Annotated in this window: 50 protein-coding genes and 2 pseudogenes; 26 read left to right on the top strand and 26 right to left on the bottom strand. The window is 72.0% G+C overall.

All coding sequences use genetic code 11. The features are described from left to right. Positions 1 to 63 precede the first annotated feature (63 nt). Positions 64 to 1,119 carry a class II fructose-bisphosphatase gene (gene glpX, locus E4P40_RS06930; RefSeq protein ID WP_280790583.1) on the bottom strand — a complete coding sequence of 352 codons (1,056 nt, stop codon included), beginning with the start codon at positions 1,117 to 1,119 and terminating at the stop codon, positions 64 to 66. A gap of 74 nt (positions 1,120 to 1,193) precedes the next feature. On the opposite strand from glpX (E4P40_RS06930), the gene E4P40_RS06935 reads away from it, so the two are divergent. Both E4P40_RS06935 and E4P40_RS06940 read left to right on the top strand, forming a co-directional pair. Beyond that, positions 1,194 to 1,817: a DUF4245 domain-containing protein gene (locus tag E4P40_RS06935; protein ID WP_135158101.1), complete on the top strand. Its 624-nt coding sequence runs from the start codon at positions 1,194 to 1,196 to the stop codon at positions 1,815 to 1,817. Positions 1,818 to 1,977: 160 nt separating this feature from the next. Next, complete coding sequence (locus E4P40_RS06940; RefSeq protein WP_135158102.1) at positions 1,978 to 2,307, top strand: hypothetical protein; 330 nt, start codon at positions 1,978 to 1,980, stop codon at positions 2,305 to 2,307. Positions 2,308 to 2,328: 21 nt separating this feature from the next. On the opposite strand, the gene E4P40_RS06945 is transcribed toward E4P40_RS06940, so the two are convergent. The 3 genes from E4P40_RS06945 to E4P40_RS27955 are packed head-to-tail and all read right to left on the bottom strand — an operon-like array spanning position 2,329 to position 5,094. Beyond that, positions 2,329 to 2,550, bottom strand: a complete 222-nt coding sequence (locus E4P40_RS06945; protein ID WP_135158103.1) for an exodeoxyribonuclease VII small subunit — start codon at positions 2,548 to 2,550, stop codon at positions 2,329 to 2,331. Then, complete coding sequence (xseA, locus tag E4P40_RS06950) at positions 2,547 to 3,782, bottom strand: exodeoxyribonuclease VII large subunit (RefSeq protein WP_135158104.1); 1,236 nt, start codon at positions 3,780 to 3,782, stop codon at positions 2,547 to 2,549. Before xseA (E4P40_RS06950) ends, E4P40_RS06945 begins: the two co-directional genes overlap by 4 nt. 31 nt (positions 3,783 to 3,813) lie before the next feature. Continuing rightward, on the bottom strand, positions 3,814 to 5,094 hold the full coding sequence (locus E4P40_RS27955; RefSeq protein WP_167762135.1) for a hypothetical protein: 1,281 nt from the start codon (positions 5,092 to 5,094) through the stop codon (positions 3,814 to 3,816). A 138-nt stretch (positions 5,095 to 5,232) separates the two neighbouring features. On the opposite strand from E4P40_RS27955, the gene E4P40_RS06960 reads away from it, so the two are divergent. Further along, positions 5,233 to 6,198 (top strand): 4-hydroxy-3-methylbut-2-enyl diphosphate reductase, encoded by a 966-nt coding sequence (locus E4P40_RS06960; protein WP_135158105.1) that lies wholly within the window; start codon positions 5,233 to 5,235, stop codon positions 6,196 to 6,198. Between the two features lie 4 nt (positions 6,199 to 6,202). On the opposite strand, the gene E4P40_RS06965 is transcribed toward E4P40_RS06960, so the two are convergent. The 3 genes from E4P40_RS06965 to E4P40_RS06975 all read right to left on the bottom strand — a co-directional run bounded on the left by E4P40_RS06965 (position 6,203) and on the right by E4P40_RS06975 (position 9,412). After that, the gene (locus E4P40_RS06965; RefSeq protein WP_245160178.1) at positions 6,203 to 7,294 is read right to left on the bottom strand and encodes a DNA recombination protein RmuC; all 1,092 of its coding nucleotides are present in this window, start codon (positions 7,292 to 7,294) and stop codon (positions 6,203 to 6,205) included. A gap of 100 nt (positions 7,295 to 7,394) precedes the next feature. After that, positions 7,395 to 7,931: a methylated-DNA--[protein]-cysteine S-methyltransferase gene (locus E4P40_RS06970; protein ID WP_135158106.1), complete on the bottom strand. Its 537-nt coding sequence runs from the start codon at positions 7,929 to 7,931 to the stop codon at positions 7,395 to 7,397. Further along, positions 7,931 to 9,412 carry an AlkA N-terminal domain-containing protein gene (locus E4P40_RS06975; RefSeq protein WP_135158107.1) on the bottom strand — a complete coding sequence of 494 codons (1,482 nt, stop codon included), beginning with the start codon at positions 9,410 to 9,412 and terminating at the stop codon, positions 7,931 to 7,933. The genes E4P40_RS06970 and E4P40_RS06975 overlap by 1 nt, the downstream gene beginning before the upstream one ends. Positions 9,413 to 9,554: 142 nt before the next feature. Here E4P40_RS06975 and E4P40_RS06980 point away from each other — a divergent pair, with 142 nt between their 5' ends. From E4P40_RS06980 to ychF (E4P40_RS07005), 6 genes are all read left to right on the top strand, one after another. Beyond that, positions 9,555 to 10,466 carry an ABC transporter ATP-binding protein gene (locus E4P40_RS06980; RefSeq protein ID WP_135158108.1) on the top strand — a complete coding sequence of 304 codons (912 nt, stop codon included), beginning with the start codon at positions 9,555 to 9,557 and terminating at the stop codon, positions 10,464 to 10,466. Continuing rightward, entirely contained in the window at positions 10,463 to 11,299 is an 837-nt protein-coding gene (locus E4P40_RS06985) for an ABC transporter permease (RefSeq protein ID WP_135158109.1), read from the top strand. The genes E4P40_RS06980 and E4P40_RS06985 overlap by 4 nt, the downstream gene beginning before the upstream one ends. Further along, positions 11,296 to 12,543, top strand: coding sequence for a sensor histidine kinase (locus E4P40_RS06990; RefSeq protein WP_135158110.1), 1,248 nt, complete (start codon positions 11,296 to 11,298; stop codon positions 12,541 to 12,543). Before E4P40_RS06985 ends, E4P40_RS06990 begins: the two co-directional genes overlap by 4 nt. 76 nt (positions 12,544 to 12,619) lie before the next feature. After that, the gene (locus tag E4P40_RS06995) at positions 12,620 to 13,258 is read left to right on the top strand and encodes a response regulator transcription factor (RefSeq protein ID WP_135158111.1); all 639 of its coding nucleotides are present in this window, start codon (positions 12,620 to 12,622) and stop codon (positions 13,256 to 13,258) included. Between the two features lie 110 nt (positions 13,259 to 13,368). Continuing rightward, entirely contained in the window at positions 13,369 to 14,571 is a 1,203-nt protein-coding gene (locus E4P40_RS07000) for an HNH endonuclease signature motif containing protein (RefSeq protein WP_135158112.1), read from the top strand. Positions 14,572 to 14,616: 45 nt separating this feature from the next. Beyond that, positions 14,617 to 15,690 (top strand): redox-regulated ATPase YchF, encoded by a 1,074-nt coding sequence (ychF, locus tag E4P40_RS07005; protein WP_135158113.1) that lies wholly within the window; start codon positions 14,617 to 14,619, stop codon positions 15,688 to 15,690. Between the two features lie 19 nt (positions 15,691 to 15,709). Here ychF (E4P40_RS07005) and E4P40_RS07010 read toward each other — a convergent pair whose 3' ends face one another. The 6 genes from E4P40_RS07010 to E4P40_RS07035 form a co-directional block, all read right to left on the bottom strand. Further along, positions 15,710 to 16,864 (bottom strand): site-specific integrase, encoded by a 1,155-nt coding sequence (locus tag E4P40_RS07010; RefSeq protein WP_135158114.1) that lies wholly within the window; start codon positions 16,862 to 16,864, stop codon positions 15,710 to 15,712. Between the two features lie 145 nt (positions 16,865 to 17,009). After that, complete coding sequence (locus E4P40_RS07015; RefSeq protein WP_135158115.1) at positions 17,010 to 17,435, bottom strand: PIN domain-containing protein; 426 nt, start codon at positions 17,433 to 17,435, stop codon at positions 17,010 to 17,012. Continuing rightward, a complete protein-coding gene (locus tag E4P40_RS07020; protein ID WP_135158116.1) occupies positions 17,432 to 17,692 on the bottom strand; it encodes a hypothetical protein in 261 nt (86 codons plus the stop codon). The genes E4P40_RS07015 and E4P40_RS07020 overlap by 4 nt, the downstream gene beginning before the upstream one ends. 391 nt (positions 17,693 to 18,083) lie before the next feature. Then, complete coding sequence (locus E4P40_RS07025; RefSeq protein ID WP_245160179.1) at positions 18,084 to 19,529, bottom strand: aldehyde dehydrogenase family protein; 1,446 nt, start codon at positions 19,527 to 19,529, stop codon at positions 18,084 to 18,086. A gap of 84 nt (positions 19,530 to 19,613) precedes the next feature. After that, positions 19,614 to 20,489: an alpha/beta hydrolase gene (locus tag E4P40_RS07030; RefSeq protein ID WP_092200908.1), complete on the bottom strand. Its 876-nt coding sequence runs from the start codon at positions 20,487 to 20,489 to the stop codon at positions 19,614 to 19,616. A 17-nt stretch (positions 20,490 to 20,506) separates the two neighbouring features. Next, entirely contained in the window at positions 20,507 to 20,914 is a 408-nt protein-coding gene (locus tag E4P40_RS07035) for a hypothetical protein (RefSeq protein ID WP_092200905.1), read from the bottom strand. A gap of 166 nt (positions 20,915 to 21,080) precedes the next feature. On the opposite strand from E4P40_RS07035, the gene E4P40_RS07040 reads away from it, so the two are divergent. Then, on the top strand, positions 21,081 to 22,049 hold the full coding sequence (locus tag E4P40_RS07040; protein WP_135158117.1) for a LysR substrate-binding domain-containing protein: 969 nt from the start codon (positions 21,081 to 21,083) through the stop codon (positions 22,047 to 22,049). Between the two features lie 1,122 nt (positions 22,050 to 23,171). Here the strand turns inward: E4P40_RS07040 and E4P40_RS07050 are convergent. Further along, a complete protein-coding gene (locus E4P40_RS07050) occupies positions 23,172 to 24,113 on the bottom strand; it encodes a helix-turn-helix domain-containing protein (protein WP_135158118.1) in 942 nt (313 codons plus the stop codon). A gap of 108 nt (positions 24,114 to 24,221) precedes the next feature. Between E4P40_RS07050 and E4P40_RS07055 the strand changes: the two genes are divergently transcribed. Beyond that, positions 24,222 to 24,533: an antibiotic biosynthesis monooxygenase gene (locus E4P40_RS07055; RefSeq protein WP_003941073.1), complete on the top strand. Its 312-nt coding sequence runs from the start codon at positions 24,222 to 24,224 to the stop codon at positions 24,531 to 24,533. Between the two features lie 632 nt (positions 24,534 to 25,165). After that, a pseudogene (locus E4P40_RS07060) lies at positions 25,166 to 26,245 on the top strand (ISL3-like element ISPfr2 family transposase); the annotation flags it as partial. On the opposite strand, the pseudogene E4P40_RS07065 reads toward E4P40_RS07060, so the two are convergent. Together E4P40_RS07065 and E4P40_RS07070 are read right to left on the bottom strand one after the other, a co-directional pair. Continuing rightward, positions 26,239 to 27,438: pseudogene (locus tag E4P40_RS07065) on the bottom strand (ISL3-like element ISPfr2 family transposase); the annotation flags it as partial. The pseudogenes E4P40_RS07060 and E4P40_RS07065 sit on opposite strands and share 7 nt — an antisense overlap. A 632-nt stretch (positions 27,439 to 28,070) precedes the next feature. Then, positions 28,071 to 28,382, bottom strand: a complete 312-nt coding sequence (locus E4P40_RS07070) for an antibiotic biosynthesis monooxygenase (RefSeq protein WP_003941073.1) — start codon at positions 28,380 to 28,382, stop codon at positions 28,071 to 28,073. A gap of 108 nt (positions 28,383 to 28,490) precedes the next feature. Between E4P40_RS07070 and E4P40_RS07075 the strand changes: the two genes are divergently transcribed. Further along, positions 28,491 to 29,432, top strand: a complete 942-nt coding sequence (locus E4P40_RS07075) for a helix-turn-helix domain-containing protein (RefSeq protein ID WP_135158118.1) — start codon at positions 28,491 to 28,493, stop codon at positions 29,430 to 29,432. A gap of 1,122 nt (positions 29,433 to 30,554) precedes the next feature. Here E4P40_RS07075 and E4P40_RS07085 read toward each other — a convergent pair. After that, positions 30,555 to 31,523: a LysR substrate-binding domain-containing protein gene (locus tag E4P40_RS07085; RefSeq protein WP_135158117.1), complete on the bottom strand. Its 969-nt coding sequence runs from the start codon at positions 31,521 to 31,523 to the stop codon at positions 30,555 to 30,557. A gap of 166 nt (positions 31,524 to 31,689) precedes the next feature. On the opposite strand from E4P40_RS07085, the gene E4P40_RS07090 reads away from it, so the two are divergent. The 6 genes from E4P40_RS07090 (at position 31,690) to E4P40_RS07115 (ending at position 36,894) form a co-directional block, all read left to right on the top strand. Then, on the top strand, positions 31,690 to 32,097 hold the full coding sequence (locus E4P40_RS07090) for a hypothetical protein (protein WP_092200905.1): 408 nt from the start codon (positions 31,690 to 31,692) through the stop codon (positions 32,095 to 32,097). 17 nt (positions 32,098 to 32,114) lie between these two features. Continuing rightward, on the top strand, positions 32,115 to 32,990 hold the full coding sequence (locus E4P40_RS07095) for an alpha/beta hydrolase (RefSeq protein WP_092200908.1): 876 nt from the start codon (positions 32,115 to 32,117) through the stop codon (positions 32,988 to 32,990). Positions 32,991 to 33,074: 84 nt separating this feature from the next. After that, positions 33,075 to 34,520, top strand: a complete 1,446-nt coding sequence (locus E4P40_RS07100) for an aldehyde dehydrogenase family protein (protein WP_245160179.1) — start codon at positions 33,075 to 33,077, stop codon at positions 34,518 to 34,520. Positions 34,521 to 34,911: 391 nt separating this feature from the next. Beyond that, positions 34,912 to 35,172, top strand: a complete 261-nt coding sequence (locus tag E4P40_RS07105) for a hypothetical protein (RefSeq protein WP_135158116.1) — start codon at positions 34,912 to 34,914, stop codon at positions 35,170 to 35,172. Further along, on the top strand, positions 35,169 to 35,594 hold the full coding sequence (locus tag E4P40_RS07110) for a PIN domain-containing protein (protein ID WP_135158115.1): 426 nt from the start codon (positions 35,169 to 35,171) through the stop codon (positions 35,592 to 35,594). Before E4P40_RS07105 ends, E4P40_RS07110 begins: the two co-directional genes overlap by 4 nt. 145 nt (positions 35,595 to 35,739) lie before the next feature. Further along, complete coding sequence (locus E4P40_RS07115) at positions 35,740 to 36,894, top strand: site-specific integrase (RefSeq protein ID WP_135158114.1); 1,155 nt, start codon at positions 35,740 to 35,742, stop codon at positions 36,892 to 36,894. 19 nt (positions 36,895 to 36,913) lie between these two features. On the opposite strand, the gene ychF (E4P40_RS07120) is transcribed toward E4P40_RS07115, so the two are convergent. From ychF (E4P40_RS07120) to E4P40_RS07145, 6 genes are all read right to left on the bottom strand, one after another. Further along, the gene (gene ychF / locus E4P40_RS07120; protein ID WP_135158113.1) at positions 36,914 to 37,987 is read right to left on the bottom strand and encodes a redox-regulated ATPase YchF; all 1,074 of its coding nucleotides are present in this window, start codon (positions 37,985 to 37,987) and stop codon (positions 36,914 to 36,916) included. 45 nt (positions 37,988 to 38,032) lie between these two features. Beyond that, complete coding sequence (locus E4P40_RS07125) at positions 38,033 to 39,235, bottom strand: HNH endonuclease signature motif containing protein (protein WP_135158112.1); 1,203 nt, start codon at positions 39,233 to 39,235, stop codon at positions 38,033 to 38,035. A gap of 110 nt (positions 39,236 to 39,345) precedes the next feature. After that, positions 39,346 to 39,984 (bottom strand): response regulator transcription factor, encoded by a 639-nt coding sequence (locus E4P40_RS07130; RefSeq protein WP_135158111.1) that lies wholly within the window; start codon positions 39,982 to 39,984, stop codon positions 39,346 to 39,348. A gap of 76 nt (positions 39,985 to 40,060) precedes the next feature. Further along, on the bottom strand, positions 40,061 to 41,308 hold the full coding sequence (locus tag E4P40_RS07135; protein WP_135158110.1) for a sensor histidine kinase: 1,248 nt from the start codon (positions 41,306 to 41,308) through the stop codon (positions 40,061 to 40,063). Next, entirely contained in the window at positions 41,305 to 42,141 is an 837-nt protein-coding gene (locus tag E4P40_RS07140; protein WP_135158109.1) for an ABC transporter permease, read from the bottom strand. Before E4P40_RS07140 ends, E4P40_RS07135 begins: the two co-directional genes overlap by 4 nt. Beyond that, positions 42,138 to 43,049 (bottom strand): ABC transporter ATP-binding protein, encoded by a 912-nt coding sequence (locus tag E4P40_RS07145; RefSeq protein ID WP_135158108.1) that lies wholly within the window; start codon positions 43,047 to 43,049, stop codon positions 42,138 to 42,140. Before E4P40_RS07145 ends, E4P40_RS07140 begins: the two co-directional genes overlap by 4 nt. A gap of 142 nt (positions 43,050 to 43,191) precedes the next feature. On the opposite strand from E4P40_RS07145, the gene E4P40_RS07150 reads away from it, so the two are divergent. The 3 genes from E4P40_RS07150 to E4P40_RS07160 all read left to right on the top strand — a co-directional run bounded on the left by E4P40_RS07150 (position 43,192) and on the right by E4P40_RS07160 (position 46,401). After that, positions 43,192 to 44,673: an AlkA N-terminal domain-containing protein gene (locus tag E4P40_RS07150; RefSeq protein WP_135158107.1), complete on the top strand. Its 1,482-nt coding sequence runs from the start codon at positions 43,192 to 43,194 to the stop codon at positions 44,671 to 44,673. Continuing rightward, entirely contained in the window at positions 44,673 to 45,209 is a 537-nt protein-coding gene (locus E4P40_RS07155) for a methylated-DNA--[protein]-cysteine S-methyltransferase (RefSeq protein WP_135158106.1), read from the top strand. The genes E4P40_RS07150 and E4P40_RS07155 overlap by 1 nt, the downstream gene beginning before the upstream one ends. Before the next feature lie 100 nt (positions 45,210 to 45,309). Beyond that, entirely contained in the window at positions 45,310 to 46,401 is a 1,092-nt protein-coding gene (locus E4P40_RS07160) for a DNA recombination protein RmuC (RefSeq protein ID WP_245160178.1), read from the top strand. A gap of 4 nt (positions 46,402 to 46,405) precedes the next feature. On the opposite strand, the gene E4P40_RS07165 is transcribed toward E4P40_RS07160, so the two are convergent. Then, positions 46,406 to 47,371, bottom strand: coding sequence for a 4-hydroxy-3-methylbut-2-enyl diphosphate reductase (locus E4P40_RS07165; protein WP_135158105.1), 966 nt, complete (start codon positions 47,369 to 47,371; stop codon positions 46,406 to 46,408). Between the two features lie 138 nt (positions 47,372 to 47,509). Between E4P40_RS07165 and E4P40_RS27960 the strand changes: the two genes are divergently transcribed. From E4P40_RS27960 to E4P40_RS07180, 3 genes are read left to right on the top strand one after another with little or no spacing between them, the layout of a single operon-like run. Beyond that, entirely contained in the window at positions 47,510 to 48,790 is a 1,281-nt protein-coding gene (locus tag E4P40_RS27960) for a hypothetical protein (protein WP_167762135.1), read from the top strand. A 31-nt stretch (positions 48,791 to 48,821) separates the two neighbouring features. After that, entirely contained in the window at positions 48,822 to 50,057 is a 1,236-nt protein-coding gene (gene xseA / locus E4P40_RS07175; protein ID WP_135158104.1) for an exodeoxyribonuclease VII large subunit, read from the top strand. Next, complete coding sequence (locus E4P40_RS07180) at positions 50,054 to 50,275, top strand: exodeoxyribonuclease VII small subunit (RefSeq protein WP_135158103.1); 222 nt, start codon at positions 50,054 to 50,056, stop codon at positions 50,273 to 50,275. The genes xseA (E4P40_RS07175) and E4P40_RS07180 overlap by 4 nt, the downstream gene beginning before the upstream one ends. A 21-nt stretch (positions 50,276 to 50,296) precedes the next feature. On the opposite strand, the gene E4P40_RS07185 is transcribed toward E4P40_RS07180, so the two are convergent. Both E4P40_RS07185 and E4P40_RS07190 read right to left on the bottom strand, forming a co-directional pair. After that, positions 50,297 to 50,626, bottom strand: a complete 330-nt coding sequence (locus E4P40_RS07185) for a hypothetical protein (protein WP_135158102.1) — start codon at positions 50,624 to 50,626, stop codon at positions 50,297 to 50,299. A gap of 160 nt (positions 50,627 to 50,786) precedes the next feature. Then, positions 50,787 to 51,410 (bottom strand): DUF4245 domain-containing protein, encoded by a 624-nt coding sequence (locus E4P40_RS07190; RefSeq protein WP_135158101.1) that lies wholly within the window; start codon positions 51,408 to 51,410, stop codon positions 50,787 to 50,789. A 74-nt stretch (positions 51,411 to 51,484) separates the two neighbouring features. Here E4P40_RS07190 and glpX (E4P40_RS07195) point away from each other — a divergent pair, with 74 nt between their 5' ends. Beyond that, the gene (glpX, locus tag E4P40_RS07195) at positions 51,485 to 52,540 is read left to right on the top strand and encodes a class II fructose-bisphosphatase (protein ID WP_280790583.1); all 1,056 of its coding nucleotides are present in this window, start codon (positions 51,485 to 51,487) and stop codon (positions 52,538 to 52,540) included. Positions 52,541 to 52,603 lie beyond the last annotated feature (63 nt).

The raw sequence follows: 52,603 nt of genomic DNA on the forward strand, positions 1-52,603 counted from the left end.
GCCGACACCCCCGCCGCCGCCGACACCCCCGCCGCCGCCGACACCCCCGCCGCTGCCGCCCCCCTAGCTGTCCTCGTCGTTCCGGTCGAACGGGACGGCGGAGTAGGCGCGCAGCTTCTCCAGCGAGTGCAGGCTCTCGATCGACCGGATCGTCCCCGACCGCGAGCGCATGACCAGCGACTGGGTCGTGCAGCCGCCCGAGCGGTACTGCACGCCGCGCAGCAGCTCGCCGTCGGTGATCCCGGTGGCGACGAAGAAGACGTCACCGCGCACCAGGTCCTCGATGTGCAGCACGCGGTCGAGGTCGTGCCCGGCGTCGATGGCCTTCTGCCGCTCGTCGTCGTCCTTGGGCCAGAGCTTGCCCTGGAGCGCGCCGCCCATGCACTTGAGCGCGCAGGCGGCGATGATCCCCTCGGGAGTCCCACCGATGCCCAGCAACAGGTCGACGCCGGTGCCCTCGCGGGCGGCGGCGATCGCGCCGGCCACGTCGCCGTCGGTGATGAACTTGATGCGCGCGCCGGCCTCCCGGACCTCGTGCACGAGCTGCTCGTGCCGCGGGCGGTCGAGGATGCACACCGTGACGTCGCCGGGGGAGCTCTTCTTGGCCTTGGCGATGCGCTTGATGTTCTCGGCGACCGGGGCGGTGATGTCGACGACGTCCGCGGCGGCCGGGCCGGTCGCCAGCTTCTCCATGTAGAAGACCGCCGACGGGTCGTACATGGCCCCGCGGTCGGCGACCGCCATGACGGCGATCGCGTTGGGCATGCCCTTGGCCATGAGGGTCGTGCCGTCGATCGGGTCGACCGCGACGTCGCACTCCGGGCCCTGGCCGTCACCGACCTGCTCGCCGTTGTAGAGCATCGGCGCCTCGTCCTTCTCCCCCTCCCCGATGACGACGACGCCGTTCATGCTGACCGTGCCGATGAGGGCGCGCATGGCGTCCACGGCCGCCCCGTCACCGCCGTTCTTGTCACCGCGGCCCACCCACCGGCCCGCCGCCATCGCGGCGGCCTCGGTCACCCGGACCAGCTCGAGGGCGAGGTTGCGGTCGGGCGCCGGCCGGTCGGTGCTGAATCCGCGGCTCGTGGCACGGGGGCCTTCGGGGAGTGGCAGCGACACGGGACCTCCAGGGCGGGGCCCGGGACGGGGCCATGGGCGGCGAGGTGAGGGAGCGTGCCTGCGATCCTAGGTCCATGACCGGAGTCGGCCCGACGAGCCAGCGCCCACCCCAGCCCTCCGAGGAGGTGGTGGCTCCGGCCGCGCCGCCGTCCCCGGCGATCGAGCGGGCGAACCGGATGAACGCCGCGAACATGCTGCGGTCGCTGCTGCCGCTCGTGCTGATCTGCCTGGTCATCGTCGGCTGGGCGGCGTGGCGGCAGAGCGGGGACGCCGGCGTGCGCACGGTCGATCCGTCGACCACCGTGCAGCTGGCCGCGGCCCGGGCGGGCTATCCGGTGCCCGCGCCCGAGGGGCTGGCCGACGACTACCTGCCGACCTCGGCGCGGACCGATGCCGGCAATGCCGGCGAGGGCGATCCGGTGACGCTCGAGATCGGGTACCTGACGCCGTCGGAGGAGTTCGCGGGCTTCGTGGTCAGCGACGACCGGCGGGCCGAGCCGCTGGCCGCCATCCTGGACGGGGCGACCGAGGACGGCACGGCCGACATCGACGGGGAGACCTGGACGCGGCTGACGACGGACCGCGACGAGACCGCGCTCTCCCGGGAGGACGACGGGGTGACGGTGGTCGTCTACGGGTCCGCGTCCGACGAGGAACTCGAGGTCGTGGCGGCGGCGGTGGAGACCGTTACCGGCTGATCCGGAGCTGCGCCGATTAGGCGCTCGGGACGACGAATTGTGCTCTATATCACGACCTGATATCGGGTCGGTGCGCCGCGTGTCGACACGCGCTGTCTCGCGGGACTCTTCCGCCCCACCAGTCACGCGAGACACTCGCGCACCCCTCGAAGGAGACCCCATGGCACCTCGTGCGTCCTGCCCCGGCGGCGACCACCGGCCCCCGTCCACCGGCGGTTCGTGTGCCTGCGGGATGGTGACCAGGATCAAGAGCAGCAAGCCGGTACGGACCGTGATCAAGCCCATCGTGCCGCCGGACGTCCGCGACGCCCTCGCCCGCTGCCTCTACGACGGTCCCGGCGACCCGCTGGCCCCCGACGCCACCGACCCCCGCCCCGACGACATGCGCATGTCCGGCATCCTGCGGCGCCGTGCCGACCGGATGATCGCGGCGCTGGCCGCGGCCGGCCTGATGGTCACCGCGGACGGCGAGCTGAGCCGGGCGGCCTGAGCTCCGGGCGGACGACGCCGGTCAGGACCGGTCGGCGTCGTCCGCCGGGGCAGCGGCAGCCAGGCGCTCGCGCGCCCGGTCCAGCCAGTGCTGGCAGAGCGTGGCGAGCTCCTCGCCCCGCTCCCACAGGGCCAGGGACTCCTCCAACGTCAGCCCGCCCGCCTCGAGCCGGCGGACGACGTCGGCGAGCTCCTCACGGGCCTGCTCGTAGGTGGTCGTCGGCTCGGCGTCGGGTGTCGTCACGGTTCGTCATCCTCCCCGCCGCTCCTGCGGTCCACGCGCACCGGCACCCGCCCGCCGGCCACCCGGACGCGCAGCAGCTCGCCGTCGGACACCTCGGCCGGGTCACGGACCAGGGAGCCGTCGGCGCGCTGGACGACGGCGTAGCCACGCTCGAGCGTGGCGGCGGGCGAGAGGGCGGCGACGCGGGCGCGGGCGTGCTCGAGGTCCCTCTCGGCCCCCTCGACGCGGTGCACGAGCGTGCGGCGGGCGCGCGTGCGCAGCGCCATGACGTCGTCCACCCGCCCGTGCAGGATGCGGTCGGGGGAGGCGAGGACCGGCCGGCTGCGGACCGACTCGAGCCAGCGCTCCTGCTGCTCGACGCGGCCGGTGACCACGTGGCGGGCACGGGAGCGCAGGGCCTCGACCAGGCGCCGCTGCTCGCCGATCTCGGGCACGATGCGGTGCGCCGCGTCGGTGGGGGTGGCCGCGCGGACGTCGGCGACGTGGTCGACCAGCGTCGTGTCGGTCTCGTGCCCGACGGCGGTGACGACGGGCGTGCGGGTCGCCGCTATCGCGCGCACCAGCCCCTCGTCGGAGAACGGCAGCAGGTCCTCGACCGAGCCGCCGCCCCGGGCGATCACGATGACCTCGACGTCGGGGTGGGCGTCGAGCCGGCGGAGGCCCTCCATGACGTTGGCCGCCGCCTGCGGACCCTGGACGGCGCAGTTGTGCATCTCGAAGCGGACGGCGGGCCAGCGCCGGCGCGCGGTCACCAGGACGTCGCGCTCGGCGGCGCTGTCGCGGCCGGTGATCACGCCCACGACGGCGGGCGCGAACGGCAGCGGCCGCTTGCGGACGGCGTCGAAGAGCCCCTCGGCCGCCAGCAGCTGACGGATGCGCTCGATGCGGGCGAGCAGCTCACCGAGCCCGACCGCGCGGATCTCGGTGGCGCGCAGGGAGAAGGTGCCGCGCGCGACGTAGTAGTCGGGGCGGGCGCGCACGATCACCCGCGAGCCCTCCGCGAGCTCCAGCCCGGGCCGGTCGGCGACGTCGCGATGGCAGGTGACGTTGACCGACATGTCGGCGGCGGGGTCGCGCAGCGTGAGGAACACCGTGGCCGCACCCCCGCGGCGGGACAGCTGTGCCACCTGACCCTCCACCCACACCTCACCGAGGCGGCCGATCCAGTCAGCGATCTTGCGTGCCACCGTCCGGACCGGCCACGGGGCCTCGGGGGATGAGGGGGAGGTCACGCCTCCGAGCGTGCCATGCGCCGCTGACGCCTCAGGCGCCGCGCGGGGCGAGCGGGCTGGCGGCGACCGCCTGCTCCTCGAGCTTCTCCAGGCGGTTGCGCAGCATCCGCAGATACGGCTCCCGGGCGCGGGTGGCCTCCTCGTAGGTGAGGAGGTCCTGCACCGTGCTCAGCGCGTAACCACGGAGCCGGCCGCGCAGCTGGGCGACCGAGAAGCTGTCGTAGCCGTCGATCGGGGCGGTGCCGGCGGCCTGGGAGCCGGACAGCTCGCTGCCGCCCCCGGGGTCGTCGGTCGGCGCGGCCGAGGCCTCGCCGATCGCGTCGATCGCCGCGCCCTGCGCGATGGCGGCGTCCTCCTCGGCGGTGTCGCTCTCGCCGACGTCGGTCCGGACGCCGGTGGCGGCGGCGACGGGGCTGCCGCCCTCGTCGGTGGCGGTCGCGGGGCCGGCGTCGGTGTCGGTGTCCGTGGCGTCGGTGTCCGTGGCAGCGGGCGCGGCCTTCCTGGCGGCCCGCTTGCCGGGCGCGGCCTTCTTCACGGCCTTCTTCGCAGGCGTCGCCGGGGCCTGGTTCGCGTCGGCGTCGGTGACCTCGGGTGCGGCGATGCCCTCGTCGGTGACCGCGGCGTCGACGGTGGCCACGTCGCCGGCCGGGGTGAGCACGTCGACCGACGTCGAGACGTCGGCGGTCGGCTCCGCGTCCAGGGTGTCGGCCGCGGTGGCCGGCAGATCGTCGGAGGAGAGCAGTGCCGCCTCGAGCTCGGGGGAGTCCGCGTCGCTCACCGAGGGCGCGGTCTCGTCGAGACCCGGCGCCTGGTCGACCAGTTCGTCGATGGCGATCTCGTCGAGGATGTCCGCGGTGCCCGGCGACTCCTCGGCGAGCTGCTCGATCGACTGCCGGCCGTCCTCCACCTGGTCGGCGAGCTCGTCGATGACGGCCGTGACGGCGTCCGCGGGGGGATCGGCGGGGAGGGAGCCGACCTCGGGGTCGACGAGGGTGTCGGCGCTCGTCGGCTCGGCCGAGGCCCGGTCGAAGGCGGAGTCGCGGAAGCCGCCTCCCGCCGGTGTGTCGTCGACGTCGTCGTCGAAGGTCGCGAGACCCGGCTCGTCCTCACCGCGCAGCCCCGTGAAGAGCTCGTCGCCGCGGGCGACGAAACCGGCGTACTGCTGCTGCACCTTCATCGCCTGCTGCATCGCCAGTCCGATGAGGCGGACCGGCAGGCCAGGCAGCGTCTCGGGGAGCTTGCGTGCCTCGTCGACGACGGTGGCGGCCAGCCCGGCGGCGGCGCGGACGACTTCAGGAATCTCTCGGGCCATGACGCACAGCGTGCCCCACAACCAGCAGCCCGACACGCGATGTGTGCAGATCCACCCGGCCATGCCACACGGAAGCGTGGTGTGCGATCACACCGTCGGCAGACGGGCTCCTCCGCGTGACCCGCCTACCATGGAGGCATGGCTGATCAGCGCGGACGCGTCCTCCTGGCCGACCCCCGGGGGTACTGCGCCGGTGTCGACCGCGCGGTGGTCGCCGTCGAGCGGGCGCTGGAGATCCACGGCGCTCCCGTCTACGTCCGCAAGCAGATCGTCCACAACAAGCACGTGGTGGCCACGCTCGAGCGCCGCGGTGCGATCTTCGTGGAGGAGACCGACGAGGTGCCGGAGGGCTCCGTCGTCGTCTTCAGCGCGCACGGCGTCTCGCCGGCCGTGCACGACGAGGCGGCGGCGCGGCAGCTGCGCACGATCGACGCCACGTGCCCGCTGGTCACGAAGGTGCACCAGGAGGCGAAGCGCTTCGCCCGCGACGACTTCGACATCCTGCTGATCGGTCACCGCGGGCACGAGGAGGTCGAGGGCACCGCCGGTGAGGCGCCGTCCCACATCCAGCTCGTCGACGGCGCCGAGGACGTGGCGAACGTCCAGGTGCGCGATCCGGAGAAGGTCGTCTGGTTGTCGCAGACCACGCTGTCGGTGGACGAGACCCTCGCCACGGTCGACCAGCTGAAGAACCGCTTCCCCGGTCTGCAGTCCCCGCCGAGCGACGACATCTGCTACGCCACGCAGAACCGTCAGCAGGCGGTGAAGCAGATGGCCGCCGAATGCGACCTCGTCCTCGTCGTCGGCTCGACCAACTCGTCCAACTCCGTGCGCCTGGTCGAGGTGGCGCTGGAGGCCGGCGCCCGCGACTCGCACCTCGTCGACTTCGCCTCCGAGATCGACCCGGCGTGGCTCGACGGCGTCGGCACCGTCGGCGTCACCAGCGGGGCCTCGGTGCCCGAGATCCTGGTGAGCGAGGTGCTCGACTGGCTGGCCGAACGCGGTTACGCCGACGTCGGGACCGTCAAGGCCGCCGAGGAGCGACTGGTCTTCGCCCTGCCGCACGAGCTCCGTCGCGCCGAGCGCGCCGCGCAGGCCGACTGAGCTCCTAGCCGTCCGTCCCGTTCCGGGTCGCCGGCACGTCGTCGTCCTCGTCGGCATCGTCGGGGAGCGGCGGCTGCGCGGGGCGCAGGCTGCGCACGGTCGCCTCGACAGGTACGGGAGTCGGGACCGGGCTCTCGGCGATGCCGAGGTCGTCGAACCGCCGGGCTGCGGTCAGCACCGAGCTCTCGTAGGAGCCGACCGTCTCGTTGAAGCGCGTCATGGTCGTGCCGAGCGCTGCGCCCAGCCGCGTGAGGTGCCCGGACAACGTGCTGAGCCGGGCGTGCAGCCGGCGACCCACCTCGAGCACCTGGTCGGCGTCGCGGGCCAGCCGCTCCTGCCGCCACGAGTACGCGACGGTCCGCAGCAGGGCCAGCAGGGTGCTGGGCGTCGCGATGACGACGTCCTTGGCGAACCCGTGCTCCAGCAGGCCCGGCTCGGCCTCGAGCGCGGTCATGAGGAAGCCGTCGGACGGGACGAACAGCACGGTGAACGGTGCCGCGGGGCGGAAGGCCGTCGGATAGCGGCGGGCTGCCAGCGCGTCGACGTGGGCCCTCAGCTGCCGGGCGTGCATCGCGACCCGCTGGACGCGCACCGCCTCCTCCGTCGCCTGGACCGCCTCGATGTAGCCGGTGAAGGGCACCTTCGCGTCGACGACGACCTGTCGGCCGTCGGCGAGGGTGACCACGAGGTCGGGGCGCACGCCGGCGCCGGCGTCGTTCGTGCCCGAGGGCTGCTCCACGAAGTCGCAGTGCTCGACCAGACCGGCGACCTCGACGACCCGGCGGAGCTGCACCTCACCCCAGCGCCCCCGCACGTGCGGCGTGCGCAGCGCGGTCACCAGCGCCGCCGTCTCCTGCTTCAGCTGGGTGGACGCGCTGCCGACGGTGCCCATCTGCTCGCGCAGCTCGCCGTGCGCGGTGGCGCGGGCGCGCTCCATGCCGGCCAGCAGCCGGTGCAGGTGGTCGAGCGACTCGTGCACCGGCTCGAGCCCGTCGTCCGGCCGCCGGCGCGCCCCGAGCGCGACGACGCCCAGGGTCACGGCGGTGGCCAGGAGTGCACCGAGGAGGAGACCGGTGAGCAGGGAAGCGGCGTCCATGCTCGGCAGGGTGCCGGACGGGGGTGACAGTTCCCAGGAGAAGGCCCCCTGCGGGGTCCCGCCGCGAGCGTGCGAGGGGTGGGGGGCAGGGGGTCATTGTTCAGTCGGCCACAGGGGCGTGCGCGGCCTCGTGGTCGAGCAGCCAGCGCTTGACCGGCGTCCCCCAGCGGAACCCGCCGAGCCCGCCGTCGGAGCCGAGCACCCGGTGGCAGGGGACGAAGAGTGCGGCCGCGTTGCGGGCGCAGGCATTGGCCGCGGCGCGGACGGCCGCCGGCCGGCCGCAGCGGGCGGCGAACGCCGCGTAGGTGTCCGGACGTCCGGCGGGCACGGTCCGCAGCACCTCCCACGCCTCCTGGAGGAACGGGCCGGAGCGCTGCCGAACCACCACGTCGTCGATCGCGCGGACGTCGCCGGCGAAGAACTTCTCGACCACGTCGAGGACCGGGAGGTCGGCGACGAGCTCGCTCCCGGCCGGCCGCAGCGACCGGTGCACCACGGGCAGCAGGTCGGCCACGTCGTCGGTCCAGCCGCCGGCGATCACGACGTCCCGCCCCTCGGCGTCGGTGTCGACGACGACGGTGAAGGGGCCGGGCGGGGTTGCCACCGTGGCATGGCGGGCGAGCGTGGGAACGGTCATCAGGCACTCCTGGGGAGATCGGGTACGCGGGTGAAGAGGGACGGCACGGCGAGCGCCCACAGGTGCAGGACGGCGTAGGAGCGCCAGGGCCGCCAGCGGGTGGCGGCGTCGGCGTCGCTGCTGCCGAGGACGGCGAGGGACTTGCCGACGGCGAGGTCGCCGGGCAGCCAGACATCGGGATCGGCCATGCCGCGCAGCCCGACGAGTGCCGCGGTCCAGGGTCCGACGCCCGGGACGGCGACCAGCGCGCGACCGGCCTCCACGCGGTCGGCGCCGGGGTCCAGCGCGATGTCCCCGGCGGCCAGCGCCGCGGTCAGCGCGTGCACTGTCCGCCTGCGGGCACCGGTCAGCCCGACCGCCGTCAGGTCCGCCTCGGCGAGTGCGGCGGCGCGCGGGAAGGCGTGCGTGAGGGTGCCCACCGGCTCGGGGAGGGGAGTGCCCGCGGTCAGCAGCCGGGCGGTGAGGGTACGGGCGCCGGCCACCGACACCTGCTGGCCGAGCACCGCGCGCACCGCCAGTTCGTCGGCGTCGGGGGAGGCGGGGACCCGTCGTCCCGGTGCAGTGCGGACGAGCCGGCTGAGCGCGGGGTCGGCGCCGAGGACGTCGTCGACGGCGGCCGGATCGGCGTCCAGGTCGAGCATGCGGCGGCAGCGGGTGACGGCCGCGCCGAGGTCGCGCAGCTCGGCGAGCCGCAGCCGGGCGGTGACCGCCGGTCCGCCGTCCGGAGCGGGGGAGAGCTGGACCACGGCGGGGCCGTGCGGCAGGTCGAGGACCCGGGAGAAGGTCGTCCCGTCCCACTCCTCGAGGCCCGGGACGGCGTGCGCGCCGAGGAACAGCAGCACCTCGGCCGCCTCGTACGGGGCCCGGGCCGCCAGCCGGATCGTCAGCCAGCCGGGCGCTCCTGACGTCGTCCCGGGCGTGGTCCTCCGGAGGCCGCTCGGCGTCGACGCGAAGACCTCGCGGACGGTGTCGTTGAACTGCCGGATGCTGGCGAACCCCGCCGCGAAGGCCACGTCGGCCATCGGCAGGTCGGTGGTCTCGATCAGCAGCCGGGCCGTCTGGGCGCGCTGGGCCCGTGCCAGGGCGAGCGGGCCCACGCCGAGCTCGGCGACCAGCAGCCGGTGCAGCTGCCGTTCGGAGTACCCGAGCCGGGCAGCCAGGCCCGGGACGCCGCAGCGCTCGACCTCGCCGTCCGCGATCAGGCGCATGGCGCGGGCGACGACGTCGGCGCGGACGTCCCACTCGGGCGATCCGGGGACGGCGTCCGGCCGGCACCGGCGGCAGGCCCGGAAGCCGGCGCCCTGGGCAGCGGCGGCGGTCGTGAAGAACGAGACGTTGCGCGCCAGCGGGGTGCGCGCCGGGCACGACGGCCGGCAGTAGATGCCGGTCGTGCGCACCGCGGTGAAGAACCAGCCGTCGAACCGGGCGTCACGGCTTGCCACGGCCCGGTAGCAGCGTTCGTGGTCCAGCGGCCGGCTCATGACGACGAGCATGCCAGTGCGCGCCGACGAGAACTGGCGGTTTTCGGACGCCGCCGTGGGACGCGCCGTCCACCGTTCGGTGGACCGCGGACCAGCGGTTCGACGGTCCCGTGCGAGGGCCTCCGAGCCGGAGGCTTCTCCCATGACGACGACACAGGCCGCGGCCCTCCGGGCCGCGGCGACGGAGACCGAGCCGGCCGTGCGCATGCGCGGGCTGGTCAAGCGCTACGGAGGGCGGGCCGTCGTCGACGGCCTCGACCTCGAGGTGGGCCGGGGCGAGGTGTTCGCCCTCCTGGGGCCCAACGGCGCGGGCAAGACGACGACGATCGAGATCCTCGAGGGAGTCCGGAAGCGGGACGGCGGCGACGTCTCCGTCCTCGGTGCGGACCCGGGCCGGGCCGGCCGGTCGTGGCGGGCGCGCATCGGCGTGGTCAGCCAGGGCGAGGGGGCGGCCCAGGACCTCACCGTCCGGGAGATCCTCGACCACTTCTCGGTCTACTCCGCGACGCCCCGGCCGACCGCGGAGCTGATCGCAGCCGTGGGGCTGGACGAGAAGGCCGGCACGCGGGTCGGCCGGCTCTCCGGCGGCCAGCGACGCCGCCTCGCCGTCGCGCTCGGCGTGCAGGGCCGCCCGGAGCTCGTCTTCCTCGACGAGCCGACCACCGGCATGGACCCGGTCGCCCGGCGGCAGTTCTGGGAGCTCATCCGCGGGCTCCGCGCCGACGGCACGACCGTGCTGCTGACGACCCACTACCTCGACGAGGCGGCCGAGCTGGCCGACCGGGTGGGCGTGGTCGCCGACGGGCGGCTCGTCGAGGTGGCGCCGCCGGATGAGCTCGGTGCCGAGCTGCGCCGGACGGCCACGGTCCGCTGGATGGAGGACGGCGCTCCGCGGACGGTGCGCACCGAGGCGCCGGCGGCCGTGCTGCGCGACCTGCTCGCCGTCGCCGGGGACGTGCCCGGTCTCACCGTCACCCGCCCGACCCTCGAGGACGTCTACCTCTCACTCGTCGGCGCCCCGTCCACCACCGCCACCCAGGGAGACCTCCGATGACCGCCGTCCTGACCTCCGCCGCAGCCACCCGTCCCGCTCCGCCGTCGGCCGCCCGCATCGGGCTCGCCCGGGTGGGGCTGGAGCTGAAGCTGTTCTTCCGGGAGCGGCAGCAGGTGGTGTTCTCCTTCGCCTATCCCGTGATCATGCTGGTCATCTTCGCGGCGGTCCTGGGCGGCGACGAACGTCCCGGTGACGTCCCGTTCACGCACTACTTCCTCGCGGGGATCGCGGCGACCGGAATCATGCTGACCAGCTTCCAGGCGGTCGGGACGTCCATCGCGAGCGAGCGCGAGAACGGGCAGCTGGAACGGCTGCAGCTGCTGGGTACGCCGCCGGTGGCCTACTTCGTGGGCAAGGCCGGGCAGGTCCTGGTGACCACGGCGGCACAGCTGGCGCTGCTGCTGCCGCTGGCGCACTTCGCCTACGACGTCCCGATGCCTGCCGATCCGCAGCACTGGCTGACCTTCGGGTGGGTGGCGGTGCTCGGCGCTCTGGCCGGCACGGTCCTCGGCGTCGCGGTGTCGGCGCTGCGGGGCAGTGCCGCCTCGGTCACCACCGGCATCTCCGCCTTCGCCATCGTGCTGCAGTTCTTCTCCGGGGTCTTCTTCGGCTTCCTCGAGCTGCCGGGCTGGATGCAGCAGGTTGCGGCGCTCTTCCCGCTCAAGTGGCTGACGCAGGGCATGCGGTCGGCGTTCCTGCCCGAGGAGGCCGGTGCGTTCGAGGTGGCCGGCAGCTGGGAGCACGGCCGGACCGCGCTCGTGCTCGCCGCATGGGTGATCATCGGTGCCGTGGTGTGCGTGCGCACGTTCCGCTGGCGCCGGGGCGAGGGATGACCTCGAGCCCGGAGCCGCGGTCCGCCGTCGTCGCCCTTCCCGCGGGGGACGGCGGCGGTGCGCCGCTGTCCGAGCGCGCCCGACGGATCTCCGTGTTCGCCCTCCACGCGGCCTTCGTGCTGATGGTCGGCGTGGCGATCGTCGTCGTGGCCGTGGGCGACATGGACGGACGTGGCACGCTGCTGGCAGCACTGGGGGTCTGGGCGCTGGCCTACGTCGGATTCGGCCCCCTCGGGCTCACCGACTGGCGCCGGGAGTCCGCGACCGCCTACCTCGCTGTGCTGGTGGCGGTCGTTGCGGTGATCGCCTGGCAGGAGCCCTCGCTGCTGTTCCTGATGTTCCTGGCCTACCCGCAGGTCTGGTTCTTCGTCGAGAAGGTGCGCGTCGGGGCGCTCTGGACGCTGGCACTCGCTGTGGCGGCCGCGGCCGGGCCGGCAATCGCCTGGAGCCGCGGCGACGAGCCGCTCTGGGGTCCCGGGCAGACGCTGGTGGGCATGGTCTTCAGCCTCGCGATGGGGCTGTGGATCTTCCGGGTGCTGGACGAGAGTGCCGAGCGGGCGGCCCTCATCCGCGAGCTGGAGCGCACGCGTGCCGAGCTCGCGGAGCTGCACCACGCGCAGGGGATGGCGGCCGAGCGCGAGCGACTGGCCCGGGAGGTGCACGACACGCTCGCGCAGGGCTACACGAGCATCGTCGTCCTGGCGCAGACCGCGGCCGCGGGTCTGCCACCGGGCGCCGACGGCGTGGCCGAGCGGCTGGCGCTGATCGAGGAGGTCGCCCGCGAGAACCTCGGCGAGGCGCGGGCGATGGTCGCGGCGTTCTCTCCCCTGGCGCTGGACTCGGCCACGCTGGTCGAGGCGCTGGAGCGGCTGGTCGAGCGGTTCGGCCGGGAGACCGGCCTCGCGACGCGCCTGGACACGTCGGCGCTGGGGGACGGCGGAGCGGAGCTGAGCCGCACCGAGGAGGTCGTGCTGCTGCGGGGGGCGCAGGAGGCGCTGGCCAATGTCCGCCGGCACGCATCTGCGACGGCGGTGGTGCTGCGGGTCAGCCGGGTGGGAGCGGGGGAGTCTGCGCAGGTGTCGGTGCACGTGGAGGACGACGGAGTGGGCTTCGACCCCGAGGACGCGCCCGGTGTCGGGCTCGCGGGGCTGCGGCACCGCGCCGAGGAGGTCGGCGGCACGGTGGACGTCGTCTCGGCGCCGGGGCAGGGGACGCGTGTGACGGTGCGGGTGCCCGCCCGGTGAACGCGAGAACGACGGTCGAACGAGCATCGCAGCGAGCGTCAGCGAGCGAGGAGCGGAACGAGATCGGAGTCGAACCATGAGCACGGTCCGGGTGCTGGTGGTGGACGACCACCCGGTGGTGCGCGGCGGAGTCGTCGGGTGGCTGGCGGCGCAGCCGGACATCGACGTGGTGGCCGAGGCGTCCGACGGGCTGGAGGCGATCGCCGCGGTGGCCGAGCACGCGCCGGACGTCGTCCTCATGGACCTGCGCATGCCCCGCATGGACGGCGTCGCGGCAACCGGGCGCATCGCGGCGGCCCACCCCGCCGTCCGGGTGCTGGTGCTGACCACGTACGACACCGACGCCGACATCGTGCGGGCCGTGGAAGCCGGCGCCACCGGCTATCTGCTCAAGGACACCCCGCTGGCACAGCTCGCCGACGCGGTGCGGGCAGCCGCACGGGGCGAAACGGTGCTGGCCCCGCCGGTGGCCGCCCGGCTGGTGTCGCGCATGCGGACGCCGGCCGTGGAGGCGCCGACCGCGCGCGAGCTGGAGGTGCTCGCCGGGGTGGCGCGCGGCCTGACCAACGCCGACATCGGCCGGGAGCTGTTCATCGGCGAGGCGACGGTCAAGACGCACCTCCTCCGTGTCTTCGCCAAGCTCGGGGTCGACGACCGCACCCGCGCCGTGATGCTGGCTGTCGAGCGCGGCCTCCTACCACCTCCCGGGGCCTGACGGGCCGGTCGCCGGAGTCTGTGGACAGGGCCCTGACCTGGGGATTCGTGTGGTGGAGTGCCACCCCCAGCGATAGACTTCGAACACAGGATCGAACGGCTGGGGGTGTCATGCGGGATCTGCTGCAGACACTCCTGGACGCCAGAGATCTCGACGACCTGGTCACCGCCGATCAGGTGCTGGACCGGACGGCGCTGCTGGTGGCGGTGCGCAACGCGGCCGACGCCGAGCTGACGCGCACCGTCCGGCGCGCGGAGTGCATGCAGGCTCCCGAGCGGGACGGGCAGGCGTCGATGCGGTCCTGGCTCCGGGGCCACGTGCGCCTGTCGGCCCGGGAGGCCGCCCGGATCGTCCACAACGGCCGGGCACTGGAGCAACTGCCCGCCGTGGCGGCCGCGTTCGCTGCGGGGGCCGTCAGCGCCGACCAGGTCGCGGTGATCGCCCCGGTCGCGGCGGTGGAGGTGCAGGCCGAGGCGGTCGGGCAGGGCGTGGACCTGACCGAGGTGGACGCGACGCTGGCCGAGGTCGCCGCCACCCAGGTGCACGCCGCGCTGGGCGCGGTGGTGCAGCGCTTCCTCGATCTGCTCGACCCCGACGGCAAGGAGCCCGACCCCACGGACGAGCGGCGGCTGTCGATCGCCCGGCATCCCGACGGCAGCCGGACCTTCCGGGGTGAGCTCGACGCGGTCGGTGGGGAGAAGTTCGAGACCTGGCTGGAATCGCTGGTGCAGGCGAACCGGCCCGCCGGTGACACGCGCAGCCGCCCCCAGCAGCTGGCCGACGCACTGGTGCAGGGCGTGGACAACGCGCTGGCAGCAGGGCAGGTGCCGATCCTGCGCACGGTCAAGCCGCACGTGTTCGTCCGGATCGACCTCGACGACCTGGTCGATCCCGCTGTCGGCCGGGCCGCCGGCCACACCTGGTTCGGGGCTCAGATCTCCGCCGCCCGGGCCCGCATGCTGGCCTGCGACGGCAGCATCACCCGTGTCGTCTTCGGCCCGGACGGGCACACCCTCGACCTCGGCCGCACCCACCGGGTCGTGCCGCCCCCTCTGCGCAAGGCCGTGGAGCTGCGCGACGAGCACTGCGTGTTCACCGGCTGCGACGCCCCCTCCTGCTGGTGCGACGTGCACCATCTCCTGCACTGGGTCGAGGGCGGCGAGACCTCCCTGGCGAACTCAGCCCTGCTGTGCGAACGCCATCACACCAAGGTCCACCACGGCTTCCGCATCGAGCGGCAACCCGACGGTCGATGGCGCACCTACCGCCCCGACGGCACCGAGATCGTCCTAGGACAGCCGCTACCCGTCTAGTCGCGTGTCCGGACGGCCCGCGCGAAGCCCGTACCCTGGACTCCCGTGAGTCTCACCATCGGGATCGTCGGCCTGCCCAACGTCGGCAAGTCGACCCTCTTCAACGCCCTGACCAAGAACGACGTCCTCGCGGCGAACTACCCGTTCGCCACCATCGAGCCCAACGTCGGTGTGGTGGGCGTGCCCGACCCGCGGCTGGAGAAGCTCGCCGAGGTGTTCGGCTCGCAGAAGATCATCCCGGCGACGGTGTCGTTCGTGGACATCGCCGGCATCGTGCGCGGCGCCAGCGAGGGTGCGGGCCTGGGCAACAAGTTCCTCGCCAACATCCGCGAGAGCGACGCGATCTGCCAGGTGATCCGGGTCTTCACCGACCCCGACGTCGTCCACGTCGACGGCAAGGTCAGCCCGGCCGACGACATCGAGACGATCAACACCGAGCTCCTCCTGGCCGACCTGCAGACGCTGGAGAAGGCGATCCCGCGGCTCGAGAAGGAGATGCGCAAGGACAAGGAGCGCGCGGGGCTGCACATGGCCGCGGTCGAGGCGCAGAGGATCCTCAACGAGGGCCGGACGCTGTTCGCCGCCGGCGTGGACCCCGCACCGCTGCGCGAGCTGGGCCTGATGACGACCAAGCCCTTCCTCTACGTGTTCAACGTCGACGAGGAGGAGCTCGGCAACGAGGAGCTGATCGCCGAGCTGCGGGGCCTCGTCGCGCCGGCCGAGGCGATCCTCATGGACGCGAAGATCGAGTCGGAGCTCGCCGAGCTGCCCGCCGAGGAGGCCGCCGAGCTCCTGGCCGGCATCGGCCAGGACGAGCCCGGCCTGGACCAGCTCGCCCGCGTGGGGTTCGCCACCCTCGGCCTGCAGACCTACCTGACGGCCGGGCCCAAGGAGGCGCGCGCCTGGACGATCCCGGTCGGCGCCACCGCGCCCCAGGCCGCCGGTGTCATCCACACCGACTTCCAGCGTGGCTTCATCAAGGCCGAGATCGTGTCCTACGACCAGCTCATGGAGGCCGGGTCGATGGCCGAGGCGAAGGCCAGGGGCTGGGTGCGCATCGAGGGCAAGGAGTACGTCATGCAGGACGGCGACGTCGTGGAGTTCCGCTTCAACGTGTAGATCGGCATAAGACCGCAGGTCAGCGGCTTGTCGATCCCTCCCAATCCACACTCAGTCCACAAGAATCTGCGAGCAAGGCCTGCGCGGCGGTCCGTGTGCGGTCCTCGGCGCTCGGCCACAGGTGGCTGTACGTGTTCAGCGTCGTGGTGGCGGAGGCGTGCCCGAGGGCCCGCTGCACGGTGACGACGTCGCAGCCGGCCGCGATCAGGCCCGAGGCGTAGAAGTGCCGGAGGTCGTGCAGTCGAAGCCCCGCGATGCCGGCGGCCGCGGTGCTGGTGCGCCAGCGGTAGCCGACAGTGTTCTGGTGCGGGGGCTGTCCCGCTTCTCCGGTGAAGAGCCATCCACCACCCGGGCAGAACGCGGCGACATGCGCCGCCAGGATGTCGACAAGCCCTGGGGCGAGGAAGACGACCCGCTCGCTTCCGTACTTGGGCGGCCGCAACTCGACCCGGCCCGCGCCGCCTCGCTGCACCTGGCGGGTGACTGTGAGCGTGCGCCGCAGGAAGTCGATGTCCTCGACCTGGACGGCGGCGGCCTCGCCGAGCCGCAGGCCGGCGAACGCGCAGAGCGCGACGAACGGGCGGAAGGCGTCGTCGGCGGCCTGGAGGACGCCGCCGACCTGGGCCGCGGTGGGCAGGGTCATCGCGGCTGCCGCCCGGCGGCGCCGGGGGAGCGCGACGCCGACGCTCGGATCACTAGCCATCAGCTTGTCGGCGACGGCGCCGCGGAGGACGGCGCGCACGTTGTTCATCCGCGTGTGGACGGTGCCGGGGGCAAGGCCCCGGTTGACCATTGCCTTGACCCAGCCCTCGACGTGCGAGCGGCGCAGCGATCTCAGCGGGACGTCGGGGAACGGCACCGAACCGGCCGCGAGGTTCATCGCGAGGACCGTCCCCGGTGCCCACACCTGCCGGCGGGACCAGTCCGCGTAGAACTCGGCGAACGTAGTGCGCCCGGCGCCCGGGTCGACGTACGTTCCGCGCGCGATGTGCGCTGTCTGGTCATCCAGCCAGCGCTGGGCGTCGCGTTTGAGCGCGAAGGCCTTCATGATCTGGCGGCCCGACGGGTCCCGGAACTGCGGGCGGTAGCGCAGCCCCTTGCCGTCCAGCTCCGTGGGCACCAGGCGGCCGGTGGCCGGGTCCCTGCGACGCCATCGGTCCTGGATGCTCGCCATGGCTCCGCCTTTCAATCCGCATGGACCTCGCCGGACACCGACGCGGCCGAACGTAGTCCGGGGGCCTGACACTGTGTCGTGCTCGGGCCCCGACGCCGTCCCCGCAGTTCGACCGCGCGCTGCGCCCGGCCCGGCGGGCATCCGGTCAGCTTGACGTGACCTCGGGAAGCAGCGTGAAGGTCGCGACGTGGGCGGGGCGGACGACCGTGAAATGGCGCTGGTCGAAGGTGGCGACCCGATCGATGCGCAGGCGCTCGGCGATAGCGACGAGCGAGGCGTCGGTCCCGCCGAGACGGAGGTCCGCGTACCGCTCAACCAGGTCGGCCATGCGTGCGACGTCGGCAGTGGTCAGCTCTGCGAGTTGCAGCCCGCCGGGCCTGATGTCGCGGAGAAACCGGACCTCGGCGCCCGGGCCACCCCACTCGTTGAGGAGGTAGCAGACCTCTGCCAGCACGGTGGGGGGAACGAGCAGCGGCTCGTCGAGGGTCTCGAGCAATCGCGCCGCGGCGTCGTGGTTGGTGTCGGCGGTCCGGGCAGCGGCGACGAGGACGTTCGTGTCGACGAGGATCACTCGCGGCCGAAGCCTCGCTGCAGGTACTCGTCGGCGCGGGTGGACAGGTCCGCCGGACCACCGTGCACCGAACCGATGAAGTCGAGCTTTGCGCGGGTGGGCTGGGCAGCGTCTTCGCCGCTTGGCTGCCCCGGCTCCTCATCCGCGCGCACTACATGCAGGCGCTGGCCGGGCCGCACGCCGTGACGGCGCAACTCGGCGAGCAGCTCGGCTGCATCCTCGGGGACCGTCAGGTCCCAGCCGTCGGCGGAACTCATGAGCACAGGGTATCGGGATTCTCGGACCACGAGCCATGATCGCTGAAGCCGCTCCCTCCGCGTGAGTATGCCGGCTGGGGCGGGTCGCCGGAAGGGCGCTGCGCGGCCCTCCGGGCTGGGCCTTCGGCCCACCCTTCCCCCGACCCACCCCAGCCGGCCAGGAAGCGGTTAGCGGGAGCTGGCTGGGAAGTGACCAACCGTCGCACCCCGGCAGTTCCGTTTGGGGATCCTCAGCGGGATAAAAACGACGCGCGGCTGGTCGAGCGGAGACGCGCCCGCCACATGGTTGCGACGAACTTACGCACCGGTTGTCCCGCGGCCGACAGAGTGAACGATTAAATCGGCAGTCCTCACGTGGGCACCCGGTCTGCTGCGGGTCTGGCGAGTGCCCTCAGAGGTCGATGCCGGTGAGGACCAGGGTACGGTCGTAGGTGAGGTCTTCCATCGCGTAGCGGACGCCTTCGCGTCCGATGCCGGAGCCCTTCGTTCCGCCGTAGGGCATCTGGTCGGCGCGGTAGCTGGGGACATCGCCCACGATGACGCCTCCGACCTCGAGGTCGCGGTGTGCGCGGAATGCGGTGGTGATGTCGTGGGTGAAGACCCCCACCTGCAGTCCGAAATCGGAGTCATTGACGGCGGCGAGCGCCTCGTCGAGGCCGTCGACGGCTCGTAGGGACAGCACGGGGGCGAAGACCTCGTCGCGGTCGACGCGCGCTCCGGGGGGCACGTCGACCAGCACGGTCGGCTCAAGGCGGGCGTAGTCGCGTCTGCCGCCGGTGAGGACGTGCGCGCCGGCGTCGACGGCTTCGGTGATCCAGGAGTGCGCGCGCTGGGCGGCGCGTTCGTCGATCATCGGGCCCAGGGTGGTCTCTTCCCGCTCTGGGTCACCGAGCACCTGCGCTTGGACTTCGGCGACGACGAGGTCGCGCAGTTGGTCGAACACGCTGCGGTCGGCGATGACCCGTTGCACGGAGATGCAGGACTGGCCGGCTTGGCCGACGCCGAACGTGGCAATCCGCTGGGCAGCGCGCTGCAGGTCGGCGAGGCTGTTCCAGTCGGCGCACACGACGACGGCGGCGTTGCCGCCGAGTTCGAGGGTAACGTGCTTACGGGGTACGAGGTCGCGGATCCCCCAGCCGACTGGCCCGGAGCCGGTGAAGGACACGACCGGTAGTCGCGGGTCGGTAACCAGAGGGTTCATGCGTTCGTTGGGCACGGTGAGAATCGACCAGGACCCGGCGGGGAGGTCTGTCTCGGCGAGTAGGCCACCCAAGAAAAGGGCTGACAGTGGTGTGGCGGGGGCGGGCTTAAGCACGATGGGTGCGCCCACGGCCAGGGCGGGGGCGACCTTGTGGGCGACCAGGTTCAGCGGGAAGTTGAACGGGGTGATGCCCAGGACGGGTCCGCGGCTCACGCGCCGGTTGAGCGCTATGCGGCCTTCTCCCGACGGGTCGGTGTCCAGGCGCTGCAGGTCACCGACCCAGCGGCGGGCCTCCTCCCCGGCCAGGCGGAACGTCGCTGCGGCTCGATCGACCTCGGCCCGGGCCCAGCGGACCGGCTTGCCGCCTTCGGCGACGATCACCGCGGCCAGATCCTCGCGGGACTCCGTCAGGCGTCGCGACACGTGGGCCAGGGCGTCGGCACGGCGGTGGGCGGGCAGGCCCGCGAACTCCGGTGCCACGTGGTGCGCGGCGGACACCGCGGCCTCGACGTGCTCGGGGTCGGCGACGGTCACATGCCCGGCGGGGTCACCGCCGTCGGGGCGGGTGACCGGCTGGGTCTGCGAGCCCCACACCTGGGCGCCGGCGACGCGGATGGGGGTCGTCTCGAGCTGCACTCCGGGTCCTCTCGGTGAGCTGCTGGGCATGGCGATGCCGCAGGGTGGTCGACCCGGTCGGGCCGACCACCCTGCGGCGCGCGGTCAGGCGTTGGCGGCCTTCTTCTCCCGCTTCTCCTGCAGTAGTTCCAGCGCCTGGATCAGGTAGGTGCGGAACACCGGGTGGTTCTCACTCATCGGAAAGTGCCCGATCGCGGGCATGTAGATGAAGGACCCGTTGGTGATGGCGTTGGCGGTGCGCTCGCTGTCCTCGGGGGTGGTGAGGTAGTCGTACTCGCCGGTCATCATCACGACCGGGCATTTCTCGCCGTCGATGTCCCCGAGCTTGCCGCGCAGGTCGTGGTCGACGGAGTAGAAGTGCAGGTCACCCTTGAAGGCCTCGGAGCCCTGGGTGTAGTAGAACCAGGTCTTCCACCGGTCGGCCTCGGGAGACTGCGGGGCCATCAGGTCCCAGGTGCCGCTGGCGCAGACCTGGGCGGCGTTGGCGTGCGGGTGCTGCCACCAGTCCAGGTAGAAGCCCGGGGAGTAGTCGGCGCCCTCGACGCTCAGGACACCGGCGAACCGGTCGGGCCGGCGCAGGGCCAGCTGCAGGGCGACGTTCCCGCCGAACGAGGACCCCATGAAGATCGGGTCCTCCAGCTCGAGGGCGTCGGCGAGGGCGATGATGAAGTTGGAGTAGTGCTCGGCGGAGAGCTGGTACTCCTCCTTCCACCACTCGGTGTTCTCCGGCGGGTCGGACTTGCCGTGGCGGGGCAGGTCGTAGGCGATGACCCGGTAGTTGGCGGTGATCTCCTCGTCCTCCAGCAGCCCGCGCCACTGGTGGTTGTGGCAGCCGGCGGTGTGCTGGCACAGGATCGGCTGACCGGTCCCGTTCTCCAAGTAGAAGACCTTGTACTGCAGGCCGTCGACGTCGACGGTCACGTAGTGGCCGGTGACGGGTGAGATCTTGCTGTTGCTCATGGGGGTTATTCCCTTCCTCAGACCGGGGAGCCGACGACGCGCAGGAGCTCGACCTGGCGGGTGATGCAGCGCAGGTTCTGCATGAGGATCAGGAGGTCGCCCTCGAGCTTCATGTCTCGCTGGAAGCTGGCCGCCCAGATGCCGTGGAACATGGCAGCGGGGGTCTCCTCACCGAACCCGCGCCAGGTCTCAGCGGAGGCCCGGATGGCGAACTGGTAGGCGACGTCCAGGGGGCCCGGGTCAACGGTGACGTGGGTGACCTTGCCGGACTCGACCTGGATGACGTAGGTCCGCTCGGTGGCGTCCAGGAGGTAGGAGCAGGTGAAGTACTTGCCGTGCGCCTGGATCTCGGGGTCGGTGTTGCTGGCGTCGGTGAAGGCCGTGGCCCATGCTTCGGCCGACGGGGCGCGGGTGGGCGCACTCATCGTTGAGTCCTCTCTGAGGGAACGGGGATGACCGGCCACCGGGCGAGCCCTGTGGCGGCTGTCACCATCAGACGGCGGCGCCGGCCGCACGTCCAATACCTGCTCCCTACGGACCGATAGGCACGCTCTATTGGTGTCCGCGCAGCTCACAGCCTAACTTGGTGTGGTGCCGGACACGCCTGAACTGCGCTCACTCCGGTACTTCGTCGCCGTGGCGGAGGAACTTCACTTCGGCCGCGCCGCCGCCCGGCTGCACATCTCCCAACCCTCGCTGAGCGTTCAGATTCGCAAGCTCGAGCACTCCCTGGGTGTGCGGTTGTTCGAGCGCACCAGCCGGCACGTCGAACTCACCGTCGTAGGCACGGTGCTGTTGGAGGAAGCGCACCGCCTGCTCACCGGTGCCGACCGGCTGGTCGCCGCGACCCGGGAGGCCTCGCGAGGAGTGCACGGCACGCTCGTCGTCGGGTTCCAGGGCAATGCCGCCGCCGAGCTGACCCCCAAGATCCTCACCGCCTTCCAGACCCGGCATCCCCGGGTGCAAGTCGAGATGCGCTCTCACGACTTCGCCGACCCCTACGTCGGCCTGGCCACCGGTAGCGTCGACGTCGCCTTCGTCCGCCCACCACTGCTGGTGCACGACTGGCTGAGCATCGAGACGCTCTTCGTCGAGCCCCGCCTGCTGGTCACCTCGACCGACTTCCCGCTGGCCAGCCGTCGCCGGATCAGCGTGGAGGAAGTCCTCGACAAAGCCTTCGTCGCGCGACGCGCCCCCGAGTACTGGCGGGACTTCTGGCTGGCCACCGACACCCGCGGCCCGCACACAGTCAAGCTCGGCGCCGAGGTCGGCAGCGTCGACGAGTGCTTCGAAGCCATCCTCTCCGGCCGCGGTGTCGCGTTCACCCAGGCGTCGACGCAGCGCTTCTACGACCGCCCCGGCCTCACGTTCATCCCGGTCGAGGGGCTGCCGCCCTCGTCGCTGGCGATCGCCTGGCGCAACGACATGGACGCCCCACCCGTGAACGACTTCGTCGAGACCGCGCGCATGCTCGCCGCCCTCGACCTCGTCCCCGGTGCGCTGACTCCCCCCCAACCCACGGCTGCCGCGCCACTGGCGCTGGCCGTCGTGGGTCAGTAGAACCGCCGCGCCCGCCGCCGACGCCCGCGCGGCCTACGGCGCCGGCACCGGGGCAGCGCTACCTGTCTTCTTCGACCATTCAGCGGGGCGGCCGTGCCGCGAGCTGCGCGTTCATCGTCTGCACGAGGTCGACCCAGCCGGGGTTGATGGCGGACAGCTACTCGAGCTCGACGCCGCACTCCCATCGGGCCAGGCCCATCTGGTGGCGGGCGTATACGGGGTCTAGGCCAAGCCCGGCGACACCCGCTCCCTTGAACATCGCCTCGCCCACAGGGACGACATCCCCGAGACCGCCGTCCGCCACCGCTTCTGCCGCACCCTCGGTGGCCTGGCCGCCGCTGCCTCACGCCTTCCAAGAAGTCCTCAACACAGCCGGGGCCTAGCGACGCGTCGCTGTCGCGTCGGAAGTTATCACCGGCCTCATGCGCGTGCCGGACGGATTAGCCGCGCAGCGGTCAGGAAGGCTGGGACTTGGTAGAGAAGAGACCCCATGGCGATAACCGGCCCACGAGTGGAAGCCTCCGCCACAGCAGCCCGTTGGCGAGGCGGTCCTTCGGCTCAAGGTTGTGGTGCCCGTGCGCCACGGCCGGCGGCGGCTCCGGGACGGCCAGGCGGCGGACGGTGAACACCGCCTGGGCAATCGCCGCAGCCAGCAACGCGTCCCTCGCTCAGCGCGTTTCCGCAAATCAATCATTCAACGGTTACCAACGCTTCTGACCAAGCAAACTGGCTCTTCCCAGATGAGGGTGTAGGTCGGCCGGGCGCGTCGGTCCGCAGATAGACGTCGAGGTCTCCCGACGATGGAGGTTCCTACGCCATCCATCCGAAAGACCTCGACGTGACCGACGCTACCCCGCCGGCCGGCTTCGGCCGCCCTGACCTGAGCGCCTTCGCGTCTCATCCCAATCGACCCTGATCGAGTCTGCTGACCCCCTCGACGAGAACGCAGCGACATCACAGCCACCCAACCCCGACCGTCCGGGAAGCCGGGACACGTCACATGGCCTGTGCTGCGGGCGTGTCGAGTGGGTCGTCCAGGGGCGACGCAGGAGCGTCGACGCGACGTGCTGAGAGGTGGTTCCAGTCGAGCACTAGGACACCGGCTACAGGCATGGCGATAGGTCAGGAACGGCGTCGCTCCCTGCGCAGGAGGGAGCGCAGAGTCTCGGCGTTCGCGTAGCCGACCCGTAGCGCGATCTCGGCGGAGGTGAGGTCCGTGGTTGCTGAGAGGTGCCGAGCTCGTTCGATGCGAAGCCGTTGGACGAAGCCGAGCGGAGTGAGGTTGAGCGCCGCACGGACTCGTCGTTCGAGGGTGCGCCGGCTGGTGCCGAGCGACTGCGCGACGAAGGCGACGTTGAACGGTTCGTCCAGGCGGGCGCGCACGAAGCGTTCGAACTCGACGACGATCGGGTCCTCGTGCCGGAGATGTTCGTAGGCGACGAAGGCCGCCTGCGACGGACGCTCGTCGATGATGAGGAGCTTGGCGACATGTTGGGCCAGGTCGGGGCTGATCGATCGCACGAGTGAGAGCGCGAGGTCGATGTGGGCGAACGCGGCGCCGGCGGTGACGAGGTTCCCGTCGACCACGACCATGGTGTCGAGATCGAGGGCGACGGTCGGATAGCGCTTCAGGAACTCCGGCCCCAGGAACCAGCTGGTCGTCGCCCGCCGATGATGCATCCGTCCGGTCTCGGCGACAGCGAACACGCCGGTGCACGCCGCGGCGATCCGGGTGGTCGCGTCGTCGAGGCGCCCGAGCGAGGCGATGACCGAACGAGCATCTCGGCTCTGGAGGGCGTCGTTGGTAGCGGTGGCCGTGAGGGTTCCAAGCGCAGGGACGACGACCACGTCGAACTCTGCGGACTCCGACAGCGGGTGGTCCACCGACAGGGTCATCGATGCCGTCGTGGTCACTCTCCGTTTCGGTCCGAGGATGGCGAGTTCGATCGGGTCGATCCGCGGGTCGACATCGCCGCGGGCTCCGTCGGCCACCCGCACGATGTCGATGACCGACGCGACAGCCGAACCGAAGCAGCCGTCGATCGCGATCAGTCCGATACGCATGGCGCGAACAATAGCAATACTGCCGTATACGCCACTTCTCACATGCCCTTGCTCGTCATACGCTGAACTCGCTTCACCAAGAAACCTCGACACCTAGGAGAACCCCTCATGTCCACACCCGCATCACTTCCGTATGCCTTCGTCGCCAAGATCGTCGCGGCCGATGGACAGCACGACGCGCTCGCCGATCTGCTCGCCGGCGCTGTCGCGCTCGCCAACGAAGAAGTAGGAACGATTGTCTGGTTCGCGGTCAGGACCCACGCCGACACCTTCTGGATCTTCGATGCATTCCCCGACGAGGCCGCTCGCGACGCCCACGCCAACGGCGCCATCGTCGCAGCCCTGATGGCCAACCAGCACCTCCTCGGCGCAGCACCCGAGATCCTGGCGGCCGACGTCCTCGCGTCCAAGCTCCCGTAGTCCGCCAACGCACGAGACGATCGCGCCCCGCCGAGCCGTCGCCAGGTCGCGACGCAACGCCACGCTGCGTTGCCGAGCGGTGCGAGGCCTATCGGCACACGGACAGGATGCCGGCCGCGAGCGCTCAGCCGGCGAGGGGTCCGTCGCAGAGGAGAGCGACGTCGGTGTCGGGCAGAGCCGTGAGGCCAGCGCATCGCGCGACCACCAGAACCGAACCGCCCCTGCCCTGCGTTTCCGCAGGTCAGGGGCTGTTCGCCGGAGCCGCCTGTCGGAATCGAACCGACGACCTAATCACGTCGGCTTTGCGTCTATCGCTTGATGCGCCCACTGGGCGAACGAGCCGCTGACCTGCGCAAACGCCGAGCGTGGGGGACGCCGCCATCCGGTGGTGACCGACGACGACCGACCAGTACCGACCGTTTCACCGGAGCTTTCGGCGGCGTCGAAGCCGAGCAAGCTCCATTCCTTTAGCTCACCGCGCCCTCCTCCTCGCCGGTCCCGTCGTCGTCGAAGACGTTTCAGGGGTCTTCTCAGATGACGGTGTAGGTCGGCCGGGCGCGTCGGTCCGCAGATAGACGTCGAGGTCTCCCGACGACGGAGGTTCCTACGCCATCCATCCGAAAGACCTCGACGTGTCCGACGCTACCCCGCCGGCCGGCTTCGGCCGCCCTGACCTGACCGCCTTCGCTCGACTCGACGGCCTCGGTCTGAGCGTGACCGGACAACGACTTGAACCGGATCGTGCGGTCCTCGCGTGCCGCGTGGTGGAACCAGATCAGTGGTGCCGACGGTGCGGCAGCGAAGGCGCTGCTCGTGACACCGTGATCCGGCGGTTGGCCCACGAGCCGCTGGGCTGGCGACCGACCGTGCTGGAAGTTGTAGTGCGCCGCTACCGCTGTGCCGACTGCGGACACGTGTGGCGCCAAGACACCAGCGCCGCGGCGGAGCCACGCGCGAAGCTCTCGCGCACCGGGCTGCGGTGGGCGCTGGAAGGGATCGTGGTCGCACACCTCACCGTCGCCCGTGTCGCCGAGGGACTCGGGGTCGCGTGGGACACCGCCAACAACGCGGTCCTGGCTGAAGGCAAGCGGCTGCTGATCAACGACCCCACGCGGTTCGAGGGCGTGAAGGTCATTGGCGTCGATGAGCACGTCTGGCGCCACACCAGGCGTGGCGACAAGTACGTCACCGTGATCATCGACCTCACCCCGGTCCGCGATGGCGCCGGCCCAGCAAGGCTGCTGGACATGGTCGAGGGCCGGTCGAAGGCGGCGTTCAAGACCTGGCTCGCCGACCGCGACGACGCCTTCCGTGACGCGGTCGAGGTGGTCGCGATGGACGGCTTCACCGGGTTCAAGACCGCCGCTGCAGAGGAGATCCCGGACGCGGTCACGGTGATGGATCCCTTCCACGTCGTGCGCCTGGCCGGTGACGCCCTCGACAGGTGCCGGCGCCGGGTCCAACTCGCGATCCACGGGCACCGTGGGTTCAGGGACGACCCGCTCTACAAGTCGCGGCGCACGCTGCACACCGGCGCGGACCTGCTCACCGACAAGCAGAGCGACAGGCTACGCGCGCTGTTCGTTGATGACGCTCACGTCGAGGTCGAGGCGACCTGGGGTGTCTACCAGCGCATGATCGCCGCCTATCGCCACGAGGACCGGCAACGTGGCCGCGAGCTCATGGAGAAGCTGATCACCGACCTCAGCGCCTCGGTCGGCCCGTTGCTGGTGCCGGGTCGTTCGAAGTAGGCGAGCACGTCAGCGGCTCGCTTCTTCAGGGTCCGGCCCAGGGTGGTGAGCTCGGTGAGCACCTTGGGGACGCCGGCGCTGAGGTCGGTGATCAGCTTCTCCATGAGCTCGCGGCCACGTTGCCGGTCCTCGTGGCGATAGGCGGCGATCATGCGCTGGTAGACACCCCAGGTCGCCTCGACCTCGACGTGAGCGTCATCAACGAACAGCGCGCGTAGCCTGTCGCTCTGCTTGTCGGTGAGCAGGTCCGCGCCGGTGTGCAGCGTGCGCCGCGACTTGTAGAGCGGGTCGTCCCTGAACCCACGGTGCCCGTGGATCGCGAGTTGGACCCGGCGCCGGCACCTGTCGAGGGCGTCACCGGCCAGGCGCACGACGTGGAAGGGATCCATCACCGTGACCGCGTCCGGGATCTCCTCTGCAGCGGCGGTCTTGAACCCGGTGAAGCCGTCCATCGCGACCACCTCGACCGCGTCACGGAAGGCGTCGTCGCGGTCGGCGAGCCAGGTCTTGAACGCCGCCTTCGACCGGCCCTCGACCATGTCCAGCAGCCTTGCTGGGCCGGCGCCATCGCGGACCGGGGTGAGGTCGATGATCACGGTGACGTACTTGTCGCCACGCCTGGTGTGGCGCCAGACGTGCTCATCGACGCCAATGACCTTCACGCCCTCGAACCGCGTGGGGTCGTTGATCAGCAGCCGCTTGCCTTCAGCCAGGACCGCGTTGTTGGCGGTGTCCCACGCGACCCCGAGTCCCTCGGCGACACGGGCGACGGTGAGGTGTGCGACCACGATCCCTTCCAGCGCCCACCGCAGCCCGGTGCGCGAGAGCTTCGCGCGTGGCTCCGCCGCGGCGCTGGTGTCTTGGCGCCACACGTGTCCGCAGTCGGCACAGCGGTAGCGGCGCACTACAACTTCCAGCACGGTCGGTCGCCAGCCCAGCGGCTCGTGGGCCAACCGCCGGATCACGGTGTCACGAGCAGCGCCTTCGCTGCCGCACCGTCGGCACCACTGATCTGGTTCCACCACGCGGCACGCGAGGACCGCACGATCCGGTTCAAGTCGTTGTCCGGTCACGCTCAGACCGAGGCCGTCGAGTCGAGCGAAGGCGGTCAGGTCAGGGCGGCCGAAGCCGGCCGGCGGGGTAGCGTCGGACACGTCGAGGTCTTTCGGATGGATGGCGTAGGAACCTCCGTCGTCGGGAGACCTCGACGTCTATCTGCGGACCGACGCGCCCGGCCGACCTACACCGTCATCTGAGAAGACCCCTGAAACGTCTTCGACGACGACGGGACCGGCGAGGAGGAGGGCGCGGTGAGCTAAAGGAATGGAGCTTGCTCGGCTTCGACGCCGCCGAAAGCTCCGGTGAAACGGTCGGTACTGGTCGGTCGTCGTCGGTCACCACCGGATGGCGGCGTCCCCCACGCTCGGCGTTTGCGCAGGTCAGCGGCTCGTTCGCCCAGTGGGCGCATCAAGCGATAGACGCAAAGCCGACGTGATTAGGTCGTCGGTTCGATTCCGACAGGCGGCTCCGGCGAACAGCCCCTGACCTGCGGAAACGCAGGGCAGGGGCGGTTCGGTTCTGGTGGTCGCGCGATGCGCTGGCCTCACGGCTCTGCCCGACACCGACGTCGCTCTCCTCTGCGACGGACCCCTCGCCGGCTGAGCGCTCGCGGCCGGCATCCTGTCCGTGTGCCGATAGGCCTCGCACCGCTCGGCAACGCAGCGTGGCGTTGCGTCGCGACCTGGCGACGGCTCGGCGGGGCGCGATCGTCTCGTGCGTTGGCGGACTACGGGAGCTTGGACGCGAGGACGTCGGCCGCCAGGATCTCGGGTGCTGCGCCGAGGAGGTGCTGGTTGGCCATCAGGGCTGCGACGATGGCGCCGTTGGCGTGGGCGTCGCGAGCGGCCTCGTCGGGGAATGCATCGAAGATCCAGAAGGTGTCGGCGTGGGTCCTGACCGCGAACCAGACAATCGTTCCTACTTCTTCGTTGGCGAGCGCGACAGCGCCGGCGAGCAGATCGGCGAGCGCGTCGTGCTGTCCATCGGCCGCGACGATCTTGGCGACGAAGGCATACGGAAGTGATGCGGGTGTGGACATGAGGGGTTCTCCTAGGTGTCGAGGTTTCTTGGTGAAGCGAGTTCAGCGTATGACGAGCAAGGGCATGTGAGAAGTGGCGTATACGGCAGTATTGCTATTGTTCGCGCCATGCGTATCGGACTGATCGCGATCGACGGCTGCTTCGGTTCGGCTGTCGCGTCGGTCATCGACATCGTGCGGGTGGCCGACGGAGCCCGCGGCGATGTCGACCCGCGGATCGACCCGATCGAACTCGCCATCCTCGGACCGAAACGGAGAGTGACCACGACGGCATCGATGACCCTGTCGGTGGACCACCCGCTGTCGGAGTCCGCAGAGTTCGACGTGGTCGTCGTCCCTGCGCTTGGAACCCTCACGGCCACCGCTACCAACGACGCCCTCCAGAGCCGAGATGCTCGTTCGGTCATCGCCTCGCTCGGGCGCCTCGACGACGCGACCACCCGGATCGCCGCGGCGTGCACCGGCGTGTTCGCTGTCGCCGAGACCGGACGGATGCATCATCGGCGGGCGACGACCAGCTGGTTCCTGGGGCCGGAGTTCCTGAAGCGCTATCCGACCGTCGCCCTCGATCTCGACACCATGGTCGTGGTCGACGGGAACCTCGTCACCGCCGGCGCCGCGTTCGCCCACATCGACCTCGCGCTCTCACTCGTGCGATCGATCAGCCCCGACCTGGCCCAACATGTCGCCAAGCTCCTCATCATCGACGAGCGTCCGTCGCAGGCGGCCTTCGTCGCCTACGAACATCTCCGGCACGAGGACCCGATCGTCGTCGAGTTCGAACGCTTCGTGCGCGCCCGCCTGGACGAACCGTTCAACGTCGCCTTCGTCGCGCAGTCGCTCGGCACCAGCCGGCGCACCCTCGAACGACGAGTCCGTGCGGCGCTCAACCTCACTCCGCTCGGCTTCGTCCAACGGCTTCGCATCGAACGAGCTCGGCACCTCTCAGCAACCACGGACCTCACCTCCGCCGAGATCGCGCTACGGGTCGGCTACGCGAACGCCGAGACTCTGCGCTCCCTCCTGCGCAGGGAGCGACGCCGTTCCTGACCTATCGCCATGCCTGTAGCCGGTGTCCTAGTGCTCGACTGGAACCACCTCTCAGCACGTCGCGTCGACGCTCCTGCGTCGCCCCTGGACGACCCACTCGACACGCCCGCAGCACAGGCCATGTGACGTGTCCCGGCTTCCCGGACGGTCGGGGTTGGGTGGCTGTGATGTCGCTGCGTTCTCGTCGAGGGGGTCAGCAGACTCGATCAGGGTCGATTGGGATGAGACGCGAAGGCGCTCAGGTCAGGGCGGCCGAAGCCGGCCGGCGGGGTAGCGTCGGTCACGTCGAGGTCTTTCGGATGGATGGCGTAGGAACCTCCATCGTCGGGAGACCTCGACGTCTATCTGCGGACCGACGCGCCCGGCCGACCTACACCCTCATCTGGGAAGAGCCAGTTTGCTTGGTCAGAAGCGTTGGTAACCGTTGAATGATTGATTTGCGGAAACGCGCTGAGCGAGGGACGCGTTGCTGGCTGCGGCGATTGCCCAGGCGGTGTTCACCGTCCGCCGCCTGGCCGTCCCGGAGCCGCCGCCGGCCGTGGCGCACGGGCACCACAACCTTGAGCCGAAGGACCGCCTCGCCAACGGGCTGCTGTGGCGGAGGCTTCCACTCGTGGGCCGGTTATCGCCATGGGGTCTCTTCTCTACCAAGTCCCAGCCTTCCTGACCGCTGCGCGGCTAATCCGTCCGGCACGCGCATGAGGCCGGTGATAACTTCCGACGCGACAGCGACGCGTCGCTAGGCCCCGGCTGTGTTGAGGACTTCTTGGAAGGCGTGAGGCAGCGGCGGCCAGGCCACCGAGGGTGCGGCAGAAGCGGTGGCGGACGGCGGTCTCGGGGATGTCGTCCCTGTGGGCGAGGCGATGTTCAAGGGAGCGGGTGTCGCCGGGCTTGGCCTAGACCCCGTATACGCCCGCCACCAGATGGGCCTGGCCCGATGGGAGTGCGGCGTCGAGCTCGAGTAGCTGTCCGCCATCAACCCCGGCTGGGTCGACCTCGTGCAGACGATGAACGCGCAGCTCGCGGCACGGCCGCCCCGCTGAATGGTCGAAGAAGACAGGTAGCGCTGCCCCGGTGCCGGCGCCGTAGGCCGCGCGGGCGTCGGCGGCGGGCGCGGCGGTTCTACTGACCCACGACGGCCAGCGCCAGTGGCGCGGCAGCCGTGGGTTGGGGGGGAGTCAGCGCACCGGGGACGAGGTCGAGGGCGGCGAGCATGCGCGCGGTCTCGACGAAGTCGTTCACGGGTGGGGCGTCCATGTCGTTGCGCCAGGCGATCGCCAGCGACGAGGGCGGCAGCCCCTCGACCGGGATGAACGTGAGGCCGGGGCGGTCGTAGAAGCGCTGCGTCGACGCCTGGGTGAACGCGACACCGCGGCCGGAGAGGATGGCTTCGAAGCACTCGTCGACGCTGCCGACCTCGGCGCCGAGCTTGACTGTGTGCGGGCCGCGGGTGTCGGTGGCCAGCCAGAAGTCCCGCCAGTACTCGGGGGCGCGTCGCGCGACGAAGGCTTTGTCGAGGACTTCCTCCACGCTGATCCGGCGACGGCTGGCCAGCGGGAAGTCGGTCGAGGTGACCAGCAGGCGGGGCTCGACGAAGAGCGTCTCGATGCTCAGCCAGTCGTGCACCAGCAGTGGTGGGCGGACGAAGGCGACGTCGACGCTACCGGTGGCCAGGCCGACGTAGGGGTCGGCGAAGTCGTGAGAGCGCATCTCGACTTGCACCCGGGGATGCCGGGTCTGGAAGGCGGTGAGGATCTTGGGGGTCAGCTCGGCGGCGGCATTGCCCTGGAACCCGACGACGAGCGTGCCGTGCACTCCTCGCGAGGCCTCCCGGGTCGCGGCGACCAGCCGGTCGGCACCGGTGAGCAGGCGGTGCGCTTCCTCCAACAGCACCGTGCCTACGACGGTGAGTTCGACGTGCCGGCTGGTGCGCTCGAACAACCGCACACCCAGGGAGTGCTCGAGCTTGCGAATCTGAACGCTCAGCGAGGGTTGGGAGATGTGCAGCCGGGCGGCGGCGCGGCCGAAGTGAAGTTCCTCCGCCACGGCGACGAAGTACCGGAGTGAGCGCAGTTCAGGCGTGTCCGGCACCACACCAAGTTAGGCTGTGAGCTGCGCGGACACCAATAGAGCGTGCCTATCGGTCCGTAGGGAGCAGGTATTGGACGTGCGGCCGGCGCCGCCGTCTGATGGTGACAGCCGCCACAGGGCTCGCCCGGTGGCCGGTCATCCCCGTTCCCTCAGAGAGGACTCAACGATGAGTGCGCCCACCCGCGCCCCGTCGGCCGAAGCATGGGCCACGGCCTTCACCGACGCCAGCAACACCGACCCCGAGATCCAGGCGCACGGCAAGTACTTCACCTGCTCCTACCTCCTGGACGCCACCGAGCGGACCTACGTCATCCAGGTCGAGTCCGGCAAGGTCACCCACGTCACCGTTGACCCGGGCCCCCTGGACGTCGCCTACCAGTTCGCCATCCGGGCCTCCGCTGAGACCTGGCGCGGGTTCGGTGAGGAGACCCCCGCTGCCATGTTCCACGGCATCTGGGCGGCCAGCTTCCAGCGAGACATGAAGCTCGAGGGCGACCTCCTGATCCTCATGCAGAACCTGCGCTGCATCACCCGCCAGGTCGAGCTCCTGCGCGTCGTCGGCTCCCCGGTCTGAGGAAGGGAATAACCCCCATGAGCAACAGCAAGATCTCACCCGTCACCGGCCACTACGTGACCGTCGACGTCGACGGCCTGCAGTACAAGGTCTTCTACTTGGAGAACGGGACCGGTCAGCCGATCCTGTGCCAGCACACCGCCGGCTGCCACAACCACCAGTGGCGCGGGCTGCTGGAGGACGAGGAGATCACCGCCAACTACCGGGTCATCGCCTACGACCTGCCCCGCCACGGCAAGTCCGACCCGCCGGAGAACACCGAGTGGTGGAAGGAGGAGTACCAGCTCTCCGCCGAGCACTACTCCAACTTCATCATCGCCCTCGCCGACGCCCTCGAGCTGGAGGACCCGATCTTCATGGGGTCCTCGTTCGGCGGGAACGTCGCCCTGCAGCTGGCCCTGCGCCGGCCCGACCGGTTCGCCGGTGTCCTGAGCGTCGAGGGCGCCGACTACTCCCCGGGCTTCTACCTGGACTGGTGGCAGCACCCGCACGCCAACGCCGCCCAGGTCTGCGCCAGCGGCACCTGGGACCTGATGGCCCCGCAGTCTCCCGAGGCCGACCGGTGGAAGACCTGGTTCTACTACACCCAGGGCTCCGAGGCCTTCAAGGGTGACCTGCACTTCTACTCCGTCGACCACGACCTGCGCGGCAAGCTCGGGGACATCGACGGCGAGAAATGCCCGGTCGTGATGATGACCGGCGAGTACGACTACCTCACCACCCCCGAGGACAGCGAGCGCACCGCCAACGCCATCACCAACGGGTCCTTCATCTACATGCCCGCGATCGGGCACTTTCCGATGAGTGAGAACCACCCGGTGTTCCGCACCTACCTGATCCAGGCGCTGGAACTACTGCAGGAGAAGCGGGAGAAGAAGGCCGCCAACGCCTGACCGCGCGCCGCAGGGTGGTCGGCCCGACCGGGTCGACCACCCTGCGGCATCGCCATGCCCAGCAGCTCACCGAGAGGACCCGGAGTGCAGCTCGAGACGACCCCCATCCGCGTCGCCGGCGCCCAGGTGTGGGGCTCGCAGACCCAGCCGGTCACCCGCCCCGACGGCGGTGACCCCGCCGGGCATGTGACCGTCGCCGACCCCGAGCACGTCGAGGCCGCGGTGTCCGCCGCGCACCACGTGGCACCGGAGTTCGCGGGCCTGCCCGCCCACCGCCGTGCCGACGCCCTGGCCCACGTGTCGCGACGCCTGACGGAGTCCCGCGAGGATCTGGCCGCGGTGATCGTCGCCGAAGGCGGCAAGCCGGTCCGCTGGGCCCGGGCCGAGGTCGATCGAGCCGCAGCGACGTTCCGCCTGGCCGGGGAGGAGGCCCGCCGCTGGGTCGGTGACCTGCAGCGCCTGGACACCGACCCGTCGGGAGAAGGCCGCATAGCGCTCAACCGGCGCGTGAGCCGCGGACCCGTCCTGGGCATCACCCCGTTCAACTTCCCGCTGAACCTGGTCGCCCACAAGGTCGCCCCCGCCCTGGCCGTGGGCGCACCCATCGTGCTTAAGCCCGCCCCCGCCACACCACTGTCAGCCCTTTTCTTGGGTGGCCTACTCGCCGAGACAGACCTCCCCGCCGGGTCCTGGTCGATTCTCACCGTGCCCAACGAACGCATGAACCCTCTGGTTACCGACCCGCGACTACCGGTCGTGTCCTTCACCGGCTCCGGGCCAGTCGGCTGGGGGATCCGCGACCTCGTACCCCGTAAGCACGTTACCCTCGAACTCGGCGGCAACGCCGCCGTCGTCGTGTGCGCCGACTGGAACAGCCTCGCCGACCTGCAGCGCGCTGCCCAGCGGATTGCCACGTTCGGCGTCGGCCAAGCCGGCCAGTCCTGCATCTCCGTGCAACGGGTCATCGCCGACCGCAGCGTGTTCGACCAACTGCGCGACCTCGTCGTCGCCGAAGTCCAAGCGCAGGTGCTCGGTGACCCAGAGCGGGAAGAGACCACCCTGGGCCCGATGATCGACGAACGCGCCGCCCAGCGCGCGCACTCCTGGATCACCGAAGCCGTCGACGCCGGCGCGCACGTCCTCACCGGCGGCAGACGCGACTACGCCCGCCTTGAGCCGACCGTGCTGGTCGACGTGCCCCCCGGAGCGCGCGTCGACCGCGACGAGGTCTTCGCCCCCGTGCTGTCCCTACGAGCCGTCGACGGCCTCGACGAGGCGCTCGCCGCCGTCAATGACTCCGATTTCGGACTGCAGGTGGGGGTCTTCACCCACGACATCACCACCGCATTCCGCGCACACCGCGACCTCGAGGTCGGAGGCGTCATCGTGGGCGATGTCCCCAGCTACCGCGCCGACCAGATGCCCTACGGCGGAACGAAGGGCTCCGGCATCGGACGCGAAGGCGTCCGCTACGCGATGGAAGACCTCACCTACGACCGTACCCTGGTCCTCACCGGCATCGACCTCTGAGGGCACTCGCCAGACCCGCAGCAGACCGGGTGCCCACGTGAGGACTGCCGATTTAATCGTTCACTCTGTCGGCCGCGGGACAACCGGTGCGTAAGTTCGTCGCAACCATGTGGCGGGCGCGTCTCCGCTCGACCAGCCGCGCGTCGTTTTTATCCCGCTGAGGATCCCCAAACGGAACTGCCGGGGTGCGACGGTTGGTCACTTCCCAGCCAGCTCCCGCTAACCGCTTCCTGGCCGGCTGGGGTGGGTCGGGGGAAGGGTGGGCCGAAGGCCCAGCCCGGAGGGCCGCGCAGCGCCCTTCCGGCGACCCGCCCCAGCCGGCATACTCACGCGGAGGGAGCGGCTTCAGCGATCATGGCTCGTGGTCCGAGAATCCCGATACCCTGTGCTCATGAGTTCCGCCGACGGCTGGGACCTGACGGTCCCCGAGGATGCAGCCGAGCTGCTCGCCGAGTTGCGCCGTCACGGCGTGCGGCCCGGCCAGCGCCTGCATGTAGTGCGCGCGGATGAGGAGCCGGGGCAGCCAAGCGGCGAAGACGCTGCCCAGCCCACCCGCGCAAAGCTCGACTTCATCGGTTCGGTGCACGGTGGTCCGGCGGACCTGTCCACCCGCGCCGACGAGTACCTGCAGCGAGGCTTCGGCCGCGAGTGATCCTCGTCGACACGAACGTCCTCGTCGCCGCTGCCCGGACCGCCGACACCAACCACGACGCCGCGGCGCGATTGCTCGAGACCCTCGACGAGCCGCTGCTCGTTCCCCCCACCGTGCTGGCAGAGGTCTGCTACCTCCTCAACGAGTGGGGTGGCCCGGGCGCCGAGGTCCGGTTTCTCCGCGACATCAGGCCCGGCGGGCTGCAACTCGCAGAGCTGACCACTGCCGACGTCGCACGCATGGCCGACCTGGTTGAGCGGTACGCGGACCTCCGTCTCGGCGGGACCGACGCCTCGCTCGTCGCTATCGCCGAGCGCCTGCGCATCGATCGGGTCGCCACCTTCGACCAGCGCCATTTCACGGTCGTCCGCCCCGCCCACGTCGCGACCTTCACGCTGCTTCCCGAGGTCACGTCAAGCTGACCGGATGCCCGCCGGGCCGGGCGCAGCGCGCGGTCGAACTGCGGGGACGGCGTCGGGGCCCGAGCACGACACAGTGTCAGGCCCCCGGACTACGTTCGGCCGCGTCGGTGTCCGGCGAGGTCCATGCGGATTGAAAGGCGGAGCCATGGCGAGCATCCAGGACCGATGGCGTCGCAGGGACCCGGCCACCGGCCGCCTGGTGCCCACGGAGCTGGACGGCAAGGGGCTGCGCTACCGCCCGCAGTTCCGGGACCCGTCGGGCCGCCAGATCATGAAGGCCTTCGCGCTCAAACGCGACGCCCAGCGCTGGCTGGATGACCAGACAGCGCACATCGCGCGCGGAACGTACGTCGACCCGGGCGCCGGGCGCACTACGTTCGCCGAGTTCTACGCGGACTGGTCCCGCCGGCAGGTGTGGGCACCGGGGACGGTCCTCGCGATGAACCTCGCGGCCGGTTCGGTGCCGTTCCCCGACGTCCCGCTGAGATCGCTGCGCCGCTCGCACGTCGAGGGCTGGGTCAAGGCAATGGTCAACCGGGGCCTTGCCCCCGGCACCGTCCACACGCGGATGAACAACGTGCGCGCCGTCCTCCGCGGCGCCGTCGCCGACAAGCTGATGGCTAGTGATCCGAGCGTCGGCGTCGCGCTCCCCCGGCGCCGCCGGGCGGCAGCCGCGATGACCCTGCCCACCGCGGCCCAGGTCGGCGGCGTCCTCCAGGCCGCCGACGACGCCTTCCGCCCGTTCGTCGCGCTCTGCGCGTTCGCCGGCCTGCGGCTCGGCGAGGCCGCCGCCGTCCAGGTCGAGGACATCGACTTCCTGCGGCGCACGCTCACAGTCACCCGCCAGGTGCAGCGAGGCGGCGCGGGCCGGGTCGAGTTGCGGCCGCCCAAGTACGGAAGCGAGCGGGTCGTCTTCCTCGCCCCAGGGCTTGTCGACATCCTGGCGGCGCATGTCGCCGCGTTCTGCCCGGGTGGTGGATGGCTCTTCACCGGAGAAGCGGGACAGCCCCCGCACCAGAACACTGTCGGCTACCGCTGGCGCACCAGCACCGCGGCCGCCGGCATCGCGGGGCTTCGACTGCACGACCTCCGGCACTTCTACGCCTCGGGCCTGATCGCGGCCGGCTGCGACGTCGTCACCGTGCAGCGGGCCCTCGGGCACGCCTCCGCCACCACGACGCTGAACACGTACAGCCACCTGTGGCCGAGCGCCGAGGACCGCACACGGACCGCCGCGCAGGCCTTGCTCGCAGATTCTTGTGGACTGAGTGTGGATTGGGAGGGATCGACAAGCCGCTGACCTGCGGTCTTATGCCGATCTACACGTTGAAGCGGAACTCCACGACGTCGCCGTCCTGCATGACGTACTCCTTGCCCTCGATGCGCACCCAGCCCCTGGCCTTCGCCTCGGCCATCGACCCGGCCTCCATGAGCTGGTCGTAGGACACGATCTCGGCCTTGATGAAGCCACGCTGGAAGTCGGTGTGGATGACACCGGCGGCCTGGGGCGCGGTGGCGCCGACCGGGATCGTCCAGGCGCGCGCCTCCTTGGGCCCGGCCGTCAGGTAGGTCTGCAGGCCGAGGGTGGCGAACCCCACGCGGGCGAGCTGGTCCAGGCCGGGCTCGTCCTGGCCGATGCCGGCCAGGAGCTCGGCGGCCTCCTCGGCGGGCAGCTCGGCGAGCTCCGACTCGATCTTCGCGTCCATGAGGATCGCCTCGGCCGGCGCGACGAGGCCCCGCAGCTCGGCGATCAGCTCCTCGTTGCCGAGCTCCTCCTCGTCGACGTTGAACACGTAGAGGAAGGGCTTGGTCGTCATCAGGCCCAGCTCGCGCAGCGGTGCGGGGTCCACGCCGGCGGCGAACAGCGTCCGGCCCTCGTTGAGGATCCTCTGCGCCTCGACCGCGGCCATGTGCAGCCCCGCGCGCTCCTTGTCCTTGCGCATCTCCTTCTCGAGCCGCGGGATCGCCTTCTCCAGCGTCTGCAGGTCGGCCAGGAGGAGCTCGGTGTTGATCGTCTCGATGTCGTCGGCCGGGCTGACCTTGCCGTCGACGTGGACGACGTCGGGGTCGGTGAAGACCCGGATCACCTGGCAGATCGCGTCGCTCTCGCGGATGTTGGCGAGGAACTTGTTGCCCAGGCCCGCACCCTCGCTGGCGCCGCGCACGATGCCGGCGATGTCCACGAACGACACCGTCGCCGGGATGATCTTCTGCGAGCCGAACACCTCGGCGAGCTTCTCCAGCCGCGGGTCGGGCACGCCCACCACACCGACGTTGGGCTCGATGGTGGCGAACGGGTAGTTCGCCGCGAGGACGTCGTTCTTGGTCAGGGCGTTGAAGAGGGTCGACTTGCCGACGTTGGGCAGGCCGACGATCCCGATGGTGAGACTCACGGGAGTCCAGGGTACGGGCTTCGCGCGGGCCGTCCGGACACGCGACTAGACGGGTAGCGGCTGTCCTAGGACGATCTCGGTGCCGTCGGGGCGGTAGGTGCGCCATCGACCGTCGGGTTGCCGCTCGATGCGGAAGCCGTGGTGGACCTTGGTGTGATGGCGTTCGCACAGCAGGGCTGAGTTCGCCAGGGAGGTCTCGCCGCCCTCGACCCAGTGCAGGAGATGGTGCACGTCGCACCAGCAGGAGGGGGCGTCGCAGCCGGTGAACACGCAGTGCTCGTCGCGCAGCTCCACGGCCTTGCGCAGAGGGGGCGGCACGACCCGGTGGGTGCGGCCGAGGTCGAGGGTGTGCCCGTCCGGGCCGAAGACGACACGGGTGATGCTGCCGTCGCAGGCCAGCATGCGGGCCCGGGCGGCGGAGATCTGAGCCCCGAACCAGGTGTGGCCGGCGGCCCGGCCGACAGCGGGATCGACCAGGTCGTCGAGGTCGATCCGGACGAACACGTGCGGCTTGACCGTGCGCAGGATCGGCACCTGCCCTGCTGCCAGCGCGTTGTCCACGCCCTGCACCAGTGCGTCGGCCAGCTGCTGGGGGCGGCTGCGCGTGTCACCGGCGGGCCGGTTCGCCTGCACCAGCGATTCCAGCCAGGTCTCGAACTTCTCCCCACCGACCGCGTCGAGCTCACCCCGGAAGGTCCGGCTGCCGTCGGGATGCCGGGCGATCGACAGCCGCCGCTCGTCCGTGGGGTCGGGCTCCTTGCCGTCGGGGTCGAGCAGATCGAGGAAGCGCTGCACCACCGCGCCCAGCGCGGCGTGCACCTGGGTGGCGGCGACCTCGGCCAGCGTCGCGTCCACCTCGGTCAGGTCCACGCCCTGCCCGACCGCCTCGGCCTGCACCTCCACCGCCGCGACCGGGGCGATCACCGCGACCTGGTCGGCGCTGACGGCCCCCGCAGCGAACGCGGCCGCCACGGCGGGCAGTTGCTCCAGTGCCCGGCCGTTGTGGACGATCCGGGCGGCCTCCCGGGCCGACAGGCGCACGTGGCCCCGGAGCCAGGACCGCATCGACGCCTGCCCGTCCCGCTCGGGAGCCTGCATGCACTCCGCGCGCCGGACGGTGCGCGTCAGCTCGGCGTCGGCCGCGTTGCGCACCGCCACCAGCAGCGCCGTCCGGTCCAGCACCTGATCGGCGGTGACCAGGTCGTCGAGATCTCTGGCGTCCAGGAGTGTCTGCAGCAGATCCCGCATGACACCCCCAGCCGTTCGATCCTGTGTTCGAAGTCTATCGCTGGGGGTGGCACTCCACCACACGAATCCCCAGGTCAGGGCCCTGTCCACAGACTCCGGCGACCGGCCCGTCAGGCCCCGGGAGGTGGTAGGAGGCCGCGCTCGACAGCCAGCATCACGGCGCGGGTGCGGTCGTCGACCCCGAGCTTGGCGAAGACACGGAGGAGGTGCGTCTTGACCGTCGCCTCGCCGATGAACAGCTCCCGGCCGATGTCGGCGTTGGTCAGGCCGCGCGCCACCCCGGCGAGCACCTCCAGCTCGCGCGCGGTCGGCGCCTCCACGGCCGGCGTCCGCATGCGCGACACCAGCCGGGCGGCCACCGGCGGGGCCAGCACCGTTTCGCCCCGTGCGGCTGCCCGCACCGCGTCGGCGAGCTGTGCCAGCGGGGTGTCCTTGAGCAGATAGCCGGTGGCGCCGGCTTCCACGGCCCGCACGATGTCGGCGTCGGTGTCGTACGTGGTCAGCACCAGCACCCGGACGGCGGGGTGGGCCGCCGCGATGCGCCCGGTTGCCGCGACGCCGTCCATGCGGGGCATGCGCAGGTCCATGAGGACGACGTCCGGCGCGTGCTCGGCCACCGCGGCGATCGCCTCCAGCCCGTCGGACGCCTCGGCCACCACGTCGATGTCCGGCTGCGCCGCCAGCCACCCGACGACTCCGCCGCGCACCACCGGGTGGTCGTCCACCACCAGCACCCGGACCGTGCTCATGGTTCGACTCCGATCTCGTTCCGCTCCTCGCTCGCTGACGCTCGCTGCGATGCTCGTTCGACCGTCGTTCTCGCGTTCACCGGGCGGGCACCCGCACCGTCACACGCGTCCCCTGCCCCGGCGCCGAGACGACGTCCACCGTGCCGCCGACCTCCTCGGCGCGGTGCCGCAGCCCCGCGAGCCCGACACCGGGCGCGTCCTCGGGGTCGAAGCCCACTCCGTCGTCCTCCACGTGCACCGACACCTGCGCAGACTCCCCCGCTCCCACCCGGCTGACCCGCAGCACCACCGCCGTCGCAGATGCGTGCCGGCGGACATTGGCCAGCGCCTCCTGCGCCCCCCGCAGCAGCACGACCTCCTCGGTGCGGCTCAGCTCCGCTCCGCCGTCCCCCAGCGCCGACGTGTCCAGGCGCGTCGCGAGGCCGGTCTCCCGGCCGAACCGCTCGACCAGCCGCTCCAGCGCCTCGACCAGCGTGGCCGAGTCCAGCGCCAGGGGAGAGAACGCCGCGACCATCGCCCGCGCCTCGCCGAGGTTCTCGCGGGCGACCTCCTCGATCAGCGCCAGCCGCTCGGCCACGCCGTCGGCGCCCGGTGGCAGACCCGCGGCCGCGGTCTGCGCCAGGACGACGATGCTCGTGTAGCCCTGCGCGAGCGTGTCGTGCACCTCCCGGGCCAGTCGCTCGCGCTCGGCCGCCATCCCCTGCGCGTGGTGCAGCTCCGCGAGCTCGGCACGCGTGCGCTCCAGCTCGCGGATGAGGGCCGCCCGCTCGGCACTCTCGTCCAGCACCCGGAAGATCCACAGCCCCATCGCGAGGCTGAAGACCATGCCCACCAGCGTCTGCCCGGGACCCCAGAGCGGCTCGTCGCCGCGGCTCCAGGCGATTGCCGGCCCGGCCGCGGCCGCCACAGCGAGTGCCAGCGTCCAGAGCGCCCCGACGCGCACCTTCTCGACGAAGAACCAGACCTGCGGGTAGGCCAGGAACATCAGGAACAGCAGCGAGGGCTCCTGCCAGGCGATCACCGCAACGACCGCCACCAGCACAGCGAGGTAGGCGGTCGCGGACTCCCGGCGCCAGTCGGTGAGCCCGAGGGGGCCGAATCCGACGTAGGCCAGCGCCCAGACCCCCAGTGCTGCCAGCAGCGTGCCACGTCCGTCCATGTCGCCCACGGCCACGACGACGATCGCCACGCCGACCATCAGCACGAAGGCCGCGTGGAGGGCGAACACGGAGATCCGTCGGGCGCGCTCGGACAGCGGCGCACCGCCGCCGTCCCCCGCGGGAAGGGCGACGACGGCGGACCGCGGCTCCGGGCTCGAGGTCATCCCTCGCCCCGGCGCCAGCGGAACGTGCGCACGCACACCACGGCACCGATGATCACCCATGCGGCGAGCACGAGCGCGGTCCGGCCGTGCTCCCAGCTGCCGGCCACCTCGAACGCACCGGCCTCCTCGGGCAGGAACGCCGACCGCATGCCCTGCGTCAGCCACTTGAGCGGGAAGAGCGCCGCAACCTGCTGCATCCAGCCCGGCAGCTCGAGGAAGCCGAAGAAGACCCCGGAGAAGAACTGCAGCACGATGGCGAAGGCGGAGATGCCGGTGGTGACCGAGGCGGCACTGCCCCGCAGCGCCGACACCGCGACGCCGAGGACCGTGCCGGCCAGAGCGCCGAGCACCGCCACCCACCCGAAGGTCAGCCAGTGCTGCGGATCGGCAGGCATCGGGACGTCGTAGGCGAAGTGCGCCAGCGGCAGCAGCAGCGCCAGCTGTGCCGCCGTGGTCACCAGGACCTGCCCGGCCTTGCCCACGAAGTAGGCCACCGGCGGCGTACCCAGCAGCTGCAGCCGTTCCAGCTGCCCGTTCTCGCGCTCGCTCGCGATGGACGTCCCGACCGCCTGGAAGCTGGTCAGCATGATTCCGGTCGCCGCGATCCCCGCGAGGAAGTAGTGCGTGAACGGGACGTCACCGGGACGTTCGTCGCCGCCCAGGACCGCCGCGAAGATGACCAGCATGATCACGGGATAGGCGAAGGAGAACACCACCTGCTGCCGCTCCCGGAAGAACAGCTTCAGCTCCAGCCCCACCCGGGCGAGCCCGATGCGGGCGGCCGACGGCGGAGCGGGACGGGTGGCTGCGGCGGAGGTCAGGACGGCGGTCATCGGAGGTCTCCCTGGGTGGCGGTGGTGGACGGGGCGCCGACGAGTGAGAGGTAGACGTCCTCGAGGGTCGGGCGGGTGACGGTGAGACCGGGCACGTCCCCGGCGACGGCGAGCAGGTCGCGCAGCACGGCCGCCGGCGCCTCGGTGCGCACCGTCCGCGGAGCGCCGTCCTCCATCCAGCGGACCGTGGCCGTCCGGCGCAGCTCGGCACCGAGCTCATCCGGCGGCGCCACCTCGACGAGCCGCCCGTCGGCGACCACGCCCACCCGGTCGGCCAGCTCGGCCGCCTCGTCGAGGTAGTGGGTCGTCAGCAGCACGGTCGTGCCGTCGGCGCGGAGCCCGCGGATGAGCTCCCAGAACTGCCGCCGGGCGACCGGGTCCATGCCGGTGGTCGGCTCGTCGAGGAAGACGAGCTCCGGGCGGCCCTGCACGCCGAGCGCGACGGCGAGGCGGCGTCGCTGGCCGCCGGAGAGCCGGCCGACCCGCGTGCCGGCCTTCTCGTCCAGCCCCACGGCTGCGATCAGCTCCGCGGTCGGCCGGGGCGTCGCGGAGTAGACCGAGAAGTGGTCGAGGATCTCCCGGACGGTGAGGTCCTGGGCCGCCCCCTCGCCCTGGCTGACCACGCCGATGCGCGCCCGCCACGACCGGCCGGCCCGGCCCGGGTCCGCACCGAGGACGGAGACGTCGCCGCCGTCCCGCTTCCGGACTCCCTCGAGGATCTCGATCGTCGTCGTCTTGCCCGCGCCGTTGGGCCCCAGGAGGGCGAACACCTCGCCCCGGCCCACCTCGAGGTCGAGGCCGTCGACGACGGCCCGCCCTCCGTAGCGCTTGACCAGCCCGCGCATGCGCACGGCCGGCTCGGTCTCCGTCGCCGCGGCCCGGAGGGCCGCGGCCTGTGTCGTCGTCATGGGAGAAGCCTCCGGCTCGGAGGCCCTCGCACGGGACCGTCGAACCGCTGGTCCGCGGTCCACCGAACGGTGGACGGCGCGTCCCACGGCGGCGTCCGAAAACCGCCAGTTCTCGTCGGCGCGCACTGGCATGCTCGTCGTCATGAGCCGGCCGCTGGACCACGAACGCTGCTACCGGGCCGTGGCAAGCCGTGACGCCCGGTTCGACGGCTGGTTCTTCACCGCGGTGCGCACGACCGGCATCTACTGCCGGCCGTCGTGCCCGGCGCGCACCCCGCTGGCGCGCAACGTCTCGTTCTTCACGACCGCCGCCGCTGCCCAGGGCGCCGGCTTCCGGGCCTGCCGCCGGTGCCGGCCGGACGCCGTCCCCGGATCGCCCGAGTGGGACGTCCGCGCCGACGTCGTCGCCCGCGCCATGCGCCTGATCGCGGACGGCGAGGTCGAGCGCTGCGGCGTCCCGGGCCTGGCTGCCCGGCTCGGGTACTCCGAACGGCAGCTGCACCGGCTGCTGGTCGCCGAGCTCGGCGTGGGCCCGCTCGCCCTGGCACGGGCCCAGCGCGCCCAGACGGCCCGGCTGCTGATCGAGACCACCGACCTGCCGATGGCCGACGTGGCCTTCGCGGCGGGGTTCGCCAGCATCCGGCAGTTCAACGACACCGTCCGCGAGGTCTTCGCGTCGACGCCGAGCGGCCTCCGGAGGACCACGCCCGGGACGACGTCAGGAGCGCCCGGCTGGCTGACGATCCGGCTGGCGGCCCGGGCCCCGTACGAGGCGGCCGAGGTGCTGCTGTTCCTCGGCGCGCACGCCGTCCCGGGCCTCGAGGAGTGGGACGGGACGACCTTCTCCCGGGTCCTCGACCTGCCGCACGGCCCCGCCGTGGTCCAGCTCTCCCCCGCTCCGGACGGCGGACCGGCGGTCACCGCCCGGCTGCGGCTCGCCGAGCTGCGCGACCTCGGCGCGGCCGTCACCCGCTGCCGCCGCATGCTCGACCTGGACGCCGATCCGGCCGCCGTCGACGACGTCCTCGGCGCCGACCCCGCGCTCAGCCGGCTCGTCCGCACTGCACCGGGACGACGGGTCCCCGCCTCCCCCGACGCCGACGAACTGGCGGTGCGCGCGGTGCTCGGCCAGCAGGTGTCGGTGGCCGGCGCCCGTACCCTCACCGCCCGGCTGCTGACCGCGGGCACTCCCCTCCCCGAGCCGGTGGGCACCCTCACGCACGCCTTCCCGCGCGCCGCCGCACTCGCCGAGGCGGACCTGACGGCGGTCGGGCTGACCGGTGCCCGCAGGCGGACAGTGCACGCGCTGACCGCGGCGCTGGCCGCCGGGGACATCGCGCTGGACCCCGGCGCCGACCGCGTGGAGGCCGGTCGCGCGCTGGTCGCCGTCCCGGGCGTCGGACCCTGGACCGCGGCACTCGTCGGGCTGCGCGGCATGGCCGATCCCGATGTCTGGCTGCCCGGCGACCTCGCCGTCGGCAAGTCCCTCGCCGTCCTCGGCAGCAGCGACGCCGACGCCGCCACCCGCTGGCGGCCCTGGCGCTCCTACGCCGTCCTGCACCTGTGGGCGCTCGCCGTGCCGTCCCTCTTCACCCGCGTACCCGATCTCCCCAGGAGTGCCTGATGACCGTTCCCACGCTCGCCCGCCATGCCACGGTGGCAACCCCGCCCGGCCCCTTCACCGTCGTCGTCGACACCGACGCCGAGGGGCGGGACGTCGTGATCGCCGGCGGCTGGACCGACGACGTGGCCGACCTGCTGCCCGTGGTGCACCGGTCGCTGCGGCCGGCCGGGAGCGAGCTCGTCGCCGACCTCCCGGTCCTCGACGTGGTCGAGAAGTTCTTCGCCGGCGACGTCCGCGCGATCGACGACGTGGTGGTTCGGCAGCGCTCCGGCCCGTTCCTCCAGGAGGCGTGGGAGGTGCTGCGGACCGTGCCCGCCGGACGTCCGGACACCTACGCGGCGTTCGCCGCCCGCTGCGGCCGGCCGGCGGCCGTCCGCGCCGCGGCCAATGCCTGCGCCCGCAACGCGGCCGCACTCTTCGTCCCCTGCCACCGGGTGCTCGGCTCCGACGGCGGGCTCGGCGGGTTCCGCTGGGGGACGCCGGTCAAGCGCTGGCTGCTCGACCACGAGGCCGCGCACGCCCCTGTGGCCGACTGAACAATGACCCCCTGCCCCCCACCCCTCGCACGCTCGCGGCGGGACCCCGCAGGGGGCCTTCTCCTGGGAACTGTCACCCCCGTCCGGCACCCTGCCGAGCATGGACGCCGCTTCCCTGCTCACCGGTCTCCTCCTCGGTGCACTCCTGGCCACCGCCGTGACCCTGGGCGTCGTCGCGCTCGGGGCGCGCCGGCGGCCGGACGACGGGCTCGAGCCGGTGCACGAGTCGCTCGACCACCTGCACCGGCTGCTGGCCGGCATGGAGCGCGCCCGCGCCACCGCGCACGGCGAGCTGCGCGAGCAGATGGGCACCGTCGGCAGCGCGTCCACCCAGCTGAAGCAGGAGACGGCGGCGCTGGTGACCGCGCTGCGCACGCCGCACGTGCGGGGGCGCTGGGGTGAGGTGCAGCTCCGCCGGGTCGTCGAGGTCGCCGGTCTGGTCGAGCACTGCGACTTCGTGGAGCAGCCCTCGGGCACGAACGACGCCGGCGCCGGCGTGCGCCCCGACCTCGTGGTCACCCTCGCCGACGGCCGACAGGTCGTCGTCGACGCGAAGGTGCCCTTCACCGGCTACATCGAGGCGGTCCAGGCGACGGAGGAGGCGGTGCGCGTCCAGCGGGTCGCGATGCACGCCCGGCAGCTGAGGGCCCACGTCGACGCGCTGGCAGCCCGCCGCTATCCGACGGCCTTCCGCCCCGCGGCACCGTTCACCGTGCTGTTCGTCCCGTCCGACGGCTTCCTCATGACCGCGCTCGAGGCCGAGCCGGGCCTGCTGGAGCACGGGTTCGCCAAGGACGTCGTCATCGCGACGCCCAGCACCCTGCTGGCCCTGCTGCGGACCGTCGCGTACTCGTGGCGGCAGGAGCGGCTGGCCCGCGACGCCGACCAGGTGCTCGAGGTGGGTCGCCGGCTGCACGCCCGGCTCAGCACGTTGTCCGGGCACCTCACGCGGCTGGGCGCAGCGCTCGGCACGACCATGACGCGCTTCAACGAGACGGTCGGCTCCTACGAGAGCTCGGTGCTGACCGCAGCCCGGCGGTTCGACGACCTCGGCATCGCCGAGAGCCCGGTCCCGACTCCCGTACCTGTCGAGGCGACCGTGCGCAGCCTGCGCCCCGCGCAGCCGCCGCTCCCCGACGATGCCGACGAGGACGACGACGTGCCGGCGACCCGGAACGGGACGGACGGCTAGGAGCTCAGTCGGCCTGCGCGGCGCGCTCGGCGCGACGGAGCTCGTGCGGCAGGGCGAAGACCAGTCGCTCCTCGGCGGCCTTGACGGTCCCGACGTCGGCGTAACCGCGTTCGGCCAGCCAGTCGAGCACCTCGCTCACCAGGATCTCGGGCACCGAGGCCCCGCTGGTGACGCCGACGGTGCCGACGCCGTCGAGCCACGCCGGGTCGATCTCGGAGGCGAAGTCGACGAGGTGCGAGTCGCGGGCGCCGGCCTCCAGCGCCACCTCGACCAGGCGCACGGAGTTGGACGAGTTGGTCGAGCCGACGACGAGGACGAGGTCGCATTCGGCGGCCATCTGCTTCACCGCCTGCTGACGGTTCTGCGTGGCGTAGCAGATGTCGTCGCTCGGCGGGGACTGCAGACCGGGGAAGCGGTTCTTCAGCTGGTCGACCGTGGCGAGGGTCTCGTCCACCGACAGCGTGGTCTGCGACAACCAGACGACCTTCTCCGGATCGCGCACCTGGACGTTCGCCACGTCCTCGGCGCCGTCGACGAGCTGGATGTGGGACGGCGCCTCACCGGCGGTGCCCTCGACCTCCTCGTGCCCGCGGTGACCGATCAGCAGGATGTCGAAGTCGTCGCGGGCGAAGCGCTTCGCCTCCTGGTGCACCTTCGTGACCAGCGGGCACGTGGCGTCGATCGTGCGCAGCTGCCGCGCCGCCGCCTCGTCGTGCACGGCCGGCGAGACGCCGTGCGCGCTGAAGACGACGACGGAGCCCTCCGGCACCTCGTCGGTCTCCTCCACGAAGATCGCACCGCGGCGCTCGAGCGTGGCCACCACGTGCTTGTTGTGGACGATCTGCTTGCGGACGTAGACGGGAGCGCCGTGGATCTCCAGCGCCCGCTCGACGGCGACCACCGCGCGGTCGACACCGGCGCAGTACCCCCGGGGGTCGGCCAGGAGGACGCGTCCGCGCTGATCAGCCATGCCTCCATGGTAGGCGGGTCACGCGGAGGAGCCCGTCTGCCGACGGTGTGATCGCACACCACGCTTCCGTGTGGCATGGCCGGGTGGATCTGCACACATCGCGTGTCGGGCTGCTGGTTGTGGGGCACGCTGTGCGTCATGGCCCGAGAGATTCCTGAAGTCGTCCGCGCCGCCGCCGGGCTGGCCGCCACCGTCGTCGACGAGGCACGCAAGCTCCCCGAGACGCTGCCTGGCCTGCCGGTCCGCCTCATCGGACTGGCGATGCAGCAGGCGATGAAGGTGCAGCAGCAGTACGCCGGTTTCGTCGCCCGCGGCGACGAGCTCTTCACGGGGCTGCGCGGTGAGGACGAGCCGGGTCTCGCGACCTTCGACGACGACGTCGACGACACACCGGCGGGAGGCGGCTTCCGCGACTCCGCCTTCGACCGGGCCTCGGCCGAGCCGACGAGCGCCGACACCCTCGTCGACCCCGAGGTCGGCTCCCTCCCCGCCGATCCCCCCGCGGACGCCGTCACGGCCGTCATCGACGAGCTCGCCGACCAGGTGGAGGACGGCCGGCAGTCGATCGAGCAGCTCGCCGAGGAGTCGCCGGGCACCGCGGACATCCTCGACGAGATCGCCATCGACGAACTGGTCGACCAGGCGCCGGGTCTCGACGAGACCGCGCCCTCGGTGAGCGACGCGGACTCCCCCGAGCTCGAGGCGGCACTGCTCTCCTCCGACGATCTGCCGGCCACCGCGGCCGACACCCTGGACGCGGAGCCGACCGCCGACGTCTCGACGTCGGTCGACGTGCTCACCCCGGCCGGCGACGTGGCCACCGTCGACGCCGCGGTCACCGACGAGGGCATCGCCGCACCCGAGGTCACCGACGCCGACGCGAACCAGGCCCCGGCGACGCCTGCGAAGAAGGCCGTGAAGAAGGCCGCGCCCGGCAAGCGGGCCGCCAGGAAGGCCGCGCCCGCTGCCACGGACACCGACGCCACGGACACCGACACCGACGCCGGCCCCGCGACCGCCACCGACGAGGGCGGCAGCCCCGTCGCCGCCGCCACCGGCGTCCGGACCGACGTCGGCGAGAGCGACACCGCCGAGGAGGACGCCGCCATCGCGCAGGGCGCGGCGATCGACGCGATCGGCGAGGCCTCGGCCGCGCCGACCGACGACCCCGGGGGCGGCAGCGAGCTGTCCGGCTCCCAGGCCGCCGGCACCGCCCCGATCGACGGCTACGACAGCTTCTCGGTCGCCCAGCTGCGCGGCCGGCTCCGTGGTTACGCGCTGAGCACGGTGCAGGACCTCCTCACCTACGAGGAGGCCACCCGCGCCCGGGAGCCGTATCTGCGGATGCTGCGCAACCGCCTGGAGAAGCTCGAGGAGCAGGCGGTCGCCGCCAGCCCGCTCGCCCCGCGCGGCGCCTGAGGCGTCAGCGGCGCATGGCACGCTCGGAGGCGTGACCTCCCCCTCATCCCCCGAGGCCCCGTGGCCGGTCCGGACGGTGGCACGCAAGATCGCTGACTGGATCGGCCGCCTCGGTGAGGTGTGGGTGGAGGGTCAGGTGGCACAGCTGTCCCGCCGCGGGGGTGCGGCCACGGTGTTCCTCACGCTGCGCGACCCCGCCGCCGACATGTCGGTCAACGTCACCTGCCATCGCGACGTCGCCGACCGGCCCGGGCTGGAGCTCGCGGAGGGCTCGCGGGTGATCGTGCGCGCCCGCCCCGACTACTACGTCGCGCGCGGCACCTTCTCCCTGCGCGCCACCGAGATCCGCGCGGTCGGGCTCGGTGAGCTGCTCGCCCGCATCGAGCGCATCCGTCAGCTGCTGGCGGCCGAGGGGCTCTTCGACGCCGTCCGCAAGCGGCCGCTGCCGTTCGCGCCCGCCGTCGTGGGCGTGATCACCGGCCGCGACAGCGCCGCCGAGCGCGACGTCCTGGTGACCGCGCGCCGGCGCTGGCCCGCCGTCCGCTTCGAGATGCACAACTGCGCCGTCCAGGGTCCGCAGGCGGCGGCCAACGTCATGGAGGGCCTCCGCCGGCTCGACGCCCACCCCGACGTCGAGGTCATCGTGATCGCCCGGGGCGGCGGCTCGGTCGAGGACCTGCTGCCGTTCTCCGACGAGGGGCTGGTGCGCGCGATAGCGGCGACCCGCACGCCCGTCGTCACCGCCGTCGGGCACGAGACCGACACGACGCTGGTCGACCACGTCGCCGACGTCCGCGCGGCCACCCCCACCGACGCGGCGCACCGCATCGTGCCCGAGATCGGCGAGCAGCGGCGCCTGGTCGAGGCCCTGCGCTCCCGTGCCCGCCACGTGGTCACCGGCCGCGTCGAGCAGCAGGAGCGCTGGCTCGAGTCGGTCCGCAGCCGGCCGGTCCTCGCCTCCCCCGACCGCATCCTGCACGGGCGGGTGGACGACGTCATGGCGCTGCGCACGCGCGCCCGCCGCACGCTCGTGCACCGCGTCGAGGGGGCCGAGAGGGACCTCGAGCACGCCCGCGCCCGCGTCGCCGCCCTCTCGCCCGCCGCCACGCTCGAGCGTGGCTACGCCGTCGTCCAGCGCGCCGACGGCTCCCTGGTCCGTGACCCGGCCGAGGTGTCCGACGGCGAGCTGCTGCGCGTCCGGGTGGCCGGCGGGCGGGTGCCGGTGCGCGTGGACCGCAGGAGCGGCGGGGAGGATGACGAACCGTGACGACACCCGACGCCGAGCCGACGACCACCTACGAGCAGGCCCGTGAGGAGCTCGCCGACGTCGTCCGCCGGCTCGAGGCGGGCGGGCTGACGTTGGAGGAGTCCCTGGCCCTGTGGGAGCGGGGCGAGGAGCTCGCCACGCTCTGCCAGCACTGGCTGGACCGGGCGCGCGAGCGCCTGGCTGCCGCTGCCCCGGCGGACGACGCCGACCGGTCCTGACCGGCGTCGTCCGCCCGGAGCTCAGGCCGCCCGGCTCAGCTCGCCGTCCGCGGTGACCATCAGGCCGGCCGCGGCCAGCGCCGCGATCATCCGGTCGGCACGGCGCCGCAGGATGCCGGACATGCGCATGTCGTCGGGGCGGGGGTCGGTGGCGTCGGGGGCCAGCGGGTCGCCGGGACCGTCGTAGAGGCAGCGGGCGAGGGCGTCGCGGACGTCCGGCGGCACGATGGGCTTGATCACGGTCCGTACCGGCTTGCTGCTCTTGATCCTGGTCACCATCCCGCAGGCACACGAACCGCCGGTGGACGGGGGCCGGTGGTCGCCGCCGGGGCAGGACGCACGAGGTGCCATGGGGTCTCCTTCGAGGGGTGCGCGAGTGTCTCGCGTGACTGGTGGGGCGGAAGAGTCCCGCGAGACAGCGCGTGTCGACACGCGGCGCACCGACCCGATATCAGGTCGTGATATAGAGCACAATTCGTCGTCCCGAGCGCCTAATCGGCGCAGCTCCGGATCAGCCGGTAACGGTCTCCACCGCCGCCGCCACGACCTCGAGTTCCTCGTCGGACGCGGACCCGTAGACGACCACCGTCACCCCGTCGTCCTCCCGGGAGAGCGCGGTCTCGTCGCGGTCCGTCGTCAGCCGCGTCCAGGTCTCCCCGTCGATGTCGGCCGTGCCGTCCTCGGTCGCCCCGTCCAGGATGGCGGCCAGCGGCTCGGCCCGCCGGTCGTCGCTGACCACGAAGCCCGCGAACTCCTCCGACGGCGTCAGGTACCCGATCTCGAGCGTCACCGGATCGCCCTCGCCGGCATTGCCGGCATCGGTCCGCGCCGAGGTCGGCAGGTAGTCGTCGGCCAGCCCCTCGGGCGCGGGCACCGGATAGCCCGCCCGGGCCGCGGCCAGCTGCACGGTGGTCGACGGATCGACCGTGCGCACGCCGGCGTCCCCGCTCTGCCGCCACGCCGCCCAGCCGACGATGACCAGGCAGATCAGCACGAGCGGCAGCAGCGACCGCAGCATGTTCGCGGCGTTCATCCGGTTCGCCCGCTCGATCGCCGGGGACGGCGGCGCGGCCGGAGCCACCACCTCCTCGGAGGGCTGGGGTGGGCGCTGGCTCGTCGGGCCGACTCCGGTCATGGACCTAGGATCGCAGGCACGCTCCCTCACCTCGCCGCCCATGGCCCCGTCCCGGGCCCCGCCCTGGAGGTCCCGTGTCGCTGCCACTCCCCGAAGGCCCCCGTGCCACGAGCCGCGGATTCAGCACCGACCGGCCGGCGCCCGACCGCAACCTCGCCCTCGAGCTGGTCCGGGTGACCGAGGCCGCCGCGATGGCGGCGGGCCGGTGGGTGGGCCGCGGTGACAAGAACGGCGGTGACGGGGCGGCCGTGGACGCCATGCGCGCCCTCATCGGCACGGTCAGCATGAACGGCGTCGTCGTCATCGGGGAGGGGGAGAAGGACGAGGCGCCGATGCTCTACAACGGCGAGCAGGTCGGTGACGGCCAGGGCCCGGAGTGCGACGTCGCGGTCGACCCGATCGACGGCACGACCCTCATGGCCAAGGGCATGCCCAACGCGATCGCCGTCATGGCGGTCGCCGACCGCGGGGCCATGTACGACCCGTCGGCGGTCTTCTACATGGAGAAGCTGGCGACCGGCCCGGCCGCCGCGGACGTCGTCGACATCACCGCCCCGGTCGCCGAGAACATCAAGCGCATCGCCAAGGCCAAGAAGAGCTCCCCCGGCGACGTCACGGTGTGCATCCTCGACCGCCCGCGGCACGAGCAGCTCGTGCACGAGGTCCGGGAGGCCGGCGCGCGCATCAAGTTCATCACCGACGGCGACGTGGCCGGCGCGATCGCCGCCGCCCGCGAGGGCACCGGCGTCGACCTGTTGCTGGGCATCGGTGGGACTCCCGAGGGGATCATCGCCGCCTGCGCGCTCAAGTGCATGGGCGGCGCGCTCCAGGGCAAGCTCTGGCCCAAGGACGACGACGAGCGGCAGAAGGCCATCGACGCCGGGCACGACCTCGACCGCGTGCTGCACATCGAGGACCTGGTGCGCGGTGACGTCTTCTTCGTCGCCACCGGGATCACCGACGGCGAGCTGCTGCGCGGCGTGCAGTACCGCTCGGGCGGCTGCACGACCCAGTCGCTGGTCATGCGCTCGCGGTCGGGGACGATCCGGTCGATCGAGAGCCTGCACTCGCTGGAGAAGCTGCGCGCCTACTCCGCCGTCCCGTTCGACCGGAACGACGAGGACAGCTAGGGGGGCGGCAGCGGCGGGGGTGTCGGCGGCGGCGGGGGTGTCGGCGGCGGCGGGGGTGTCGGC

This window comes from Blastococcus sp. CT_GayMR20, from assembly GCF_004570345.1.

What these genes read in the sequence shown, in the direction of transcription:
- E4P40_RS06980 (WP_135158108.1), top strand. Translation starts at nt 9,555, where the DNA reads ATGACGACGACACAGGCCGCGGCCCTCCGGGCCGCGGCGACGGAGACC.
- E4P40_RS07115 (WP_135158114.1), top strand. Translation starts at nt 35,740, where the DNA reads ATGGCGAGCATCCAGGACCGATGGCGTCGCAGGGACCCGGCCACCGGC.
- E4P40_RS07070 (WP_003941073.1), bottom strand. Translation starts at nt 28,382, where the DNA reads ATGTCCACACCCGCATCACTTCCGTATGCCTTCGTCGCCAAGATCGTC.
- E4P40_RS07020 (WP_135158116.1), bottom strand. Translation starts at nt 17,692, where the DNA reads ATGAGTTCCGCCGACGGCTGGGACCTGACGGTCCCCGAGGATGCAGCC.
- E4P40_RS06975 (WP_135158107.1), bottom strand. Translation starts at nt 9,412, where the DNA reads ATGAGCCGGCCGCTGGACCACGAACGCTGCTACCGGGCCGTGGCAAGC.
- E4P40_RS07185 (WP_135158102.1), bottom strand. Translation starts at nt 50,626, where the DNA reads ATGGCACCTCGTGCGTCCTGCCCCGGCGGCGACCACCGGCCCCCGTCC.
- E4P40_RS07190 (WP_135158101.1), bottom strand. Translation starts at nt 51,410, where the DNA reads ATGACCGGAGTCGGCCCGACGAGCCAGCGCCCACCCCAGCCCTCCGAG.
- E4P40_RS27960 (WP_167762135.1), top strand. Translation starts at nt 47,510, where the DNA reads ATGGCCCGAGAGATTCCTGAAGTCGTCCGCGCCGCCGCCGGGCTGGCC.
- E4P40_RS27955 (WP_167762135.1), bottom strand. Translation starts at nt 5,094, where the DNA reads ATGGCCCGAGAGATTCCTGAAGTCGTCCGCGCCGCCGCCGGGCTGGCC.
- E4P40_RS07105 (WP_135158116.1), top strand. Translation starts at nt 34,912, where the DNA reads ATGAGTTCCGCCGACGGCTGGGACCTGACGGTCCCCGAGGATGCAGCC.
- E4P40_RS07165 (WP_135158105.1), bottom strand. Translation starts at nt 47,371, where the DNA reads ATGGCTGATCAGCGCGGACGCGTCCTCCTGGCCGACCCCCGGGGGTAC.
- E4P40_RS07035 (WP_092200905.1), bottom strand. Translation starts at nt 20,914, where the DNA reads ATGAGTGCGCCCACCCGCGCCCCGTCGGCCGAAGCATGGGCCACGGCC.
- E4P40_RS06940 (WP_135158102.1), top strand. Translation starts at nt 1,978, where the DNA reads ATGGCACCTCGTGCGTCCTGCCCCGGCGGCGACCACCGGCCCCCGTCC.
- E4P40_RS06960 (WP_135158105.1), top strand. Translation starts at nt 5,233, where the DNA reads ATGGCTGATCAGCGCGGACGCGTCCTCCTGGCCGACCCCCGGGGGTAC.
- E4P40_RS07150 (WP_135158107.1), top strand. Translation starts at nt 43,192, where the DNA reads ATGAGCCGGCCGCTGGACCACGAACGCTGCTACCGGGCCGTGGCAAGC.
- E4P40_RS06965 (WP_245160178.1), bottom strand. Translation starts at nt 7,294, where the DNA reads ATGGACGCCGCTTCCCTGCTCACCGGTCTCCTCCTCGGTGCACTCCTG.
- E4P40_RS06990 (WP_135158110.1), top strand. Translation starts at nt 11,296, where the DNA reads ATGACCTCGAGCCCGGAGCCGCGGTCCGCCGTCGTCGCCCTTCCCGCG.
- E4P40_RS07145 (WP_135158108.1), bottom strand. Translation starts at nt 43,049, where the DNA reads ATGACGACGACACAGGCCGCGGCCCTCCGGGCCGCGGCGACGGAGACC.
- E4P40_RS07140 (WP_135158109.1), bottom strand. Translation starts at nt 42,141, where the DNA reads ATGACCGCCGTCCTGACCTCCGCCGCAGCCACCCGTCCCGCTCCGCCG.
- E4P40_RS07155 (WP_135158106.1), top strand. Translation starts at nt 44,673, where the DNA reads ATGACCGTTCCCACGCTCGCCCGCCATGCCACGGTGGCAACCCCGCCC.
- E4P40_RS07090 (WP_092200905.1), top strand. Translation starts at nt 31,690, where the DNA reads ATGAGTGCGCCCACCCGCGCCCCGTCGGCCGAAGCATGGGCCACGGCC.
- E4P40_RS07050 (WP_135158118.1), bottom strand. Translation starts at nt 24,113, where the DNA reads ATGCGTATCGGACTGATCGCGATCGACGGCTGCTTCGGTTCGGCTGTC.
- E4P40_RS07000 (WP_135158112.1), top strand. Translation starts at nt 13,369, where the DNA reads ATGCGGGATCTGCTGCAGACACTCCTGGACGCCAGAGATCTCGACGAC.
- E4P40_RS07130 (WP_135158111.1), bottom strand. Translation starts at nt 39,984, where the DNA reads ATGAGCACGGTCCGGGTGCTGGTGGTGGACGACCACCCGGTGGTGCGC.
- E4P40_RS07160 (WP_245160178.1), top strand. Translation starts at nt 45,310, where the DNA reads ATGGACGCCGCTTCCCTGCTCACCGGTCTCCTCCTCGGTGCACTCCTG.
- E4P40_RS06985 (WP_135158109.1), top strand. Translation starts at nt 10,463, where the DNA reads ATGACCGCCGTCCTGACCTCCGCCGCAGCCACCCGTCCCGCTCCGCCG.
- E4P40_RS07010 (WP_135158114.1), bottom strand. Translation starts at nt 16,864, where the DNA reads ATGGCGAGCATCCAGGACCGATGGCGTCGCAGGGACCCGGCCACCGGC.
- E4P40_RS07055 (WP_003941073.1), top strand. Translation starts at nt 24,222, where the DNA reads ATGTCCACACCCGCATCACTTCCGTATGCCTTCGTCGCCAAGATCGTC.
- E4P40_RS07095 (WP_092200908.1), top strand. Translation starts at nt 32,115, where the DNA reads ATGAGCAACAGCAAGATCTCACCCGTCACCGGCCACTACGTGACCGTC.
- E4P40_RS06970 (WP_135158106.1), bottom strand. Translation starts at nt 7,931, where the DNA reads ATGACCGTTCCCACGCTCGCCCGCCATGCCACGGTGGCAACCCCGCCC.
- E4P40_RS07030 (WP_092200908.1), bottom strand. Translation starts at nt 20,489, where the DNA reads ATGAGCAACAGCAAGATCTCACCCGTCACCGGCCACTACGTGACCGTC.
- E4P40_RS06995 (WP_135158111.1), top strand. Translation starts at nt 12,620, where the DNA reads ATGAGCACGGTCCGGGTGCTGGTGGTGGACGACCACCCGGTGGTGCGC.
- E4P40_RS06935 (WP_135158101.1), top strand. Translation starts at nt 1,194, where the DNA reads ATGACCGGAGTCGGCCCGACGAGCCAGCGCCCACCCCAGCCCTCCGAG.
- E4P40_RS07075 (WP_135158118.1), top strand. Translation starts at nt 28,491, where the DNA reads ATGCGTATCGGACTGATCGCGATCGACGGCTGCTTCGGTTCGGCTGTC.
- E4P40_RS07135 (WP_135158110.1), bottom strand. Translation starts at nt 41,308, where the DNA reads ATGACCTCGAGCCCGGAGCCGCGGTCCGCCGTCGTCGCCCTTCCCGCG.
- E4P40_RS07125 (WP_135158112.1), bottom strand. Translation starts at nt 39,235, where the DNA reads ATGCGGGATCTGCTGCAGACACTCCTGGACGCCAGAGATCTCGACGAC.